The organism is Streptomyces sp. NPDC098101, from assembly GCF_044760185.1.
Taxonomy (GTDB): domain Bacteria; phylum Actinomycetota; class Actinomycetes; order Streptomycetales; family Streptomycetaceae; genus Streptomyces.
The window spans coordinates 898355-954475 of record NZ_JBIWAS010000001.1 but is presented as its reverse complement, the minus strand read 5'-3'; the positions used below and the strand labels follow the sequence as shown (position 1 = coordinate 954475).

The 56121-nt window shown below is 73.9% G+C and carries 50 protein-coding genes and 1 pseudogene (1 of these 51 running past the window's edge); 32 read left to right on the top strand and 19 right to left on the bottom strand.

Translation table 11 applies throughout. The features are described from left to right. The 4 genes in view from ACIQVI_RS03945 to ACIQVI_RS03930 are tightly spaced (at most 1 nt apart) and all read right to left on the bottom strand, a layout consistent with a single transcriptional unit that may run on beyond the window. Positions 1–846 carry the 5' portion of an alpha/beta hydrolase gene (locus ACIQVI_RS03945; RefSeq protein ID WP_403590681.1) on the bottom strand. The gene continues 297 nt to the left of window position 1, outside the view, so the window shows 846 of its 1143 coding nt (coding positions 1–846); its start codon is at positions 844–846; the stop codon falls past the left edge of the window. Then, positions 843–1598: a 2-oxo acid dehydrogenase subunit E2 gene (locus ACIQVI_RS03940; RefSeq protein ID WP_403590678.1), complete on the bottom strand. Its 756-nt coding sequence runs from the start codon at positions 1596–1598 to the stop codon at positions 843–845. Before ACIQVI_RS03940 ends, ACIQVI_RS03945 begins: the two co-directional genes overlap by 4 nt. Further along, positions 1595–1840 (bottom strand): phosphopantetheine-binding protein, encoded by a 246-nt coding sequence (locus ACIQVI_RS03935; protein ID WP_161372103.1) that lies wholly within the window; start codon positions 1838–1840, stop codon positions 1595–1597. Before ACIQVI_RS03935 ends, ACIQVI_RS03940 begins: the two co-directional genes overlap by 4 nt. 1 nt (position 1841) lies before the next feature. Continuing rightward, the gene (locus ACIQVI_RS03930; protein ID WP_351969946.1) at positions 1842–2891 is read right to left on the bottom strand and encodes a 3-oxoacyl-ACP synthase III family protein; all 1050 of its coding nucleotides are present in this window, start codon (positions 2889–2891) and stop codon (positions 1842–1844) included. Between the two features lie 278 nt (positions 2892–3169). Here ACIQVI_RS03930 and ACIQVI_RS03925 point away from each other — a divergent pair, with 278 nt between their 5' ends. Next, a complete protein-coding gene (locus tag ACIQVI_RS03925) occupies positions 3170–3808 on the top strand; it encodes a 4'-phosphopantetheinyl transferase (RefSeq protein WP_403590673.1) in 639 nt (212 codons plus the stop codon). A gap of 18 nt (positions 3809–3826) precedes the next feature. Here the strand turns inward: ACIQVI_RS03925 and opcA are convergent, their stop codons facing one another. Continuing rightward, positions 3827–4759: a glucose-6-phosphate dehydrogenase assembly protein OpcA gene (gene opcA, locus ACIQVI_RS03920; protein WP_403590671.1), complete on the bottom strand. Its 933-nt coding sequence runs from the start codon at positions 4757–4759 to the stop codon at positions 3827–3829. A 79-nt stretch (positions 4760–4838) separates the two neighbouring features. Beyond that, on the bottom strand, positions 4839–5372 hold the full coding sequence (locus ACIQVI_RS03915) for a DoxX family protein (RefSeq protein ID WP_403590668.1): 534 nt from the start codon (positions 5370–5372) through the stop codon (positions 4839–4841). A 205-nt stretch (positions 5373–5577) separates the two neighbouring features. On the opposite strand from ACIQVI_RS03915, the gene ACIQVI_RS03910 reads away from it, so the two are divergent. The 3 genes from ACIQVI_RS03910 to ACIQVI_RS03900 all read left to right on the top strand — a co-directional run bounded on the left by ACIQVI_RS03910 (position 5578) and on the right by ACIQVI_RS03900 (position 8217). Beyond that, positions 5578–6954 (top strand): dipeptidase, encoded by a 1377-nt coding sequence (locus ACIQVI_RS03910; RefSeq protein ID WP_403590665.1) that lies wholly within the window; start codon positions 5578–5580, stop codon positions 6952–6954. 46 nt (positions 6955–7000) lie between these two features. Then, positions 7001–7615, top strand: coding sequence for an HdeD family acid-resistance protein (locus ACIQVI_RS03905; protein WP_403590662.1), 615 nt, complete (start codon positions 7001–7003; stop codon positions 7613–7615). 179 nt (positions 7616–7794) lie between these two features. Beyond that, positions 7795–8217 carry a DUF350 domain-containing protein gene (locus ACIQVI_RS03900; protein WP_121827873.1) on the top strand — a complete coding sequence of 141 codons (423 nt, stop codon included), beginning with the start codon at positions 7795–7797 and terminating at the stop codon, positions 8215–8217. A gap of 13 nt (positions 8218–8230) precedes the next feature. On the opposite strand, the gene ACIQVI_RS03895 is transcribed toward ACIQVI_RS03900, so the two are convergent. From ACIQVI_RS03895 to ACIQVI_RS03885, 3 genes are read right to left on the bottom strand one after another with little or no spacing between them, the layout of a single operon-like run. Further along, positions 8231–8731: a hypothetical protein gene (locus ACIQVI_RS03895; RefSeq protein WP_403590659.1), complete on the bottom strand. Its 501-nt coding sequence runs from the start codon at positions 8729–8731 to the stop codon at positions 8231–8233. Next, positions 8728–10161 carry a WGR domain-containing protein gene (locus tag ACIQVI_RS03890; protein WP_351969939.1) on the bottom strand — a complete coding sequence of 478 codons (1434 nt, stop codon included), beginning with the start codon at positions 10159–10161 and terminating at the stop codon, positions 8728–8730. Before ACIQVI_RS03890 ends, ACIQVI_RS03895 begins: the two co-directional genes overlap by 4 nt. A 56-nt stretch (positions 10162–10217) precedes the next feature. Next, a complete protein-coding gene (locus ACIQVI_RS03885; RefSeq protein ID WP_403590656.1) occupies positions 10218–11438 on the bottom strand; it encodes an ROK family protein in 1221 nt (406 codons plus the stop codon). A gap of 156 nt (positions 11439–11594) precedes the next feature. Here ACIQVI_RS03885 and ACIQVI_RS03880 point away from each other — a divergent pair, with 156 nt between their 5' ends. From ACIQVI_RS03880 to ACIQVI_RS03860, 5 genes are all read left to right on the top strand, one after another. Then, positions 11595–12164: a winged helix-turn-helix transcriptional regulator gene (locus ACIQVI_RS03880; RefSeq protein WP_403590653.1), complete on the top strand. Its 570-nt coding sequence runs from the start codon at positions 11595–11597 to the stop codon at positions 12162–12164. Continuing rightward, positions 12161–13144: a ketopantoate reductase family protein gene (locus ACIQVI_RS03875; RefSeq protein ID WP_403590650.1), complete on the top strand. Its 984-nt coding sequence runs from the start codon at positions 12161–12163 to the stop codon at positions 13142–13144. Before ACIQVI_RS03880 ends, ACIQVI_RS03875 begins: the two co-directional genes overlap by 4 nt. Further along, entirely contained in the window at positions 13141–14157 is a 1017-nt protein-coding gene (locus ACIQVI_RS03870) for a hypothetical protein (RefSeq protein ID WP_403590647.1), read from the top strand. The genes ACIQVI_RS03875 and ACIQVI_RS03870 overlap by 4 nt, the downstream gene beginning before the upstream one ends. Positions 14158–14469: 312 nt before the next feature. Further along, on the top strand, positions 14470–15369 hold the full coding sequence (locus ACIQVI_RS03865) for an ABC transporter substrate-binding protein (protein ID WP_403590644.1): 900 nt from the start codon (positions 14470–14472) through the stop codon (positions 15367–15369). A 266-nt stretch (positions 15370–15635) separates the two neighbouring features. Beyond that, on the top strand, positions 15636–16361 hold the full coding sequence (locus ACIQVI_RS03860; RefSeq protein WP_403590641.1) for a hypothetical protein: 726 nt from the start codon (positions 15636–15638) through the stop codon (positions 16359–16361). A 40-nt stretch (positions 16362–16401) separates the two neighbouring features. Here ACIQVI_RS03860 and ACIQVI_RS03855 read toward each other — a convergent pair. Next, positions 16402–16530, bottom strand: a pseudogene (locus tag ACIQVI_RS03855) (IS5/IS1182 family transposase); the annotation flags it as partial. A gap of 320 nt (positions 16531–16850) precedes the next feature. On the opposite strand from ACIQVI_RS03855, the gene ACIQVI_RS03850 reads away from it, so the two are divergent. Continuing rightward, positions 16851–17747 carry a hypothetical protein gene (locus tag ACIQVI_RS03850; protein WP_403590638.1) on the top strand — a complete coding sequence of 299 codons (897 nt, stop codon included), beginning with the start codon at positions 16851–16853 and terminating at the stop codon, positions 17745–17747. 48 nt (positions 17748–17795) lie between these two features. On the opposite strand, the gene ACIQVI_RS03845 is transcribed toward ACIQVI_RS03850, so the two are convergent. The 3 genes from ACIQVI_RS03845 to xylB form a co-directional block, all read right to left on the bottom strand. Continuing rightward, positions 17796–18302, bottom strand: coding sequence for a DinB family protein (locus tag ACIQVI_RS03845; protein ID WP_351969932.1), 507 nt, complete (start codon positions 18300–18302; stop codon positions 17796–17798). Between the two features lie 207 nt (positions 18303–18509). Further along, entirely contained in the window at positions 18510–18743 is a 234-nt protein-coding gene (locus ACIQVI_RS03840) for a hypothetical protein (protein ID WP_403590635.1), read from the bottom strand. Positions 18744–18862: 119 nt separating this feature from the next. Beyond that, entirely contained in the window at positions 18863–20341 is a 1479-nt protein-coding gene (xylB, locus tag ACIQVI_RS03835; protein ID WP_403590632.1) for a xylulokinase, read from the bottom strand. Positions 20342–20498: 157 nt separating this feature from the next. On the opposite strand from xylB, the gene xylA reads away from it, so the two are divergent. The 5 genes from xylA (at position 20499) to ACIQVI_RS03810 (ending at position 24977) form a co-directional block, all read left to right on the top strand. Continuing rightward, entirely contained in the window at positions 20499–21668 is a 1170-nt protein-coding gene (gene xylA, locus ACIQVI_RS03830; RefSeq protein ID WP_403590629.1) for a xylose isomerase, read from the top strand. A gap of 118 nt (positions 21669–21786) precedes the next feature. Next, positions 21787–22512 (top strand): (Fe-S)-binding protein, encoded by a 726-nt coding sequence (locus tag ACIQVI_RS03825; protein WP_403590627.1) that lies wholly within the window; start codon positions 21787–21789, stop codon positions 22510–22512. Further along, entirely contained in the window at positions 22509–23954 is a 1446-nt protein-coding gene (locus ACIQVI_RS03820) for a lactate utilization protein B (RefSeq protein WP_403590625.1), read from the top strand. The genes ACIQVI_RS03825 and ACIQVI_RS03820 overlap by 4 nt, the downstream gene beginning before the upstream one ends. Next, positions 23951–24586 carry a lactate utilization protein C gene (locus ACIQVI_RS03815; RefSeq protein ID WP_403590623.1) on the top strand — a complete coding sequence of 212 codons (636 nt, stop codon included), beginning with the start codon at positions 23951–23953 and terminating at the stop codon, positions 24584–24586. The genes ACIQVI_RS03820 and ACIQVI_RS03815 overlap by 4 nt, the downstream gene beginning before the upstream one ends. 133 nt (positions 24587–24719) lie before the next feature. Then, positions 24720–24977 (top strand): hypothetical protein, encoded by a 258-nt coding sequence (locus ACIQVI_RS03810; RefSeq protein ID WP_351969925.1) that lies wholly within the window; start codon positions 24720–24722, stop codon positions 24975–24977. 146 nt (positions 24978–25123) lie between these two features. Here the strand turns inward: ACIQVI_RS03810 and ACIQVI_RS03805 are convergent, their stop codons facing one another. Both ACIQVI_RS03805 and ACIQVI_RS03800 read right to left on the bottom strand, forming a co-directional pair. Further along, positions 25124–27085, bottom strand: a complete 1962-nt coding sequence (locus ACIQVI_RS03805; protein WP_403590620.1) for an acyl-CoA dehydrogenase — start codon at positions 27083–27085, stop codon at positions 25124–25126. Positions 27086–27143: 58 nt separating this feature from the next. Further along, positions 27144–27626: a DedA family protein gene (locus ACIQVI_RS03800; protein WP_403590617.1), complete on the bottom strand. Its 483-nt coding sequence runs from the start codon at positions 27624–27626 to the stop codon at positions 27144–27146. 392 nt (positions 27627–28018) lie between these two features. Between ACIQVI_RS03800 and ACIQVI_RS03795 the strand changes: the two genes are divergently transcribed. Further along, entirely contained in the window at positions 28019–29197 is a 1179-nt protein-coding gene (locus tag ACIQVI_RS03795) for a glutamate--cysteine ligase (RefSeq protein WP_403590614.1), read from the top strand. 54 nt (positions 29198–29251) lie between these two features. Here ACIQVI_RS03795 and ACIQVI_RS03790 read toward each other — a convergent pair whose 3' ends face one another. Together ACIQVI_RS03790 and ACIQVI_RS03785 are read right to left on the bottom strand one after the other, a co-directional pair. Then, positions 29252–31024 (bottom strand): ThuA domain-containing protein, encoded by a 1773-nt coding sequence (locus tag ACIQVI_RS03790; protein WP_403590611.1) that lies wholly within the window; start codon positions 31022–31024, stop codon positions 29252–29254. A gap of 44 nt (positions 31025–31068) precedes the next feature. After that, entirely contained in the window at positions 31069–33948 is a 2880-nt protein-coding gene (locus tag ACIQVI_RS03785) for a PQQ-dependent sugar dehydrogenase (protein WP_403590608.1), read from the bottom strand. Positions 33949–34747: 799 nt separating this feature from the next. On the opposite strand from ACIQVI_RS03785, the gene ACIQVI_RS03780 reads away from it, so the two are divergent. The 14 genes from ACIQVI_RS03780 to ACIQVI_RS03715 all read left to right on the top strand — a co-directional run bounded on the left by ACIQVI_RS03780 (position 34748) and on the right by ACIQVI_RS03715 (position 52320). Then, on the top strand, positions 34748–37078 hold the full coding sequence (locus tag ACIQVI_RS03780; RefSeq protein ID WP_403592244.1) for a ricin-type beta-trefoil lectin domain protein: 2331 nt from the start codon (positions 34748–34750) through the stop codon (positions 37076–37078). 199 nt (positions 37079–37277) lie between these two features. Beyond that, positions 37278–38459 carry an ROK family protein gene (locus tag ACIQVI_RS03775; protein WP_403592241.1) on the top strand — a complete coding sequence of 394 codons (1182 nt, stop codon included), beginning with the start codon at positions 37278–37280 and terminating at the stop codon, positions 38457–38459. A gap of 411 nt (positions 38460–38870) precedes the next feature. After that, positions 38871–40394: a sugar ABC transporter ATP-binding protein gene (locus ACIQVI_RS03770; protein ID WP_403590605.1), complete on the top strand. Its 1524-nt coding sequence runs from the start codon at positions 38871–38873 to the stop codon at positions 40392–40394. Beyond that, entirely contained in the window at positions 40391–41422 is a 1032-nt protein-coding gene (locus tag ACIQVI_RS03765) for an ABC transporter permease (RefSeq protein WP_403590602.1), read from the top strand. Before ACIQVI_RS03770 ends, ACIQVI_RS03765 begins: the two co-directional genes overlap by 4 nt. 80 nt (positions 41423–41502) lie before the next feature. Continuing rightward, positions 41503–42540, top strand: a complete 1038-nt coding sequence (locus ACIQVI_RS03760) for a substrate-binding domain-containing protein (protein WP_403590599.1) — start codon at positions 41503–41505, stop codon at positions 42538–42540. 134 nt (positions 42541–42674) lie between these two features. After that, positions 42675–43871: a Gfo/Idh/MocA family protein gene (locus ACIQVI_RS03755; RefSeq protein WP_403590596.1), complete on the top strand. Its 1197-nt coding sequence runs from the start codon at positions 42675–42677 to the stop codon at positions 43869–43871. 12 nt (positions 43872–43883) lie between these two features. After that, positions 43884–44885, top strand: coding sequence for a sugar phosphate isomerase/epimerase family protein (locus ACIQVI_RS03750; protein ID WP_351973615.1), 1002 nt, complete (start codon positions 43884–43886; stop codon positions 44883–44885). A 168-nt stretch (positions 44886–45053) separates the two neighbouring features. After that, a complete protein-coding gene (locus tag ACIQVI_RS03745) occupies positions 45054–46211 on the top strand; it encodes an inositol-3-phosphate synthase (protein WP_403590593.1) in 1158 nt (385 codons plus the stop codon). Continuing rightward, complete coding sequence (locus ACIQVI_RS03740; RefSeq protein WP_403590590.1) at positions 46208–47308, top strand: SCO3242 family prenyltransferase; 1101 nt, start codon at positions 46208–46210, stop codon at positions 47306–47308. The genes ACIQVI_RS03745 and ACIQVI_RS03740 overlap by 4 nt, the downstream gene beginning before the upstream one ends. Next, a complete protein-coding gene (locus ACIQVI_RS03735) occupies positions 47305–48180 on the top strand; it encodes a sugar phosphate isomerase/epimerase family protein (protein WP_403590587.1) in 876 nt (291 codons plus the stop codon). Before ACIQVI_RS03740 ends, ACIQVI_RS03735 begins: the two co-directional genes overlap by 4 nt. Then, entirely contained in the window at positions 48177–48809 is a 633-nt protein-coding gene (locus ACIQVI_RS03730; RefSeq protein ID WP_403590584.1) for an EboA domain-containing protein, read from the top strand. Before ACIQVI_RS03735 ends, ACIQVI_RS03730 begins: the two co-directional genes overlap by 4 nt. Positions 48810–48823: 14 nt before the next feature. Then, positions 48824–49672 (top strand): TatD family hydrolase, encoded by an 849-nt coding sequence (locus tag ACIQVI_RS03725; RefSeq protein WP_351972028.1) that lies wholly within the window; start codon positions 48824–48826, stop codon positions 49670–49672. Positions 49673–49684: 12 nt separating this feature from the next. Next, positions 49685–50857: a metabolite traffic protein EboE gene (eboE, locus tag ACIQVI_RS03720; protein WP_403590580.1), complete on the top strand. Its 1173-nt coding sequence runs from the start codon at positions 49685–49687 to the stop codon at positions 50855–50857. After that, positions 50854–52320 carry a nucleotide pyrophosphatase/phosphodiesterase family protein gene (locus ACIQVI_RS03715; RefSeq protein WP_403590577.1) on the top strand — a complete coding sequence of 489 codons (1467 nt, stop codon included), beginning with the start codon at positions 50854–50856 and terminating at the stop codon, positions 52318–52320. The genes eboE and ACIQVI_RS03715 overlap by 4 nt, the downstream gene beginning before the upstream one ends. Before the next feature lie 49 nt (positions 52321–52369). Here ACIQVI_RS03715 and ACIQVI_RS03710 read toward each other — a convergent pair whose 3' ends face one another. Further along, positions 52370–53497, bottom strand: a complete 1128-nt coding sequence (locus tag ACIQVI_RS03710) for an amidohydrolase family protein (RefSeq protein ID WP_403590574.1) — start codon at positions 53495–53497, stop codon at positions 52370–52372. 78 nt (positions 53498–53575) lie between these two features. Here ACIQVI_RS03710 and ACIQVI_RS03705 point away from each other — a divergent pair, with 78 nt between their 5' ends. Beyond that, complete coding sequence (locus ACIQVI_RS03705; RefSeq protein WP_403590571.1) at positions 53576–54100, top strand: MarR family winged helix-turn-helix transcriptional regulator; 525 nt, start codon at positions 53576–53578, stop codon at positions 54098–54100. Positions 54101–54314: 214 nt separating this feature from the next. Next, on the top strand, positions 54315–55544 hold the full coding sequence (locus tag ACIQVI_RS03700; protein WP_403590568.1) for a metallophosphoesterase: 1230 nt from the start codon (positions 54315–54317) through the stop codon (positions 55542–55544). Between the two features lie 57 nt (positions 55545–55601). On the opposite strand, the gene ACIQVI_RS03695 is transcribed toward ACIQVI_RS03700, so the two are convergent. Then, complete coding sequence (locus tag ACIQVI_RS03695; protein ID WP_403590565.1) at positions 55602–56105, bottom strand: hypothetical protein; 504 nt, start codon at positions 56103–56105, stop codon at positions 55602–55604. Between the last annotated feature and the right edge of the window lie 16 nt (positions 56106–56121).

Genomic DNA, 56121 nt, shown 5'->3' with positions numbered 1-56121 from the left:
GTCGTCGGTGAGGGCCCAGTCCCGCAGGTGCGCGTAGACCGTGTCGGAGGGGACGCCGGCGAGGTGGGCGAGCGTGTCGCGGGTGACCCGGGGGACGGTCCGCTGCCAGTCGGGGTCGGTGAAGAAGTCGTGGACGGGGGTGCCGTTGCCGACGATGCCGCGGATCCGGGGGTCGGCCAGGGCGGCCCGGACGGCGAGGTGGCCGCTGAAGCTGAGGGCCAGCAGATAGGTGCGGGAGACGTCGGCGCGGTCCGCGAGCGCGTCGAGGATCGCGCCGAACAGGCGGGCGCTGTCGCGCTCGTAGCGCAGGGGGTTCTCGCCGACGCCGGGCAGTTCGGCGACGGCGGCGGCGAGGCCGAGGGAGGCGAGCTGCGGCAGCAGCGGCCCCCATTGCTCCTTGGTGCTGACGATCCCGCCGGTCACGACGAGCAGCGGGCGGGGGCGGGCCGGGTCGAGGCCGGCGGTCCAGATCCGGACGGGGACGCCGTCGACGTCGACCGTCCCGGCCTCGATGCCGGTCTCCTCGGCCTTGCGCCAGCGGTCGAAGGCGTCGACGGAGCGCGCCAGGGCGCGGGCCCGGCCGGGGCCGTCCACGAACGGGAAGCGGCCCAGGACGTAGTACTGTCCGGCGGCCAGGGTCCGTCCGGCCGCGTCCAGTTCGTCGCCGGCGCGGATCCACTCGTACGCCCAGGAGCCGGGGGCGTCGCCGGCGTCGGTGGTGATCCGGTCCAGGAGCGGGGCGTAGTGGTCGGCGGGGAGGTTCTGGGAGACGGCGTGGGCGACGACGAAGCGTTTGAGCTCGTCCAGGTCGTTGCCGCGGCCGGGGCCTGCGGTGGTGTCGGTCATGCGGGGTACGCCTCCAGCGCGTCCTTGATCTCGGTGAGGACGTCGGCGGCCTCGGCGCCGTCGATGACCCGGTGGTCGAAGGTGAGGGAGAGCCGCAGGACCGGTGCGACGACGACCGCTCCGTCGCGGACGACCGGCCGGTCGGCGATGCGGCCGACGCCGAGGGTGACGGTGGTGCCGCCGACGGAGTGGAATCCGTCGACGGCCCGGTGGCCGAGCGAGGTGACGCTGAACGTGCCGGTGATCTCCGGGCGGCGTTCCAGCAGTCCGGCGGCGGCCCGGAACCGGTCGAGGGCCTCCTTCCAGGGCAGGGCGCCCAGGGCCCGGACGGGGGCGAACCGTTCGGCGGTGTCGGGGTCGTCGGCGAGCGCGCGGTCGAGGTGCTCCTGGATCGCGTCGAGGCCGGCGTCCTCCAGGCGGGGGATCACCGTGGCGAGGACGACGCGGCGGCCGCCCAGGGTCCGGTCGAGGGTGACCTTGGCGCTGACGGTGTCGTAGGTGGCGACGGTCGGGTCGAGCCGTCCCTGGATCGCGGCGTTGGCGTCGGGGTGCGCGCGGAGCACTCCGGCGGCGGCGTGCACGACGTGGGCGACGACCGAGCGGCGCGCACCGGCATCGCGGGCACGGCGGCGGGCGGCGACGATCGCGGTGGCGTCCACCTCGGTGTCGAGGTGGACCGGGGAGAAGTCCCTGATCTGGTCGAGGAAGAAGAGGGTGTGCCGCCGCTGGGCGGGGAAGGGACGGCCGGTCACCGGGTGGCCGTCTCGTGGACGGCGGCCAGGCTGCCCGCGTCGAGGAAGTCCGGCAGGGACAGCTGTCTGCCCGTCTCCTTCTCCAGGAGGACGAGCAGGGACAGCAGGTGTACGGAGTCCCAGCCGGTCAACGCGTCGAGGGGGAGGTCGAGTTCGGCTTCGGTGACGTCGATGCCGATCTCGTCGCGGACCAGTTCGGCGAACTCCTGGCGGTCCAGGGGGCGGCCGGGTGCGGCACTCATGTCAGATGTTCCCGTTCAGTTCCAGGGCGAGGCCCGAGCGGATCCACTTGCTGGACTCGATGGCCACGGCGACGGCCCGCGACGGGGCGTCCATCGCGTCGAGGAGCCGCTCCAGCTGGAAGAAGAGCAGGGCGTTGCCGTTGTTGCCGGTGTCGCCGACGCAGCTGATCTCCTCGGCCAGCGGGAAGTCGAGCCGTTTGACGATCCGGTCGGTCATGGTGACGGACAGCTGCGGGGGCAGCAGGTAGTCGACGTCCTCGCGCTCCCAGCCGAGGTCGTCGAGGATCTCGTCGGCCGCCTCGACGGCGAGTTCGGGGACCAGTTCCTCGATGGCCTTGTAGTCCTCGCCCGCGGGTGGCTGGGGGCTGTCGCGGTCGGCGAGTCCGTACCAGCGGAGCACCTGGCCCGGTTCCCGGTCGAGGCCGGACAGCCGGGTCAGGACGGTGCGGACGGCCGGGGAGTCGTCGTGGCCGGGTTCGGTGGTGAGGACGGCCGCGCCGGCGCCGTCGCCGAAGAGGACGTAGTTGACGAGTTCCTCCGGCGGCAGGGCGCCGAGGTCCGCGGTCACGTCGTAGTGCTTGGCGATGACGTCGCCGCCGATGACGAGGGCCGTGCGGTGGCGGCCTGCGGCGAGCAGCGAGGTCGCCACGTCGAAGGTCTGCACGGCGCCCGAGCAGCCGGACTGGAGCTGGAAGGTGGGGATGCCGTCGATGCGGAGCCGGTCGGCGACGACGTTGACGGTCGCGGGCATCAGGGTGTCGGGGGTGGCGGAGCCGAGGATGACGAGGTCGACGTCGTCCGGGGACAGTCCGGCGCGGTCGAGCGCGGTCGCGGCGGCGGTCGTGGCGAGGTCGGCGAGCGATTCCCGGGGTTCGCCCGTCGCGAGGTCGAGGGCGAGGTGACGGGTGCGGGTGCCGATGAAGGCGTCGACCCACTGCTGCCAGAGCCGGTCCATTCCGAAGCGTGCGGCCAGCGCCTCGGTGTCGACGGGGGAGCCCGGCAGGGCGGTCCCCGCGGACAGCACACGCACCGTACGGTCCAGGTCCACCACGTGAAGTCCTCCTCTCGCGTTGCGTCCGGCCTTCTGTCCGGCTTGCGTGGGGACGCTAGGCGCGCGTTCTAAAGCAGCCCTGAACCACCGGCGGGGGGAGGGAGGCGCCTTCAGCGGCGCTTCAGCGGGGCCGCCGAGCCTGGCCGGATGACGGACACCGGATCCACGGCCGCGCCCGGGCGGCCGGACGCGCACGCGTCCCGCTGCGCCCCTCCCCTCCCCCGGCGCGGACGCGACCGGTCCGCCCCGGCCGCGTCGCGCTCCCTCGGTACGACGGGGTGATCGAGCGGCTGCTGCCGCCGGGGGTGGCGTCGGCGGAGGCGTACGGCGATCCGCCGGAGGCGCTGCTGTTCCCCGCCGAGGAGGCGCTGGTCCGCCGGGCCTCGGAGGGTCGCAGGCGCGAGTTCGCCACGGTACGGCTGTGCGCCCGGCGGGCCCTCGCCGAGCTGGGCGTCGCTCCCGTGCCGCTGCTGCCGGGCGAGCGGGGCGCGCCGCGCTGGCCGGAGCGGGTCGTGGGGAGCATGACCCACTGCGAGGGCTACCGTGCGGCGGCCGTCGCGCGGCGGGCCCCGGAGGTGCTGTCCGTCGGCATCGACGCGGAGCCGCACCGGGCGCTTCCGCCGGACGTTCTGGAGTCGATCGCGCTGCCCCCGGAGCTGCGCCGCGTCGAGGGCCTCGCGCGCACGGCCCCCCACGTGCACTGGGACCGGCTGCTGTTCAGCGCGAAGGAGAGCGTCTACAAGGCGTGGTTCCCGCTGACGCGGACCCGTCTCGGCTTCGACGAGGCGGACATCGCCCTCGACCTCTCGGGGTCGTTCCGGGCGGTACTGCTCCGGGGCCCCGGCCCGTCGGAGTTCGCCGGCCGGTGGCTGGTGGCCGACGGGCTGCTGGCCACGGCGGTCACGTACCGGGCCTGACGATGTCCCGGAAGGTCCTCACGCCGTCCGGAGGCCGGGCCGGGCGTGGCCGCGCAGGGCGGCCTCGTAGACCTCGTCGGGGTCGAGCCGGCGCAGTTCCTCGGCGATGAGCTCCGCGGTGGAGCGGACCTTGAGGGCAAGGACGCGGTGGGGCTGGCCGGGGATGGAGAGGCGGGCCACCGGGCCCTCGGGCCGGTCGATGAGGATCTCGCCGTCCGGGGTGCCCATGCGGACGGCGGTGACGACGGGGCCGTCGGTGACGACCCGGTCGACGGGGACGCCGAGCCGGACCTCGAACCAGCGGGCGAGGAGTTCGGCGCTGGGGTTCTCCGCCTCGCTCTCGACGGCGGCGGAGGTGACGTCGAGCGGCGCCTGGTCGAGCGCGGCGGCCAGCATGGAGCGCCAGGGGGTGAGCCGCGTCCAGGCGAGGTCCGTGTCGCCGGGGGCGTACGAGGCGGCGCGGGTCTCCAGGACGGAGAGCGGGTCCTCCACCGCGTACGCGTCGGTGATGCGGCGCTGGGCGAGTGCGCCGAGCGGGTCCTCGGAGGGGACCTCGGGGGCGTCGACGGGCCACCAGACCACGACGGGCGCGTCCGGCAGGAGCAGGGGCAGGACCACGGACTCGGCGCGGGCGCAGAGTTCGCCGTGGAGCCGGAGGACGACCGTCTCGCCCGAACCGGCGTCGCTGCCGAGCCGGACCTCGGCGTCGAGCCGGGTCTCGTGCCGCTCGCGGGGGGAGCGGGCGTGGCGCTTGATGACCACGAGGATGCGGGAGGGGTGCTCCCGGGAGGCCTCGCCGGCCGCCTTGACGGCGTCGTAGGCGTTCTCCTCGTCGGTGACGACGACGAGGGTGAGCACGGCGCCGACGGCGGGGGTGCCGACGTCCCTGCGGCCCTTCAGGATCGCCTTGTTGATCCTGCTGGAATTGGTGTCCGTCAGATCGATCTTCATGCGCGGCGCCCGTCCCTTCCTCTCCCGCGAGCCTAACCCTCCCGCGCGGCGAACGCGTGCGGGTCCCCGCCGGCCCCCTCTAGGGCTGCTCGGGGTCCGGCCCGGGAGCCGCCTGGTCCTGGGCGCGGCGGCCGACGACGGCGGCCGCGGCGAGCGCGGTGCCGAGGAAGGCGACGGCCACCACCCAGCGCCGGTCGAGGACGTGCCCGGTGAGGTGGTCCAGGGAGTACCGCCCGGCGCCCGTGACGCCGATCGCGGCGGCGGTGAAGCCGAGGAAGGCGGGGTATTCGTAGCCGCCGCCCTGGGCGAAGAAGCCGGCCGGGGCGTGCACCGAGACGGCCCCCGCCATGGCGCCGGCCGCGGCCGCGCCGGCGGCCGGGGTGGCGAGGCCGAGGGCGAGGAGGGCGCCGCCGCCGGCCTCGCCGAGACCGGCGGCGATGGCGCTCTGCCGGCCCGGGGAGAAGCCCATGGCCTCCATCGCCTTGGTGGTGCCCTCGACGCCTCCGCCGCCGAACCAGCCGAAGAGCTTCTGCGTGCCGTGCGCGGCGAGCACGGCTCCGGTGCCGACCCTCAGTACGAGCAGCCCGAGGTCGCGTCGGTTGGGGTGGCCCATGGGTTCTCCAGGTGCGGGAGGGGGGAGGCGTACGCCGTCCACTGTCGTCCCCTGCTGGGGAGCACGCCGCCCGGGCCCGGGATCCGTACTCCATAAGAGTCACCTTTTGCGGCTTTTGTCGGGTGTTGTTTTAGTGAGAGGGCTGTCGCCGTCCCGGGACCGTCGCGAACCGTCCCCGGGGGCGACCCGAGGGAAGTGGGTGCGCATGACCGCCGAGTCCACCGAGACCGCAGCCCTGCGGGAGAGGGTCCGGGCCCTGATGCCCCGGGCGAAGGAGGACCTGACCGAGCTGGTGGCGATGCGTTCCGTCGCCGACCCCCGCCAGTTCCCTCCCGAGGAGTGCGCGAAGACCGCCGACTTCCTCGTCCGGGCCTTCACCGAGGCCGGGCTGAAGGACATGCGGCGGGTGACGACCCCGGACGGCACGGACGCGGTGGTGGGGCACGCGCCGGGCCCCGAGGGCGCGCCCACCGTCCTGCTGTACTGCCACTACGACGTGCAGCCGCCGCTCGACGACGCCGCCTGGCGCACCCCGCCCTTCGAGCTCACCGAGCGCGACGGGCGCTGGTACGGCCGCGGCGCCGCCGACTGCAAGGGCAACATCGCCATGCACCTGACGGCGCTGCGCGCGCTCGGCGGGCCGGAAGGGCGGGGCTTCCCCGTGCACCTCAAGTTCGTGGCGGAGGGCTCGGAGGAGCAGGGGACGGGCGGTCTGGAGAAGCTCGTCCCGCTCCAGCCGGACCTGTTCGCCGCCGACGCGCTCCTGATCTGCGACACCGGCAACTTCGCGCTCGGCCTGCCCACCGCGACCACCTCGCTGCGCGGGCTCACCAACGTCGTGGTGACCGTCTCCACCCTCAAGGGGGAGATGCACTCCGGCATGTTCGGCGGCCCGGCGCCCGACGCGCTGGCCGCCCTCGTCCGGATGCTCGACGGCCTGCGCGACGAGCACGGCAACACGGCGGTCACGGGCCTCGCGGGCGACGGCACCTGGCAGGGCGTCGACTACCCGGCCGAGCGGTTCCGCGCCGACGCCGGCGTCCTGGACGGGGTGTCCCTCGTCGGTACGGGCTCGGTCGCCGACGAGCTGTGGGCCCGGCCCGCCGTCACCGTCCTCGGCATCGACTGCCCGCCGGTCGTGGGCTCCTCGGCGGCGGTGCAGGCGAAGGTACGGGCCAGGGTCAGCCTGCGGGTCCCGCCGGGGATCGACGCGGACGACGCCCTGCGCGCCCTGACCGACCACCTGACCTCGACCGCCCCGTGGGGCGCCCGGGTGGAGGTGGAGCCGGAGAGCGCGGGCCAGCCCTTCCGGGCGCGCACCGACGGGCCCGCCTACCGGGCCCTGGCGACGGCGTTCCGCGAGGCGTACGGGAAGGACGTGGTGCAGGCGGGGCAGGGCGGGTCGATCCCGCTGTGCAACGTGCTCGCCGCGCACTTCCCGGACGCCGAGATCGCGCTCGTCGGCGTCGAGGAGCCGGGCTGTCTCATCCACGCGCCCAACGAGAGCGTGGACCCCTCGGAGATCGAGCACATGGCGCTGACCGAGGCGCTCTTCCTCAGCCGCTACGCCACTCCCCTCTGAACCCCACCGGCCGCACCTCCCCAGCGAACAGAACGGTTTCCGTCCCATGACACAGACTCACGACCGGTCCCACGAACGACCCCAGGACCGGGACGTACCGGCCGGTCCCCTCGGCGCGCTGGCGGGCGCCGCCTGGCAGGCCCTCCTCCTCGCCGGCGTCGCGGCCCTGGTCCTGGGCGTCCTCGTCCTGGTCTGGCCGGGCGCCTCGCTGGTCGTGGCCGGCGTGCTCTTCGGCCTGTACCTGCTGTTCAGCGGTGTGCTGCAACTGGTCGCCGCCTTCGGCACCCATGTGAGCACCGCGCTGCGGGTGATGGCCTTCATCAGCGGCGCCCTCTCGATCCTGCTCGGCCTGCTCTGCTTCCGGGGCGCGATGCAGTCGATCCTGCTGCTCGCGCTCTGGATCGGCATCGGCTGGCTCTTCCGGGGCATCACCCAGACCGTGGCGGCGGCCTCCGACCCGGCGATGCCGGCGCGCGGCTGGCAGGTCTTCCTCGGCATCGTCAGCGCGCTGGCCGGAGTGGTCCTCATCGTGTCCCCGCTGGAGTCGGCGGCGGTGCTGACGCTCCTCGGCGGCATCTGGCTGGTCGCCGTCGGCGCCGTCGAGATCGTCACCGCCCTCCAGGTGCGCTCGCGCGCCAAGAACCTGCCGCCGGGGGCCTGAACGGAGGGCCACGCGCCCCGGCCGCCGCCTTCCGGCGATCCTCGCCGTCCTTCCGCCGTCCTTCCGCCGTCCGTCCGGTCTCCGGGCGGGCGGCGGACGTCGTTGACGCGTGCGCTACATTTTGCCGGTCCTTGACCACCGATCCCCCGCGATCGTGAACCCTCCGGAGCCCGCATCCCATGAGCGACATCGTCAACGGCCTCGGCCGGACCAGTGCCTACGGCGCCCTCGGCGTGGTCCTGCTGATCCTCGGCATCGTGCTCGTGGACCTGCTGACCCCCGGCAAGCTCGGGCGGCAGATCTGGGAGGACCGCAACCGCAACGCCGCGATCCTGCTCAGCTCGGCGCTCCTCGGCATCGGCGGCATCGTCTTCACCTCGATCTGGACGACGTACGACGACTTCGGCAAGGGCCTCCTCTCGACCGCCGCATTCGGCCTCCTCGGCCTGGTGATGATGGCGGTGGCGTTCCTCGTCGTCGACCTGGTCACGCCGGGCAAGCTGGGCGCCACCCTCGTCGACCCCGAGCCGCACCCGGCGGTCTGGGTGACCGCCTCCTGCAACATCGCGGTCTCGGCGATCGTCTCCGCCTCGATCGCCTGAGCCCCGGCCCGGCTCAGGCCTCCCCCGGCTCCACCTCCAGGAAGCGGCGTCCGCGCGGCCCCTTGTAGAGGAGGGCGTCCCAGCCGAGCCGGGCCAGGACGGGGACGCACGCGCCGAGGGCCTCCGCCTCCTCCCGGGCGGCGCCCGCGCCCGGCGGCCCCAGCCACTCGACCACGGCCGTGCCGGGCCGCTCCCCCGCCCGGACCCGGTAGCCGGTGGAGCCGCGTGCCCCGGAGGCGTCCACGGACGAGGGCGTGATCCCTCCGGCCTCCAGGGCCAGGGCCACCGCCCGGACCGGCCGCCGCAGCTCCCAGTCGGCGGGCGCCCCCTCGGGGTCCCCGCTCCGGCTTCGGGTCAGCCGTCTGATCTGGAGCAGCCCGTCGAGGGCCCTCCGGACCTCCCGGGAGCGCTGCTCGGCGTCGGCCGGGAGCAGGGGCGGCCCGTCGCCCGTGGCCGGCTCGAAGACGCCCCCGGCGTCCCCGGCGCTCCCCTCCCCGGTTCCCCGTACCGTCACAGCAGTCGCCGGATGTCGCCGCGGACCCGGTAGAAGCCGCCCGCGGCGGGGTGCAGGGCGTCGACCACGTACCGCGCGCCGGGCTCGCGGATCGCGCGCGGGAACTGCACGTTCCACGAGGAGTCGTAGCCCCCCGAGACGACCCGCACCCGGGTCCGGCCCGACTCGTTCACGCACTCCACGACCACCGCGCCGGCCGGGGCGTCGCTGACGACGGCCACGGCGGTGGCGGTCGTGGCCGGCTCGTACACCGGCATCGCGGCGGCGAGCTTGACGTCCCGGGCGACCGGGACCGTGCCCTGCTGGGCGGCCGCGATCGCCGCCTCGCTCGCGTCCACGCAGACCAGCGAGCCGTCGGTGGTCACCAGGTAGAGCCGCTCGTCCCGGTACTGCATCGAGAGCGCCGAGCCGCCTCCCGTGCCGAGCTTCCACAGCCGGGTGCCGTCCTCCGCGAAGCAGTAGACGGAGGAGGACGAGTCGCCCGCGAAGACGAACCGGCCGCCGGGCGAGGTGGCGCAGGAGTACACCGCGCTGTCGCAGGAGTACACCGCCTCCACCCGTCCGTCCTTCTTCGCGAGCCGCTGCACCTTCTTGCGGCCCGTGCCCGCGTAGACCGCGGTGTCCTCCTGCCAGCCGAAGAGGACCGTGCCGTCGGTGGCCGTGTGCCACAGCTCGCCGCCGCCGTCCGGCGCGTGGGCCGCGACGCCGCGCGTGTCCCCGTAGTAGACGGCGTCGCCGTCGGCGCGGACCATCCAGGCGTGCTCGCCCCGGCCCCCGCGCGCCCACTGGTGCTCGTCCTCGTGGTCGATGACGGTGAGCCGGCCGGAGCGGTCGGCGACGTTCAGGACGCCCTCGTGGATGTCGAGCCAGAAGATGTCGACGTCGGTGGCGATGTCGTAGGCGGCGAAGGGGAGCTTGGACGACAGGTCGTACACCTTGCCGTCGTCGCAGCCCGCGTAGATCCAGAAGTCGTCGGCGACCAGGCACTTGACGCCGTCCGGCAGGCTGAAGCGGGCCTGCACCTCGCCGGTGCGGTCGAGCGTGAAGACGTCCCCCGCCTGGTTGCCCACCCAGCAGCGCTCCTCGTCGACGTGGATGCCGAAGGCGGCCGAGCCGGTCCGGAAGCGCCAGAGCACCGGGGCGACGGCCCGCGCGGTGGAGGGCGCCGAAACCACGGCGCGGCGCGTCACCGAGCGGGCGGCGCGCGCTCCGCGCACCGCGGGGGCGTAGCCCTTGCGGACCTTCTCCCCTATCTTCTTCGCGGCGGCGGCCTGGGCCTTCTGCGCGGTCGGGAACGTGGAGCGCTGCGTCTGCCCGTCGGTGCCGATCCGGCCGTAGCGAACCGACACCGCGAGGTCCTCGACGGTCACTTCGTAGAACTTGTGGGCACCGCCGCCGTCCTGCGACAGCTCCAGATAGGTCGTCGTCATGGGAAGAACGTTAGGGGTGACCACTGACAACGCCCCCGTCCGGGTCGGCGGCGCCGTCAGTTCGCCCGGTCGCCCGCCGTCACGGCATGGGCCAGCGGGTCGGCCAGGACGTCGCGGAGGACGAGGGCCGCCGCGCCCCGGGCCGCGTCGGTGGCGGTGGAGGCGGGGCGCAGCCGGCCCGCGTCCGGGGTCCAGAGGCCCGAGACGACGCGGTCGGCGAGCTCCTCCGCCAGGGCGGGCGTCAGCCAGGGCATCAAGCGCGGGTAGATGCCGCCCAGGACGACGGCCTCGGGGTCCAGGAGGTTCACGGCGCCCGACAGGGCGCGTCCGAGCATCCGGCCCGCCCGCGCGAGGGCGTCGAGGGCGCGCGGTTCGCCCGCTCCGGCGCGGCGCGCCAGGTCGGGGACGCCGGCCGCCCCGGCCGAGGCGAGGAGGGCGGCCTGCCCCGCGTACTGCTCCAGGCAGCCGCGCGAGCCGCAGCGGCAGCGGGGCCCTTCGGCGTCGACGACCGTGTGGCCGATCTCGCCCGCGAACCCGTGCGCGCCGCGCAGGAGTTCGCCGTGGACGACGATCGCGCCGCCGACGCCGATCTCCCCCGTCAGGTGCAGGAAGGTGCGGACCTCGCCGAGGGAGCCGAACCACAGCTCGGCGAGGGCGGCCGAGTTGGCCTCGTTGTCGGAGGCGACGGGAAGTCCGGCGGTGGCGGGGCGCAGGGCGGCGAGGGCCTCGGCGAAGAGGCGTTCGGCGGGGACGTCGTTCCAGCCGAGGTTGGGGGCCTGCCGGACGGTTCCGCCGGAGACGAGTCCGGGCAGGGCGAGGCCGGCCCCCGCCGGGACGAGGCCGAGGCCGGCCGCTTCGGCCAGGGCCCCGGCGGCGATGCGGGCGGCCCGGGCCAGGACCTCGCCCGGGCCGGCCGCGCGGTTGTCGAGGTGCTCGGTGCGCCGGACGCGGTCGGTGCCGGTCAGGTCGACGACGCAGGCGGTGACGTAGGCGACGTTGATCTCGACGCCGAGTCCGGCGGGGCCGGTGTCGGCCGGTTTGAGGACGGTGCCGGGCCGTCCCGCCTGCCCGCTGAAGGTCTTGCCCGACTCCCTGAGGAGCCCGAGGTCGAGGAGCTGCTCGACGAGGGAGGAGACGGCGGGCCGGGTGAGTCCGACGCGTGCCGCGACGGCGGCCCGGGTGGTCTCGCCGGCCTCGTGGACGGTCCGCAGCACGAGGCTCAGGTTGTGCCGGCGCACTCCCGACTTGTCGGCCTTGGGTTCCGTGGGCTGGTTCATGGTGAGCGAGAGCCTAGTCGTCCCTTTCGTTCACACGACAACGGCGTCCGACGACGGCGCCCGGCCCCGGCGTCCACACGCCCCCGAAGCCCCGCGCCCCTCCCCGACTCCCCCAAACAGTTCGGTGACCGAACTGTTCTCCGCTAGGCTCCGGCCATGACGCTTCCGCGCGACTACCGCGGCCAGACCTGTGCCCTCGCCCGCTCGATGGAGATCGTCGGCGAGCGCTGGACGCTGCTGATCCTGCGCGACGCCTTCTACGGGGTCCGCAGGTTCGGCGAGTTCGCCGCGCACCTGGGCGTGCCCCGGGCCGTCCTCACCGACCGGCTCGCCACCCTCACCGGGGCGGGGGTCCTGGAGCGCCGCCCCGAGCCGGGGACGGGCCGCCGCGAGGCGTACGGGCTGACGCCCAAGGGCGTCGCCCTCTGGCCGGCCGTCCGGGCGCTCACCGCCTGGGGCGAGGAGTTCCACCCGGCTCCGGGCGGCCCCCGGCGCCTCTTCCGGCACGCCGGGGACGGGGCCCCGCTCGACCAGGACGGGCGCTGCGCGGAGTGCGGGGCGTCCGTACCGGCCGAGGACGTCCTGGTGGCTCCCGGCCCCGGGCTCGCCCCCGCGGACCCCGGCGACGACCCGGTGACGGCGGCGCTCGCGCGGCCCCACCGGCTGCTCACCCCCCTGATCACCCACGCGCCCGCGGGGCGCCCCACGAGAGGTTCGCGACGATGAGGATCCTGGTCGTCGGCGCCGGTGCCACCGGTGGCTACTTCGGCGCCCTGCTGGCCCGGGCCGGCGAGGACGTCACCTTCCTGGTCCGGCCCGCCCGGGCCGCCGCGCTGCGCGAGCGCGGGCTGCGGGTCGTCGGACGGGACGAGGAGTGGACCCTGGAGCCCCGTCTCGTCACGGCGGACCGGCTGGACCGCACGTACGACCTCGTCCTGCTCTCGGTGAAGTCCACCGGCCTGGAGCGGGCGACGGTGGACCTGGCGCCGGCCGTCGGTCCGGACACCGCGATCGTGCCGCTCCTCAACGGCTTCGCGCACCTGGACGCCCTCAACGCCCGCTTCGGCCCGGCCGCCGTCCTCGGCGGCGTGGCGAAGGTGGTCACCACCCTCGACGACCGGGGGGACATCCGCCGGCTCGCTCCCCTGGCCCACCTCGCCTTCGGCGAGCAGGACGGCACGGTCTCCGCGCGCGTGGAGCGGATCCGGGCGGTCCTGGAGGGGGCGGGGATCGACGCGCCGGTACCGGGGAACGTCCTGACGGCGATGTGGCACAAGTGGGTGTTCATCACCACCTTCGGCGCCGTGACGAGCCTGATGCGCGGCACGGTCGGAGAGGTGTACGACGCGCCCGGCGGCCCCGCCCTGGGCCCGGCCCTGCTCGACGAGACGGCGGCGGTCGCCGGGGCGGCCGGGCACCCCGTACCGGAGGAGGAGCGGGCGGCGACACTGGCCGTGGTCTCCGCGTCCGGTTCGCCGATGGTCCCCTCCCTCTACCGCGACCTGACGTCGGGCCACCCCACGGAGGTCGAACACCTCTTCGGCGACCTGACGACCCGGGCCCGCACCCTCGGCGTACCGACCCCCCTCCTCGACCTGGCGACCCTGCACTTGCGCGTCCACCAGCGCCGGGTCGCGGCGGGGGCGCCGGGGGAACCGCCGGAGACCGGCCGGTTGTCAGCGGTCCCTTCTACCGTGGGCACATGAAGATCACTGAGCGGGTCCTGGCGGAAGCCTGGCGGCGGGCGCTCTCGGGGTACGTCCTGTTCGACGGGGTGGGGCTGCCGCCGGTGGCGCACTCGGAGGAGGAGCTGAAGGGGATGGGGGGCGGCGGCCTGTGCCTGCTGCTGGAGGAGGACGGTACGGTGCACGGCCGTCACGGCCCTCACCGGGAGGTCTTCGTCGCCCGGGACCTCGGACAGGCCCTTTATCTGATCGCCGAGACCGTGGCGGTCGGGCTCGGCGGCGGTCCCGAGGAGGTCGCCGAGGCGCTGGAGCGGGTCGATCCGGGGTGGGGCAGACGGTTTCGCGGCGGCGGCCCGGACGACACGGAGGAGGCCGGGGCGTGCGGGCGCGACCCGCTGGAGGGGCTCGCCTGGGTGGCCGGGTCCTGGCGCGAGCAGGATCCGTACACGACGCTCGCCTTCTTCCGCGCGGCGCCCGGGCGGACCGTGGACGCCGAGCGGCTGGCCCTGCTGTACGGGGCCGATCCCGCGCAGGTCGCGGCCGGTACGCGCCTGAAGGACCTGCCGGCCGTGGACGACGGCTGGTCCTACGCGGACCGCCAGTGGGAGAGCTGCTGTTTCGGGGAGGCGGGCGGGTGGACGTTCCTGCTGCACCACGACACGCCACCGGAGGCCTTCGCCGACGAGGAGGCGTACGCGGCGCTCGGAATCGAGGAGAGCGTGTGGCTGACCGCCACCTCCGCGAAGGCGATGTACAGCTTCACCTATCTGCGGAACGACCGCCACGTCGCCGACGACGACGGCATGTGGGAGCTGAACTGGTACGAGCGCGGCCACGCCCCCCACGTGCGCGGCGGCGAACTGGACTTCCTCAACCGGGCCGTGCGCCGCGCCGAACTGGACCACCCCGAACTGACCGACCCGTTCGAGCTGTACTTCCACGCCCTGGAGGACTCCCTCGGCCTGCGCCTGCCCCGCCGGGACTTCACGGAGGGGGAGGTGCGGGCCGCGTACTGGGCCGGTGAGGCGTGGTGAGGGCGGCGCTGAGCGGTGTGACCGCGGAGCCTCGGCACCCTCGGTCTCACCGTCCCGCCACGGCCCGCCTCTCCTGACTTCACAGCGCCGCCATCCTCATCTGATCGGCGAGATGACCCGGACGAAGCTGCCCGGGTCAACCCGAGATGCCCGCGCGGGCCCGTTCGGATGAACGCGGGATGCGCACGGCATGGCTCCGTGCCACTGGTGGGGCGTGTCGGTGGACTGCGAGCGGTTCGGTGGGCGTTTTGCTGCCGATCCCGTCCGATGGGCCCGGTAGCGGGCTGGTCATCCGTCCCAAGGGGAGATGCAGTGGCTGACACGATCAGGATCGGAATCGCGGGCCCGAAGACCGGCCCGGTGGCCCAGTACGGCGACATGCAGTTCCTCGGGGCCAGGCAGGCCGTCAAAGACATCAACGCCAGGGGCGGCGTCGGCGGCAAGATGCTGGAGGTCAAGGAGTACGACGACGCGGCCGATCCGAAGCAGGCCGTCGCGGTGGCCAACAGGGTCGTCAACGACGGCGTGAGGTTCCTGATCGGCCACGTCGCCTCATTGGCCACCCAGCCGGCCTCGGACGTCTACGAGGACGAGGGCGTCCTCATGATCACGCCCGCGGCCACCTCCCCGGAGATCACCGACCGCGGCTATCGGCTCGTCTTCCGCACGATCGGCCTCGACAGCGAGCAGGGTCCGGTGGCCGGCGACTACATCGCCGACCACGCCAGGCCGAAGACCGTCGCGGTCCTCCACGACAAACAGCGGTACGGCGAGGGCCTGGCCGCCTCCGTCAAGCGGACGCTGGAGCGCAAGGGCGTGGAGGTCGCCGTCTTCGAGGGCGTCAACGCCGGGGACAAGGACTTCTCCTCCCTCGTCCAGAAGCTGAAGGCCAACGGCGTCGACTTCGTCCACTGGGGCGGCTGCCACCCCGAGCTCGGCCAGATCCTGCCCCAGGCCCGGGAGAGCGGAGTGAAGGCCCGGTTCATGGCAGGGGAGGCGTGCGCCAACGACTCCCTCTCGCAGATCGCCCAGGCCGTCGAGGCGGCCGGCTCCGAGGACCCCGAAAGGGTCGCGAAGGCCCTCCACGAGGGCACCTTCAAGACCCGGACCGGCACCCTGGGCTTCGACGGGAAGGGTGACCTCAAGGACTTCCGCTTCATGGTCCACGAGTGGCACTTCGGCAGGCCGAAGACGGAGGTCTCCCCCCAGTAGAAGTCGTCTTCCGCCGACCCGGGTGCCCCGCGAACGATTCGAGCGCGAGGCACCCGCCGCCCACACCGCCGAAGGCGCCCGCTGGTGCCGGGAAAAGAACAACGCCCCGGCAGCACCGCCCCGACGAGGACCCGGCGGGCCGACCGTCACCGGCGTCTCGATCAGGCTCCGGCTCCGCCCGCGGTCTCCGCCGGATCCAGGGCCTGTCCGATGGGTCAAGAACGGGGACGCCCGTTCAGGCCGCCATGAGGCGCTTTAATGCCCAAGTGGTGAACTGGGCGCGGATGCACGACTGCTACGGGGATGTCGATCGACTCCCCGCGCTTCTGGAACAGGTGGAGCTCGAGGACGACGCCGAAGCGTGGAAGGAGCTGGAATACCGGCTGGTCCTCGAACACGACCTCGTCTTCCCCGCCGGTTTCGCCGCTCTGCCGCGTCTGATGCGTCTCGCCTCCAGGAGTGCGCGGGCGCGTGGACTGGCGGGAACGATCCTGCGACGCGTGGCAGGACACCATGGCTGCGATGATCTGCTGGCGAACTGCGCCGACGAGATCTCCGGGTTCCGCGAGTTGCTGGACCGGCATCTGCGATCGCGGCCGGTCGACTACCTCGCGGCCTTCCTCGATTCGCTCGCGGCCATGGAGGAGTACCACTGGAGTGCCGTCCTGGGGGACTTCACGGACGACTTCTACCACCTGGCGTGCCCCCACTGCGCCGTGGAAGTGACGATCGCCATCGGGGATCACGGGCGCTATTCAGCGATCCGGGACTGGAACCTGGGCGACGTGGACCGCCGTGACCTCCGGCCGGTGCCCTCCGAGGCACTCTCCGGTACCGGCCGGTGGATGTACGAGACGGCCGTCCGCGACGGGCGCGAGGCACTCGCTGACGGAATCGCCCACCTCTTCGGCAAGGCTGAATGCCCGCGCTGTGCCAGTGTGTTCGACATCGCGGCCGAGTACACATCCGCCAACCGACCCGTCCTGCGATAGGCCGGGGTGGATCGGAAGCAGGCGAGAAGGGGCTCAGGAGCAGAGCGAGCCGGATCGCGGTGACGGTCACCGTGCCGTGGAAGACGTCAGCCCGTTTGCCGAATCGAGTGGCCGCGGCACGGAAGCCCTTGAGGGCGTTGCTCGTGCGCTCGACCTCGTTCCTGCGGGCATACCGGGCCCGGTCGAAGCCGATCGGGTCGTCCGCCCTGGTTACCGCCCTTCGGGCAAGCCCTGGAGGCGGGCGGGCAGTCCGGCGGGGACGGAAGGGCCGGGAGGCTTGCCCGAAGGACTGTCCCGCCGGAGCTGGCGGGGGCAGCGGCGGGCATGTTCCATGGGCGGTGCCGCTTCGTGGAAGGAATCACCCCGTTGCCCCCGTATGAACGCCCCGTCGGCCGCGCCGCCGACAGGCACGCCCCGGCCCCCCGGACGCCCCTTCCCTCCAGCCGGACCGGTGTCCTCGGCCTCCAGCGCTCGGTGGGGAACGCCGCCGTGCTGCACATGCTCCAGCGGAGCGGACACGCGTATGCCCAGCCCTCCGTTCAGCGCCAGGTGCAGGGGGAGGAGCAGCACCGGCACGGTGCCGGGTGCGGGCACCGGGAAGACGTACAGCGGTCCGCCGCGGCTCCTGGGGGGCCGCAGATCCAGCGGCTCGTCTATGACTCCGTGGACAACGGCGCGGACGAGGAGCTGTTCCTGGACAACGAGGCGGAGGCTCGCGCGCATTACGCGGGCCGGGGCGTTCCCCAGGAGGTGGTGGACCGGCTGGCGACGCTGGCGGCGGACGAAGACCAGTTCCTGACGCAGGACGAGGCGATGACGATGTCGCGGAACGCCGTCACCGGAGCGATCAATGTCATCACCCCGCAGGAGGCCGGCTTCCTGGTCGGTCTCGCGGGGGACCGCGTGGGTGGTGTGTCGGCCTACGACCCGGACATGACGCTTGGGGCGCAGGGGATCCTCGACACCATCTCGCGGAGGGAGGGGCTCGCCGCCGGGTCGGTGGTGGCGAACAGGGATTCCATCACCGGGTTCGGCCATCACCGGTCGCACACCGACATCTTCGTGCCGCACCCGGGCCCCTGGATCCACCTGGCGCCGCCCGACGACCTCGCCACCTGTCTGGAACATGTGATGGGGCCGTCGAGCCATGCCTCCGTGCTGACCGACAACGAGCCCACCCAGGGGTTCGGACAGGCGCTCATCACCAACATCGACGCGATCAACGCGGCCCATGCCGGCGATCCGGGCTACGTCCCCCTGACCTACACCGTGACCGAGGAGAACGCGCAGGAGGGCCAGCCGGTCGACCTGGGGATCCGGTCCCCCGTCCCGTACAACACCGTCCACCGGCCTCAGTACCGGGTGATCCGGGTCTCCCGCGCCTGAGCGGCGGCACGGGAGACGGGTCCGCCACCATGATCCGCCGGACAGGCCCTAGGAGCCGGTCGTGCCGTCGAGCATCTCGCGCAGGATGTCCAGGTGGCCGTTGTGGCGGGCGGTCTCCTCGGTGAGGTGGAGGAGGATCCAGCGCAGGTCGACGTGGAGGCCGTTGCGGATGGTTCTTCGGGACCGCTCGTCCAGGTCGTTCCCGGCGACCAGGTCGCGGTAGCGGGCGCTCTGTTCGGCGTATTCGTCGAGCAGTTGCGTGAGCGGGAAGTCGACGGCGATCCGCATCTCGCGGTCGGGGTCCTCCTCCGTCATGGGGGCCCGGTCCTCCTCGCCGAGGAAGACCACGTGGAACCAGTAGTACTCGACCCAGCGGAGATGGTTGATCACTCCGCTCATGGTCATCAGCGGTGAACCCGGCAGGAGCGCCTTGCGGGCGTTCTCCTCGGAGACGCCTTCGCACTTGGCACGGGCGGTGTCCCGTGCGTAGTCGAGAAACGTGGTGAGCTGGGTGCGCTCGTCCCACGCGGGCGGTGTGTCGTCGATTCTTGTCATCGCGCGCAGCGTCCCCGATCACCGCGACCGGTGTCGAGGGATTTGACGACGAGCCCGGCCTGCCCCACTCGGATTCTCGCCCGGTAGGACGCTGCGGCGGGTGCGGCACCCGTTCGCCGACCGTGCCGGCATGAGCGCGGCCCTGCGGAAGCCGGTGAACGCCGCCTTCGCCGTCCGGCCGCACACGGAACCGGGCGGGGTTTCCGTCTAGCGCCGGTGGTCGCCCCGGCGGTGGTAGGCGTCGCTGCTGGTCGGCAGGTAGTTGTGGACGGACCAGGAGTTGAAGGAGACCCGGTCGGTCTTGGCCTGGCGCAGGGCCTCTTCTTCCTGGCGCAGGCCTTCGACCGGGTCCGCCCCGCCTCCGCCCCGGCGGAGCACGACGGTGAACGCCAGCGCTCCGGCCCCGATGATGACCCCGAACAGGATGAGCAGAGCGATCATGTGTTCCTCCCCCGTGGTTACCGGCAGGGTAACCACGGGGGTCACGACCCGGCCAGGGTGCGGCGGTGAAGTGGATCAAGTCCGCTCCGCTTCCGCCCCCTTGCTCCCGTGACTCCCCGTCAGCTCAGCAGGGCCGGTGTCGCGGCCGTCAGGACACCGGCGATCCGGTCCCAGGCCTCCTCGTCGCGGGGCAGCGGGGGCAGGTCCCGTCCGGTGCCCGTGCCCCACGCGGCGGCCAGGGCGACGGGGTCGGAGCTGGTGACGGCGCCCGCCGCGAGGGCGGCCGCGCCGAGGGCGACGAGTTCGGCGGCGGCGGGGACGACCAGGGGGCGGCCGGAGAGCCTGCGGACGGTGTCGGTCCAGGCCCGGCCGCGCGCGCCGCCCCCGATCAGGCGCAGCGGCCGGTCCCGTACGTCCGGCGCGGCCGGGTCGAGGCCGCAGGCGGCGAGGAGTCCGTCGAGGGCGCGCAGGACGGTGAAGGCGGCGCCCTCGTAGGCGGCGCCGAGGACCGCCCGGGGGTCCGTGCCGTGCCGGAGGCCGGTGACGAGTCCGGCGGCGTGCGGGAGGTCGGGGGTGCGTTCGCCGTCGAGGTACGGCAGGACGACGACCTCTCCGCCGGGCGCGGCGTCCTCCCGGTCCAGGCCCAGGAGCGCGGCGAACCGGTCGACGGCGAGGGTGCAGTTGAGCGTGCAGCCGAGCGGGAGGTACGTGCCGTCGGTGGCGGCGAAGCCGGCGAGCCCGGGGGCGGCGGGGCGGACGCGGGTCGCGGCGAAGACCGTGCCGGAGGTGCCGAGGCTGACCACGGGGTGGTCGAGCAGGCCCGCGCCGCCGAGGCCGAGCCCGACGGCGGCGGCCATGTTGTCGCCGGTCCCGGCGGCGACGGCGACGGTGCGGGGCAGGCCGAGGGCCTCGGCGGCGGCCGGGGCGAGGGGGCCCGCACGGGTGGCGCCGGTGGGCGCGAGGGCGGGCAGCAGGGCCGGGTCGAGGCCGATGAGGTCGAGGACCTCCGGGTCGTACGCGCCGGTGGCCGTCCCGTACCAGCAGGTTCCGGAGGCGTCCCCGGGGTCGGTCACGGCGATGCCCGAGAGGCGCTCGGTGAGGTGGTCGTGCGGGAGGCGGACGCCGGTGACGGCGTCGGCCCGCTCGGGCTCGTGCTCGCGCAGCCACTGCCACTTGGCGGCGGTCATGGAGGCGACGGGGACGGACCCGGTCCGGGCCGGCCAGGCCTCCGGGCCGCCGAGGCGCGCGGCGAGGGCGGCGGCCTGGGGCGCGGAGCGGGTGTCGTTCCAGAGCAGCGCGGGGCGCAGGGGCCGCCCGCCGGCGCCGAGGGCGACGAGGCCGTGCTGCTGGCCCGCGACCGCGATGCCGGTGACGGAGGCGGCGGGGACGCCCGCGTCCCGTACGGCCGAGCGGACGGCGGTGACGAGCGCGGTCCACCACTCCCCCGGGTCGCTCTCGCGCGCCCCGGCGGTCCCGGTGACGGTGTGCGGCGCGCGGCCGACGGCGAGGAGCGCGCCGGTGTCGGCGTCGACGGCGACGGCCTTGGTGGACTGCGTGGAGCTGTCCACGCCGATCACGACGGAGCGGCTCGCGGGCACGCCCTCACCTCGTCTCGGTCTCGTCTCCCGGCGGTCGTCCCCGGAGACCGTCTCCAGGGGCGGGGTCTGGCGCGGCGGCGCCCCGTCCCTTATTAGTTATCTCAGAAAACAAATCCGGTGGCCAGTCCCCGGACCGCGCACGAGAGAAGGACACACCATGCCGGAGCGCTTCTCCCCGACCCCCGCGGACCGCTTCACCTTCGGTCTCTGGACCGTCGGCTGGCAGGGCCGCGACCCCTTCGGCGAGGCCACGCGGCCCGCCCTCGACCCCGTGGAGGCCGTCGAGCGGCTCGCCGCCCTCGGCGCGTACGGCGTCACCTTCCACGACGACGACCTGATCCCCTTCGGCGCGCCGGAGGCCGAGCGCGACGCGATCGTGAAGCGCTTCCGGGACGCCCTGGACCGCACGGGGCTCGCGGTGCCGATGGCCACCACGAACCTCTTCGCGCACCCCGTCTTCAAGGACGGCGCCTTCACCGCCAACGACCGGGACGTGCGCCGCTTCGCCCTGCGCAAGACCCTCCGCAACATCGACCTCGCCGTCGAGCTTGGCGCGACGGTCTACGTGGCGTGGGGCGGCCGGGAGGGCGCGGAGTCCGGCGCGGCCAAGGACGTGCGGGTCGCGCTCGACCGGATGAAGGAGGCCTTCGACCTGCTCGGCCAGTACGTCACCGAGCAGGGCTACGACCTGCGCTTCGCGATCGAGCCCAAGCCGAACGAGCCGCGCGGCGACATCCTGCTGCCCACGATCGGGCACGCGCTCGCCTTCATCGAGCGCTTGGAGCGCCCGGACCTGGTCGGCGTGAACCCGGAGACCGGGCACGAGCAGATGGCGGGGCTCAACTTCCCGCACGGCATCGCGCAGGCGCTGTGGGCGGGCAAGCTGTTCCACATCGACCTCAACGGCCAGTCGGGCATCAAGTACGACCAGGACTTCCGGTTCGGCGCGGGCGATCTGCGCCAGGCGTTCTGGCTGGTGGACCTCCTGGAGACGGCCGGGTACGGGGGCCCGCGCCACTTCGACTTCAAGCCGGTGCGCACGGACGGCGCCGACGGGGTCTGGGAGTCGGCGAAGAACTGTATGCGCAACTACCTGATCCTGAGGGAGCGCGCGGCCGCCTTCCGCGCCGACCCGGACGTCACGGCCGCGCTCGACGCCTCCCGGCTGCCCGAGCTCGCCGTGCCCACGGCCGCCGACGGTCTCGCCGGGCTGCTCGCCGACCCCACGGCGTACGAGACGTTCGACGCGGACGCGGCGGCGGCGCGCTCGATGGCCTTCGAGCGCCTGGACCAGCTGGCCCTGGAGCACCTGCTGAACGTGCGTTGAGAACGGGCGGACAGCCGGGTGCCCGGCCGCGTCCCCTGCGAGACTACGGACCGTGCCGGTCCCGCGTCCGCCCGGGACGCGGCCACCGCCCGAACCGGACCGTCCCCGAGGAACCGTGATGCGCGTCGCCCTCTTCGTCACCTGCGTCAACGACGCCGTCTTCCCGTCGACGGGCGTGGCCACGGTCCGGCTGCTCGAACGGCTCGGCGTGGAGGTCGACTTCCCGGCCGCGCAGACCTGCTGCGGGCAGCCGCAGTTCAACACCGGCTACCGCGCGGAGACCGTGCCCCTCGTACGGCGCACGGTGCGGGCCTTCGAAGGGTACGACCACGTCGTCGTCCCGTCCGGCTCGTGCGCGGCCATGGTCCGGCACCACTACGGCGCGTTCGGCGCGGAGGTGCCGGGAGCGGCGGACCTGGCGCCGCGCGTGTACGAGCTGACGGAGTTCCTGGTGGACGTGCTCGGCGTGACGGACGTCGGCGCGTACTTCCCGCACCGGGTGACGTACCACCCCTCCTGCCACGGGCTGCGCCTGCTCGGTCTGGGGGACCGGCCGCGCCGGCTGCTCGGCGCCGTCAAGGAGCTGGACCTCGTGGAGCTGCCGGGCGCGGAGGAGTGCTGCGGCTTCGGCGGCACCTTCGCGGTGAAGAACCCCGACGTCTCGGCGGCCATGGGCGCCGACAAGATCGCGAACGCCCTGGCCACGGGCGCGGGGGTGCTGTGCGGCGCGGACAACTCCTGTCTGCTGCACCTGGGCGGGATGCTGAGCAGACGGGAGGCGCCGCTGCGCGCGCTGCACCTGGCGGAGATCCTGGCGAGCACGGAAGAGGAGCCCTGGCGATGAGCGACCACAAGAGGACGTCCGCACCGGCCCCGGCCTTCGTCGGGATGCCGGCCTTCCCGGAGGCGGCGCGGAAGGCGGTCGGCGACACGACCCTGCGAACCAACCTCCGGCACGCCACCCGCACGATCCGGGACAAGCGGGCGCGGGCGGTGGCCGAACTTGACGACTGGGCCGCCCTGCGCGAGGCGGGCAAGCGGATCAAGGACGAGACGCTCCGTCACCTCGACACGCACCTGCTCCGGTTGGAGGAGGCGGTGACGGCGGCGGGCGGCACCGTGCACTGGGCGGAGGACGCGGCCGAGGCGAACCGGATCGTCACCGACCTCGTACGGGCCACCGGCGAGCGCGAGGTCGTCAAGGTCAAGTCGATGGCCACGCAGGAGATCGGCCTCAACGAGCACCTGGAGGCCGAGGGGATCGCCGCGTACGAGACCGACCTCGCGGAGCTGATCGTGCAGCTCGGCGAGGACCGGCCCTCCCACATCCTGGTCCCGGCCATCCACCGCAACCGGGGCGAGATCCGCGACATCTTCCGCGAACGGATGGCGAGGTGGGGACGCCCCGCGCCGGAGGGACTGAGCGACGCCCCGGCCGAGCTCGCGGAGGCGGCCCGGCTGCACCTGCGGGAGAAGTTCCTGCGGGCCAAGGTGGGGATCTCGGGGGCGAACTTCATGGTCGCCGAGACCGGCACCCTGGTCGTGGTGGAGTCCGAGGGCAACGGCCGCATGTGCCTCACCCTGCCCGAGACCCTGATCTCGGTCGTCGGCATCGAGAAGGTGGTGCCGACCTGGCGGGACCTGGAGGTCTTCCTCCAGACCCTGCCCCGCTCCTCGACGGCCGAGCGGATGAACCCGTACACGTCGACGTGGACCGGCACCACCGACGGCGACGGCCCCGACGCCTTCCACCTCGTCCTGCTCGACAACGGCCGCACCACCGCCCTCGCCGACAAGGTCGGACGCCAGGCCCTGCGCTGCATCCGCTGCTCGGCCTGTCTGAACGTCTGCCCGGTGTACGAGCGGGCCGGCGGGCACGCGTACGGCTCGGTCTACCCCGGGCCCATCGGCGCGATCCTCACCCCGCAGCTCCGGGGCACGGCGAGCGCGGTCGACGCCTCCCTGCCGTACGCCTCCTCGCTCTGCGGCGCCTGCTACGAGGTGTGCCCGGTCGCCATCGACATCCCCGAGGTCCTGGTCCACCTGCGGGGGAAGGTCGCGGACCAGGGCGGCCACCGGCTGGAGAGGGCCGCGGTCAAGGCCTCCGCCTGGGTACTGGACCACCCGGGCGTGCTGGCCGCCGGGGAGCGCCTCGCCTCCCGCACCCGCGCGCTGCACCCCCGGCGGGCGCCGGGGCCGGGGGCCCGCCGGTGGACCGAGAGCCGGGACCTGCCGGAGATGCCCGCCGAACCGTTCCGCGACTGGTGGAGGAAGAACCGCACATGACCGACTCACGCGCGCGCGTGCTCGCCCGGATCCGCGCCGCCGTCGCGGACGCGCCCGAGCCGCCCGCCGTCGCCCGCGACTACCGGACGAGCCACACCGCCGAGGACCCGGCGGGGCTCCTGGACCTGCTCCACGAGAACCTCGCCGACTACCGGGCCCACGTCCACCGCACCGCGCCGGACGGCCTGGCGGAGCTGATCGCCCTGATCCTGGAGGAGCGCGGCGCCCGCAGCGTCGTCGTTCCGCCCGGGCTGCCCGCCGGGTGGCTCGCCGCCACGGAGGCCGTCCGGCGGACCGACGAGCCCCGGCTGACCCCGTACGAGCTGGACGGCGTCGACGCCGTGGTGACGGGGTGCGCGGTGGCGGTCGCCGAGACCGGCACGCTCGTCCTCGACGGCGGTCCCGGGCAGGGCCGCCGCGCCCTCACCCTCGTCCCCGACCTGCACCTGTGCGTGGTCCGGGCCCCGGAGCAGGTCGTCGCCTCGGTCCCCCTGGCGCTCCCCCGGCTCGCCCCGGCACAGCCGCTGACCTGGATCTCGGGCCCGTCCGCGACGAGCGACATCGAGCTCGACCGGGTCGAGGGCGTGCACGGTCCCCGGACCCTGGAGGTCATCCTGGTGACGGACGCCTGACGGGCCCGGCCGGTCCGCGTTTTCCCCCTCCTCGCCAAGTCGCCGTGTCAGCACGGAACTTCGGGGTACCCGGGTGGAGGGCCGGTCCACCTCCGGATCAGCTCTCAAGGTGAGCGTCCCGAAGGAGTGGAACATGACGACGCAGTACGACAACCGTCCGACCGGTCAGCAGGCCCGCGGGACGACCGGCAACGTGATGAGCATCATCGCGATCGTGCTGGGCGTGATCTCGCTGGTCTTCTTCCCCATCGTGTTCGGCGTGATCGGCGTGATCCTCGCCGTCGTCGCCAAGTTCGTCCGGCACGAGCGGCTCGCCACCGTCGCCCTCGTGGTCAGCACCGCGGGCCTGGTCGGCGGCCTGGTCCTCGGCGCCGTCGTCGCGAGCGCGTGAAGCGCGTGACCTGACGGGCCGAGAACCCGCGCCGAAACCGTCCCGGCCGGTGGTCGCACCCCCATACGAGTGGGGTACGACCACCGGCCGGGACGGTTTCGCGTCCGTACGGCCCTCCGTACGGCCCGGTGGCCGGGCGCGCCGGGTCAGCCGAGCAGGTCGGGCGCGCGCAGCACCTCGGGCGGGACGCCCCAGGCGTCGACCAGGTCGACGGCGAGGGGGCGGACCTTGCGGCAGAGGTCGTTCACCTCGCGGGTGATGGCCTTGGAGCGCTGGACGGTGAGCCGGCCGTGCTCCATGAACCAGGCCCGGTCCTCCTCGATCGCCGAGAGGGCGAACAGGTCGCAGAGCAGGCCGAGCGCGTCCTTGTTGCCGCCCTCCGGCATCGCCCGCACCCTGTCGACGAACGCTTCGAGGACCAGCCGTTCGACGTGGGCGCGGGCGAGCGCGATGACGTGGTCCTGGACGTACGAGAAGACGGCGCCGGGATCGCGCTTCTGGTCGATGCCGCGCTTGAGCCGCCGGGCCACGCCGGCGAGCATGTGCTCCTCGCGGTAGCGGACCATGGCCAGCTGGTACTCCGGGTCGAGCAGCCCGGCCTCCCGGTCCCACTCGTCGCCGCCGGGCAGCAGGTCCCGCACCCGTTCGAGCAGCTTGTGGGCCGAGGTCCGCTCCATGACCGTCTCGACGGCGAGGCCGGTGACGTAGCGGACCGTGCCGAGCTGGTCGAGGTCCTCGAACTCGCTCGCGTGGTCGGTGAGCAGGCCCTTGGCGACGAGCTGGAGCAGGACGTGGTTGTCGCCCTCGAAGGTGGTGAAGACGTCGCTGTCGGCCTTGAGGGCGGCGAACCGGTTGACGGCGAGGTAACCGGCGCCGCCGCACGCCTCGCGGCACTCCTGGACGGTCCGGGTGGCGTGCCAGGTGCCGAGCGCCTTGGTTCCGGCGGCCCGCGACTCCAGGCGCCGCCGGGCCTGCGGGTCGTCCTCGGCGCCGGAGAAGACCTCGTGCAGCCGGGTCCGTACGACGTCCTGCGCGAAGTGCAGCGCGTAGGTGCGCGCGACGAGGGGCAGCAGCCGGCGCTGGTGGAGGCCGTAGTCCAGGAGGAGCTGCTCCTCCTCGCCCGGGGACGCGTCGAACTGCCTGCGGCGCACGGCGTACTTCACGGCGATCGTCAGGGCGACCTTGGCGACGTTGACCCCGGCGCCGCCGACGCTGACCCGGCCCTGCACCAGCGTGCCGAGCATGGTGAAGAAGCGCCGGTTGGGGTTCTCGATCGGGCTCGTGTAGACGCCCTCGGGGCTGACGTCGGCGAACCGGTTGAGCAGCGCCTCGCGCGGCACCCGTACGCCGTCGAACCGGATGCGGCCGTTGTCGACGCCGTTGAGGCCCATCTTGCGCCCGTCGTCCTCGAGCCGGACGCCGGGCGCGGCCTCGCCGCCGACCCGGACGGGCACGACGAAGGCGTGCACGCCCTCGGAGGTGCCGCCCACCTCCAGCTGGGCGAAGACGACGGCGAGCTCGGCGTGACGGGCCGCGTTGCCGATGTAGTCCTTGCGCGCCCCGTCGTCGGGGGTGGTGATGACGAACTCCTGGCTCTCGGCGTCGTACCTGGCGACGGTGGCGAGCGCCTGGACGTTGGAGCCGTGACCGGTCTCGGTCATCGCGAAGGACCCCATCAGGCGGCCGGTGATCAGGTCCGGCAGGTGGGCCGCGTGGTGGCGCTCGGTGCCCAGGTGGAGGATCGCGCCGCCGAAGAGCCCGAACTGCACGCCGGTCTTCACGAGGACCGACAGGTCGCCGAAGGCCAGCGTCTCGAACGCGGCGATCGAGGCCCCAACGTCACCGCCCCCGCCGTACTCGGTGGGGAAGCCCATGCCGGTCTGTCCCGTCGCGGCCATGCCGACCACGATCTCGCGCACCCGCTCGCGGAATGCGTCGATGCCGAGCTCCTCGGCCTCTTCGAGGACGGAGGCGTACGTCACCAGGTTGGTCCGGACGAGGTCGCGGATCGCGGCGTACTCGCCGTCGAGCAGCCCGGCCAGCGCCCGGACGTCGATCTCGGGCTGCGCGTAGCCGCTCTCGGAGGGGGATGCGTTGTCGGTGGCCATGTCCCTTCGCTACCCCGACCCGGGACGATCAAGCGGTGCGGCCGGGTGTCCGGGCCGCTCAGGACTCCTCGGCCGCCGCGTCCCCGGGGGTCCTCGCGGTGCGGCGCCTGCGGTGGAGCACCACGCCGCCGGCCACGAGGAACAGGGCGGCGACCGCGGCGACCCCGAGGGCCGTCCGCTCGGCGAACAGCCTCCCCAGGACTTCGAGCGCCCCGACCCCGACGGTCGCGTAGAGCAGCGCCCAGGCCGCTCCCCCCACGAAGAGGGCGGGGAGGTAGCGCGGCAGGGGCATCCGCATACTGCCCGCGAGGAAGTTGGCGGCGGTCTGGAAACCGACGGTCAGGAAGGAGACGGCCACCACCGGCGCGCCCCACCGCTGGATCGCGCGTTCCGCGCGCAGGAACTTGGCCGAGGAGATCCGGCCGCCGAACCGGCTGCGCCGGGCACCGGCACCGGCGAGCCACCCGACGGCGAACGTCCCTCCGGCCCGGAGGAGGACGATGGCGTACAGGGCGGCGGCCGTGAGCGCGATCTTATCCACGGGGCTCCGTCCCGGACGCCGGGCCGGGGCGCCCGGCCTCCGTCACCCGTTCCGGAAGGCCCGCACCAGCGGGTCCGCGACGGGCGCACGCCCGGTCTCCGTCTCTCACCTGAGATCCGCCTATGCCCGTTCCGTCCTCTGCGTTCCCGCCATGACGGCCCGGGATCCGGGTCTGGCGCGAGCCGGGCCCGCCCGGCACAGCTCAGGTTAACCGAACGCTCGTGCGCCGGGTACACGGCCCGGTCGCCGGAGCGGGAGGACCCGCGATCGGCGGGCGGGCGGGGCGGGGGCATGGTTCGCGTCCGGCCGGGCAGCCGCACGGACACACCGGGCCGCCGCCACGCGGGCGGGGGCCCGCGCAGAGGATGACCAGTCGACCACAGGGAGTCGCCGTGACCGTTCGGATCGGGGTCGAGGAGGAGTTTCACGTGATCGACGCCGAAAGCGGAGAGCTCGTGCCACGGGCGGACTCCGTGCTCCGCAGGCTGGCCCGGCACGGTGACGTCTTCACCGGGGAGCTGTCCCAGTCCGTCGTGGAGTCCAACAGCGAGGTGCACTCCTCCCTCGACACCCTCTTCGCGGACCTGTCCGCGTCCCGGCGGCTGCTCGACGGGGCCGCCTCTGCCCAGGGTCTGGCGATCGCCGCGGCGGGCACCGCGCCGCTGGCCCGGCTCGGCACCGTCCCGCCGGGGTCCGACCCGCGCTACCGGCGCATGACCGGGGAGTACCGGCGGCTCGCGGACGAGCAGCTGATCTGCGGGGCCCACGTCCACGTGGACGTGCCCGACCGGGACACCGCCGTACGCGCGATGTGCGCCGTCGCCCCCTGGCTGCCGCCGCTGCTCGCGCTCTCGGCGAGCTCGCCGTACTGGCTGGGCGCCGACACCGGCTACGCGAGCTGGCGGACCATGGTCTGGCAGCGCTGGCCCACCTCCGGCCCGCCCGGGTGCTTCCCCGGCGCGGCGGAGTACGACCGGGCGGTGGACGGGCTGGTCGGCTCGGGGGTCATCAGCGATCCCGGGATGATCTACTACGACGTCCGTCCCTCGGCGCACCTGCGGACGCTGGAGCTGCGCGTCGGCGACGCCTCGCCGCGCGTCGAGACGGTGGTGCTGATCGCGGCGCTCTTCCGCGCCCTCGTGGTGGACGCGTGCGGGCGGATCGCCTCCACCAGCGACGCCGGGTGCGACGGCCGGCACGAGTGGCTGCGGGCCGCGACCTGGCGGGCGGCCCGGTCGGGCCTGGAGGGCGACCTGGTCGACCCCGTCACCCGGCTCGCCGCACCGGCCGCCGCGGTCGTGCACGGCATGGTCCGGCGGCTGCGGCCGACGCTGGAGGAGTACGGGGACTGGGACACCGTGCGGACCCTCGCGGAGGAGGCCCTGGCCCAGGGCAGCGCGGCGCACCGCCTGCGCCGGAGGGCGGCGGAGGAGGACCTCCTCGCGGGGGTGGACCTCGTCCTGGCGGAGACCCGGGGAGAGCACCGGGCGGTGCCGGAGGGCCGCGCCGGGCGGCGCCCCGCCGTACGCCCGGACCCTCGGTCGGGCCGTACGGCGGCGGGCGCCGCGTAGGCCGCCGTCCCGGTGGCGTGCGTCCCCCCGCACGCCACCGGGACGGGTGTCACGTCAGGGCAGGACCCACTTCTGGTTGGCGCCGGTGTGGCAGGTCCACAGGTGGACGGCCGTCCCGTCGTTCCACACGCCTCCCGAGGCGTCCAGGCACTTGCCCGACTGCGGGTTGCGGAGCGTGCCGTCGGCCTGGGGCGTCCACTTCTGCGCGCCCGTGCCGTTGCAGGTCCACAGCTGCACCTTCGTGCCGTCGGCCGAGCCGCCGCCCGACACGTCCAGGCACTTGCCGAGGACCTTCACCGTGCCGTCGCCGGGGAGCGTCCACTTCTGCGCGCCGGTGCCGTTGCAGGTCCACAGCTGGACCTTCGTGCCGTCGGCGGTCTGGGAGTTGTCGACGTCCAGGCACTTGCCGTTGACGCCCCTGACCTCGCCGGTGCGCGGTCCGGGCTGGCTTCCGCTCTGCTTGATCCGGATGTTGCGGAAGGAGACGTCGTCCCCGGCCCCGTGGTTCTGGAGGCCGATGTGTCCCTGGCGCAGGCTGCGGACCGGGTCGGTGTTGGTGAAGTCGTTGATCTTGCGGCCGTTGAGGAAGATCTCCAGGCGCTCGCCGGTGACGCGGAGTTCGTACGTGTTCCACTCGCCCGGCGGGTTGAGCGCGGCGTCGCGCGCGGCGATGTCGGCGGACCGGTAGCCGTAGACGGCGCCGGTGGTGCGGTCGGCCGCGTCGGTGGCGTCGATCTGGATCTCGTAGCCGTTGTTCACCGCGGTCCACGGGTCGTCGGAGGCCGGGAAGCCGATGAACACGCCGGAGTTGTCGTCCCCGGCGGCCTTCCAGTCGAGCTTCAGGGAGTAGTCGCCGACGAATTCCTTGCCCGCGTACCACAGCAGGCCCATGCCGCCCTGGGAGGTGAGGGTGCCGTCCGCGAGGGCGAACCCGCCCGGTCCGGCCTGGCGCCAGCCGGTGGTGGACGAGCCGTCGAACAGGGAGGTGTAGCCGGTCTCCGGGCGGCAGTCGGCCTCGGTCATGCCGGCGGCCCAGCGGATGCCGCCCAGCAGGTGGCGGCGGAAGGCGGGTTCGGCGTACGACTCGTCGGTGTGGCCGCCTCCGGTGTAGAAGGCCCGGCCGCCCTCGTAGCCCTTGCACCAGGCGATCGGGTGGTCGCCGGACATGTTCCCGCCCGAGTAGCTGGACTCGTCCAGTGCGGCGAGGACGCGGGCGGTGGCGCGCGGGTTGGTGCGGTAGTTGTACCACTCGTCGGTGCGCTGCCAGGTGCCGCCCAGGTGGGCGGTGGCGTCATGTGCCCGGTCCTCCACCTTGACGGTGGCGGACTGGACGGCCGGGTGCGAGTGGAAGAGGGCTCCGGCGAGTCCTTCGTAGAAGGGCCAGTCGTATTCGGTGTCGGCGGCGGCGTGGATGCCGACGTATCCGCCGCCGCCCCGGACGTACTGCTCGAACGCGGTCTGCTGGCCGGCGTTCAGCACGTCGCCTGTGGTCGACAGGAAGACGACGGCCTTGTACTGGCCGAGGTTGCCGGTCGTGAAGGCCTGGGCGTCCTCGGTGGCGTCGACGGTGAAGTTGTTCGCCGTGCCGAGGCCGCGCAGTGCCTCGATGCCGTCGTCGATCGAGGAGTGCCGGAAGCCGGCCGTCTTGGAGAAGACGAGGACCTTGTAGGCCGGGTCCGCCGCGGCGCGCGCCTCGGCGGCGGCGCCGGTCGTGACGGCCGGGACGGCGGAGTGGCCCGGGGGCGCGGCCTGGGCCGCGGCCTGGGGGGTCAGGCAGAGCGCGGCGCCGGCCAGCAGGCCGAGAACCGCTTTCAGGGGGGTGCGCATGGAACGGTCGCCTCCTTCGTCTGTGGGGCTACGGAGCAGCGGGGCTACGGCAGGGTCCACTTCTGGTTGGTTCCGGTGTGGCAGGTCCACAGGTGGACCGCCGTCCCGTCGTTCCACACGCCTCCCGAGGCGTCCAGGCACTTGCCCGACTGCGGGTTGCGCACGGTGCCGTCGGCCTGGGGCGTCCAGTTCTGGGCGCCCGTGCCGTTGCAGGTCCACAGCTGGACCTTCGTGCCGTCGGCCGAGCCGCCGCCCGACACGTCCAGGCACTTGCCGAGGGCCCTCAGCGTGCCGTCGCCGGGGAGCGTCCAGTTCTGGGCGGTGCTGCCGTTGCAGGTCCAGAGCTGGATCTTCGTGCCGTCGGCGGTGCCGGCGTTGTCGACGTCCAGGCACTTGGCGTTCACGCCCTTCACCGGGCCCGAGCGGGCCGCGCCGGAGGTCGTGAGGGAGAACTCGTCCACGTCGAACAGCGATCCGGCGCCGCCCTTGAAGACGAGGTACAGGGTGGTGGACCCGGCCGGACGGCCGGTGAGCGCGGTGCTCACGTCCCGGAAGGTCTCCCAGCCGCCGGTGACGGGCACGGCGACCGTGCCGAGCACGGTGCCGGTCGGGGAGCCCGCGCGCACCTCGATGGTGCCGCCCGCGCCGCCCGAGGAGATCCGGGCCGTGAACCGGTCCGCGTTCGCCAGGGCGTAGGGCCGGAAGGCGATCCAGTCGCCGTTGTCGATGTAGCCGACGGTCCTGCCGCCGTGCGCGGGTGCGTGGGTGGTGATCTGGACTCCCGAGGCCTCGCCGTAGTGCTCGGCCTGGCGGTGGCTGGGCTGGGTGACGTGCTGGTCGTGGGTGGTCAGCGCGGGCTGGCCGTTCGCGCCCTTGTCGGTGTACTCGGCGTCGACGACGCCGAAGATGTTGGCGTTGGGGTCGTGCTCCCCGTCGGCCAGGGTCCGCAGGGTGCCCGTGCAGCCGGTGGCCGAGGTCTGCGGGTGTCCGTGGCTGTCGTGCCCGACGATGAAGGTGACCTTCACCCTGGAGCAGTCGATCGTGCCGTCCTCGGGGTCGGTCACCGTCACCTTGAAGGGGATCGCCGCGCCGAAGTCGTAGACGCTCCCGTCGGCGGGCAGGTCGAGGCGGACCGTGGGCGCCGTGTTCCCGACGGTGATCCGCACCGAGGCGGTCGCCGACTTCCCGGTGCTGTCGGTGACCTTGAGGGTGGCCGTGTACTGGCCGTCGGCGGTGTACGTGTGGGAGGGGTTGGCGGCGGTGGAGGTGGAGCCGTCGCCGAAGGTCCAGGCGTACGTCAGGGCGTCGCCGTCGGGGTCGGAGCTGCCCGCCGAGGAGAACGGGACGGCCAGCGGCGCCCGGCCGGAGGTGACGTCCGCCCGGGCCTGGGCGACCGGGGCGCGGCCGCCCGTGACGTGCTCGATCCGGTAGAGGGCGGAGTTCGCGTCGCCGTTGAAGTACCCGGTGCCGTAGTCGAGGACGTAGAGGGCGCCGTCGGGCCCGAAGGCCATGTCCATCACCTGGGTGCCGCTCCAGGGGAAGGGGTTGATCGACTGCACGGTGCCGTCTCCGGCGGCCTCGATCCGCTTGATCCACCGGCGGCCGAACTCGCCGGCGAAGAAGTCGCCGTCGTACTCCTGGGGGAACTTCACCTCGGAGGTCGAGGCGGCGTCGTAGCGGTAGACGGGTCCGCCCATGGGCGACTCGGAGCCGCCGCCGAACTCGGGGACGGAGGAGCCGTTGTACGGGATCCAGGCGGGCTGGGCGGGCGGCAGGTCGGTGAGGCCGGTGTTGCGCGGGGAGGTGTTCTTGGGGGCGGCGCAGGTGAACGCGGCGCCCGAGGCGCCGGTGGCGAAGTCGTAGTCCGTGTAGGGGCTGTTGTTGCCCGTGCAGTACGGCCAGCCGAAGTTGCCGGCCTTGGTGATCCGGTTGAACTCGACCTGGCCCTCCGGTCCCCGGGCGGGGTTCGCGGTGCCGGAGTCGGGGCCGTAGTCGCCGAGGTAGACGGTGCCGGTGGCCTTGTCGACGCTCATCCGGAAGGGGTTGCGGAAGCCCATCGCGTAGATCTCGGGGCGGGTCTTCGCGGTGCCGGGCGGGAAGAGGTTGCCGGTGGGGATCGTGTACGTGCCGTCGGCGTTCACCTTGATCCGCAGGACCTTGCCGCGCAGGTCGTTGGTGTTGCCGGACGAACGCTGGGCGTCGTAGGCGGGGTTGCGGTTCGCCCGCTCGTCGATCGGGGTGAAGCCGTCCGAGGCGAAGGGGTTGCTGTCGTCGCCGGTGGACAGGTAGAGGTTGCCGGCCGCGTCGAAGTCGATGTCGCCGCCGACGTGGCAGCACAGGCCGCGGGAGGCGGGCACGTCCAGGATCTTCTTCTCGCTGGCGGGGTCCAGGGTGCCGTCGGTCCTCAGGACGAACCGGGACAGCCGGTTGACCCCGTCGTACGGGGCGAAGTCGGCGGCCGTGCCGTCGGCGGGGGCGTCTCCGCCGGGGGTGGTGAGCTTGGGCGCGTAGTAGAGGTAGACGTACCGGTTGGACGAGAAGCCGGGGTCCGCCGCGACGCCCTGGAGTCCCTCCTCGTCGTGGCTGTACACCTCCACCTTGCCCGCCACGGTGGTGGTGCCCGCGGCGTCGGTCAACCGGAGGGTGCCGTCGCGCGAGGTGTGCAGGACCGAGCGGTCCGGGAGCACGGCCAGGGTCATGGGCTCGCCCGTCTCGGCCACGCCCTTGGCGAGCGTGACCTGCTGGAACTCGGGGGCGGCCGCGACCGTGGCCTCGGCCGTGGTCCCGGTCCCGGCCGTGGTCCCGGCGTCGTGGTTCCGGTGCGCGGGCGCGGAGTTGGCCGGGGACACCGGCAGGAGAAGGCCGAGGGCGCAGGCCACGGCGGTCAGCAAGAAGCGGGCGCGTCCGCGCCCGGGCGTTCTCATGCGCACAGAGGTCTCCCGACAGGGGTGGGGGTGGGGGTGGTGGCAGCCTCAGCGTGCTGCCGAGGGACTACGGGCGTGCGCCGTCACGCCGTAGGGACCGGCCCGCAGCTCATGACCGGTTCATTTCAAGGAAGTTAGCGGGCTTTGTCGAAGTCCGTAACCCGCTGCGCGCGAGTTTCCGGCACTTTTTCCCTGCACGGGACAAAGTCCTCGTCACCGGGGAGCGGGAGCCGGTGGCCGTGGCCGTCCGGCCGGGGAGAGGCGCCCGTTCGACCTGAGGAAGGGGCGGCGATCACGTCCGCCCGCCCGGCGAAAGGGGCGGTGATCGTGCCCGTCCGTCCGGCGAAAGGGGCGGTGATCGCACCCGTCCGTCCGGCGAAAAGGGCGGTGATCACCGCAGCCCGGTCACTTTATGCGGGTCGAGGACAAAGTATGGACGGTGTCGGGAGAAGTCCCTACTGTGTCCGACGCGACGGTGCGGTCCCGTTCGAATCCGCCCGCAGCGCCTCCGAGTCCGGGGCGACGGCGCGTCCCGGCAGCGATGGATCCCCCACTTGCCCGATCGAGCCCTTCGCGTCCCGAAGGGCCGTCAGGAGGTCACGTGCATCCACGGCTGTACTCCCCACGATCGGCCGGCCGCCTGGCCGGAACGCTCCTCGCCTCGTTACTGACCGCCGCCCTGTCGGTCTCCCCGGCCTCTCCGGCCTCCCCGACCGCTCCCCCCTCCCCCACCTCACCGGCCGCACCGGACACGCGGGCCCCCGCGGACGATCCCTACGGCGCGAACAGGCCCGCCCGCGTGAAGGGCTCGGCCGTGCCGGCCGGTTCCACGCTCAAGGGCCGGTCCGCCGCCGAACTCCCGCCGCAGACGCCCGGGGTGACGCTCCGCGTCTTCGACGTACAGGTCCCGCTGAACAACCTCTGCGTGCTGAAGCCGGGGCAGACCCCCAACATCGACAAGCTGATGCCGGTGGTCGACTGGTCCACGCCGGCCGACTTCGGCCTGGAGACCCACTTCGTCACCCATGTCGTCGGCAACATCGTCGTCCCGCAGACGGGGAGCTACACCCTCCGCCTCGCCAGCGACGACGGCTCCCGCCTCCTGATCGACGACCAAGTGGTGATCAACCACGACGGCCTGCACGGTCCCGATCCCAAGGACGCGACCGTGAACCTGACGGCGGGCTCCCACGCGCTGCGCATCGAGCACTTCGAGCGCGACGGCGGCCAGCAGATCACGCTGTCCTGGAAGCCGCCGGGCGCCGCCGGGTTCGGTGTCGTACCGAACTCGGCCCTGAGCACGGACGCCGACGTCGTCCGCGTGACCGCACCGGGCCGCAAGGAGTGCGAGGGCATCGCGGACACGCCGGGCGACGGCCTGCCGCTCACCGGCGTGCACCCGAACTACACCCTCACCGACCTCCGCCCCAAGGGCTTCGAGCCGCAGGTCTCCGCGATGGACTGGCTGCCGGACGGCCGGCTGGCCGTGACCACCTGGGGCGGCAGCAACAACACCACGGGCGAGGTCTACCTGCTCGGCAATGTTACGGGGAACACCGGCCCCGACAAGGTGACGGTGAAGAAGGTGGCCTCGGGCCTGAAGGAGCCGATGGGCATCAAACACGTCGACGGCAAGCTCTACGTCTCCCAGAAGCACGAGCTGACCGAGCTGAACGACACCAACGGCGACGAGGTCACCGACCAGTACCGGCGGGTCGCGACCTGGCCCTTCGGCGGCAACTTCCACGAGTTCGCCTTCGGGCTCCTGTACAAGGACGGGTTCTTCTACCTGAACCTGTCGGTCTCCATCAACTACGGCGGGGCAACCACGAACCCGCAGCCGGCGCCGAACCGCGGGACCACCGTCAAGGTGAACCGGCAGACCGGCGAGATCGCGTACGTGGCCGGCGGCCTGCGCACCCCGAACGGCATCGGCTGGGGCCCCGAGGGCGGCATCTTCGTCACCGACAACCAGGGCGGCTGGCTGCCCTCGTCGAAGCTGGTGCACATCAAGCAGGACCGTTTCTTCAACCACTACATGAACCCGGCCGGCCCCTTCGACTCCCGGCCGGTGACCAAACCGGTGCTCTGGCTCCCGCAGAACGAGATAGCCAACTCCCCCAGCACCCCGCTCCAGCTGACCGACGGACCGTTCGCCGGGCAGATGCTGTTCGGAGACGTGACGTACGGCGGTGTGCAGCGCGGCTTCCTGGAGAAGGTCGGCGGCGAGTACCAGGGCGCGGTCTTCCGCCTCACCCAGGGCCTGGAGGCGGGCGTGACCCGGATCAGCGTCGGCCCCGACGGGGCGCTGTACGCGGGCGGGCTCGGCGCGGGCGGCAACTGGGGCCAGGAGGGCAAGCTCGCCTTCGGCCTGCAGAAGCTGTCCCCGAACGGCGCCAACGCCTTCGACATCCGCGCCATGCGGGCCGTACCGGGCGGCTTCGCCCTGGAGTACACCCAGCCGCTGTCGACGCAGACGGCCACCGATCTGGCCAAGCGCTACACGATCAAGCAGTGGCGTTACGCGCCGACCGCCGACTACGGCGGCCCGAAGATCGGCGAGGAGACGCTCACCGCGCAGTCGGCCACCCTCTCCGCCGACCGGAAGACGGTCACCCTGGCCATCCCTGGCCTCAAGGCCGACCGGGTGGTGCACGTCCGCTCGCCGCGCCCCTTCAGCTCGGCCACCGGGGAGACCCTGTGGAGCACCGAGGCCTGGTACACCCTCAACCGGCTGGCCGGCGGGGTGCCCACGGGAGAGATCCGAGGGCTCGGCAACAAGTGCCTGGACGTCGACAACTCCCAGACCGCGGACGGCACGAAGATCCAGACGTGGGGCTGCAACGACACCGGGGCCCAGCGGTGGACGGTGTCCGGGGACGGCGCACTGAAGGTGCTCGGCAAGTGCCTGGACGTCTCCAACGGCGGTTCGGCGGACGGCACGAAGGTCCAGCTGTGGACCTGCAACGGATCGGGCGCCCAGACCTGGCAGGCCCAGGCCGACGGCAGTCTGCGCAATCCGCAGTCCGCCAAGTGCCTGGACGTCGCGGGCGGGGCCACGACGGACGGGACGAAGGTCCAGCTGTGGACCTGCAACGGGACGAGCGCCCAGAAGTGGGCCCTTCCCTAGGGACCCTTCCCTGAGGTGACAACGGGGTGCGTGCGGGCCGTACGCCATGGCGTACGGCCCGCACGCACCCTCTCTTTGTCCTGCGGGTGGGAAAAGTCGAAGTGGAACTGTGCGCAAGTTCTTCCCCTTCCGGTGGAGCACTGCTACGTTCCCCTCGAAAGCGAAGCGAGAACGAGGAGAGGAGGGGGACATGAGGCGCATGACGGCCCGGCCCGCGAACGCGCATCAGGCCCGCCTGCTCCGGCTGCTGCGCGACGGCGGCCCCAACTCGCGTGCCCAGCTCGGCGATCAGGTCGACCTCTCCCGCTCCAAGCTCGCGGTCGAGGTGGACCGGCTCCTGGAGACGGGCCTCGTCGTCGCGGACGGACTCGCCGCCTCCCGGGGCGGACGCCGCTCGCACAACATCCGGCTCGCTCCCGAACTCCGCTTCCTGGGCGTCGACATCGGCGCGACGTCGATCGACGTCGCGGTGACCAACGCCGAACTGGAGGTCCTGGGACACCTCAACCACTCCATGGACGTGCGCGAGGGCCCCGTCGCGGTCTTCGAGCAGGTCCTGTCGATGGTCGCCAAGCTCAAGGCGTCGGGCCTGACGGACGGGCTCGACGGCGCGGGCATCGGCGTGCCGGGCCCCGTCCGCTTCCCCGAGGGCGTCCCGGTGGCACCGCCGATCATGCCCGGATGGGACGGGTTCCCCGTCCGGGAGGCGCTCAGCCAGGACCTGGGATGCCCCGTGATGGTCGACAACGACGCCAACCTGATGGCCATGGGAGAGCAGCACGCGGGCGTCGCCCGGTCCGTGGGCGACTTCCTGTACGTCAAGATCGGCACCGGCATCGGCTGTGGGATCGTCGTCGGCGGAGAGGTCCACCGCGGTACGACGGGAAGCGCCGGCGACATCGGGCACATCCAGGTCGATCCGGAGGGCCGGGCCTGCGGGTGCGGCAACCGGGGATGCCTGGAGGCCCACTTCGGCGGCGCCGCGCTCGCCCGCGACGCCGAGGACGCGGCGCGCGAGGGACGTTCGGTCGCCCTGGCCGCCCGGCTCGAGGCCGCCGGCGCGCTGACGGCGGCGGACGTCTCCGCGGCCGCCGCGGCGGGGGACGCCGCGGCCCTGGATCTGATCCGGGCGGGCGGTGACCGGGTCGGCCAGGTCATCGCCGGTCTGGTGAGCTTCTTCAACCCGGGGATGGTCGTGATCGGGGGCGGGGTGACGGGACTCGGGCACACGCTCCTCGCGAGCGTGCGGACCCAGGTGTACCGGCGCTCCCTCCCGCTCGCGACCAGGAACCTGCCCATCGTCCTGGGCGAGCTCGGCTCGACCGCCGGCGTGACCGGCGCGGCCCGGCTCATCAGCGACCACCTGTTCTCGCCGGCCTGATCCGGACCGGCGGGCACCGCGAGGTGCCGAGCACGACGGCACCGCGAGGTGTCCGGCACACCGGCGCCGTGAGGCGCCGAGTACGACGGCGCCACGAGGTGCCGAGCACCTGAGCACCGCCCGGTGCCGCCCGGGCACCCCCGTACGACCCGCCGCACGCGCGTCCCGTACCGCTCCGTACCACCCGCACGCCCCGCACCGTTCGTAGCACCCGTACGCCCCGCACTACTCGTACGCCCGCACCTCTCGTACCACCCGTACGCCCGCACCCGTTCGTACTCCTCGTACGCCCCGCGCCACCCGTACGCCCCCCATCGCCGCGGCCCCGTAGCGCCGTCGGAACATCCGGTCACGCCCCCGCCCTCGCGTCCGCCCTGCCCGCTCACGGCCCGCAACAGCCGAGGAATCGTCATGGCACCAGAACCGCCCCTGCTCACCATGTCCGGCATCACCAAGTCGTTCCCAGGAGTCCGCGCCCTCGACGGCGTGGACCTGGAGGTCCGGGCCGGAGAGGTCCACTGCGTCCTCGGCCAGAACGGCGCCGGCAAGTCCACCCTGATCAAGGTCCTCGCCGGCGCCCACCAGCCGGACGGCGGCACGATCACCTGGTGCGGACGCGACGTGACGCCGGGCTCCCCGATCGCGGCCATGCGCCTCGGCATCGCCACCATCTACCAGGAACTCGACCTGGTCGAAGGGCTGTCCGTCGCCGAGAACGTCTTCCTCGGCCACGAGCCCACCTCCGCGGGTTTCGTCGTCCGCGCGCGGACCGCCCGCGCCGCCACCGCGCGCCTCCTGGCACGCCTCGGCCACGGCGAGATCGACCCCGCGCGCCGGGCCGGCGAACTCTCCGCCGCCCAGCGGCAGATCGTCTCCATGGCCCGCGCCCTCTCGCACGACGTGCGCCTCATCGTCATGGACGAGCCGTCCGCCGCCCTCGACCCGGAAGAGGTCGACAACCTGTTCCGGACCGTCGGCGACCTGACCGCCGACGGGGTCGCCGTCGTCTACATCTCCCACCGGCTCGAGGAGATCCGCCGGATCGGGGACCGGGTCACCGTCATCAAGGACGGCCGGACCGTCGCGGGCGGACTGCCCGCGAAGACCACCTCGACCGACGAGGTCGTCACGCTGATGACCGGCCGCAGCGTCGAGTACGTCTTCCCCGAGCGGCCCGCGCCGACGGCGGCCGCCCCGGCCGAACCCGTCCTGCGCGTCGAAGGCCTGTGCCGGGAGGGGGAGTTCACCTCGCTCGACCTGGAGCTGCGCCCCGGCGAGATCGTCGGTCTCGCCGGGCTCGTCGGATCGGGGCGCTCCGAGATCCTGGAGACGGTCTACGGCGCGCGCAGGCCGACCGGCGGGCGCGTCCTCGTCGACGGGGTCCCCCTGCGGCCCGGCAGCGTCCGCGCGGCCGTCCGCGCCGGGATCGGCCTCGCCCCCGAGGAGCGCAAGGCGCAGGGCCTGCTGCCGATGGAGTCCGTCACCCGCAACGTCTCCGTCTCCTCCCTCGGCCGCTTCTCGCGCGGCGGCTGGCTCGACCGGCGGCGGGAGCGGGAGGACGCCCGGCGGGCGACCCGCGAGCTGTCCCTGCGGCCCGACGACCCCGACGCCCGGATCCGGACCCTGTCCGGCGGCAACCAGCAGAAGGCGGTGCTCGCCCGCTGGCTCCTGCGCGGCTGCAAGGTGCTGCTCCTCGACGAACCGACCCGCGGGGTCGACGTCGGCGCCCGCGCCGAGCTGTACGCGGTCGTCCGGCGGCTCGCCGACGAGGGCCTCGCGGTCCTCCTCGTGTCCAGCGAGGTGCCCGAGGTGCTGGGGCTCGCCGACCGCGTGCTCGTGCTGCGCGAGGGGACCGTCGTCCACACCGCCGACGCCCGGGAACTCGACGAGCACCGCGTGCTCGACCTCGTGATGGAAGGAAGCCCGACGGCATGACACAGTCGACCACTCCGGCGGGGCAGGACGCGCCGGTCACCCCCTTCGCTCCCCCGCCGGGCGGGAAGACCGCGGCGCGCCGGCCCCTGGGCCTCCGCCCGGACGTCCGCAACCTGTCCCTGCTCGGCGTCCTGGCCGCCCTGCTGGTCGTCGGGGGCGTCACCAGGCCCGACGAGTTCCTGGCCGCGAGCAACCTCCAACTCGTCCTGACCCAGGCGTCGGTCATCGGCGTCGTCACCGTCGGCATGACCTTCGTCATCACCAGCGGCGGCATCGACCTGTCGGTCGGGGCCATCGTGGCGCTGGCGTCCGTCTGGGCCACCACGGTGGCGACCCAGGAGTACGGTTTCGCCGGCATCCTCTTCACGGCGGTGGTCGTCGGCCTGGGCTGCGGCCTCGTGAACGGCCTCCTCGTCGCGTACGGCGGGATGGTCCCCTTCATCGCGACCCTCGCGATGTTCGCCTCCGCGCGCGGCCTCGCCCTCCAGATCACCGAGGGCAGGACCCAGATCGTCACCGTCGAATCCGTCCTGGACCTGGGCCTCCCCGACGCCTACGTCCTCGGGATCCCGCCGCTCGTCCTCGTCTTCGCCGCCGTCACCGTCGTGGGCTGGCTCCTCTTCAACCGCACCACGTTCGGCCGGCGGACGGTGGCCGTGGGCGGCAACGCGGAGGCCGCCCGGCTCGCCGGCATCGACGTGCGCCGCCAGCGCCTCCAGCTCTACCTGCTCTCCGGGCTGTGCTGCGGCATCGCCGCCTTCCTGCTGATCGTGCTCGCCGGCTCCGGCCAGAACACCAACGGCAACCTGTACGAGCTCGACGCCATCGCCGCCGCGATCATCGGCGGCACCCTCCTCAGCGGCGGCCGGGGCACCATCGTCGGCTCCGTCCTCGGTGTCCTCGTCTTCACCACGATCACCAACATCTTCGCCCTGAACAACCTGGAGAGCGCCGTCCAGCAGATCGCCAAGGGCGCGATCATCGTCGCCGCCGTCCTCGTGCAGCACCGCGCCGCCCGCGACGCCTGACGCCCCGACACCTCCCCCTCTTCTCCTCTTCTCTCCTCTCCCCTCCCCTCCCCGACATCCGCTCGAAGGGATCCACCGCCATGCCGGAAACCAGCCGCAGACACCTCCTCCTCGGCGGCGCCGCCGTCTCCGCCGGGGCCCTCCTCACCGCCTGCACCAGCAACGAGCCCAAGAACGCGACGCCCGCCGGGAGCGCCGCGCCCGCCGCCGACGACAGGCCCGGCACCCCCGTCACCATCGGGTTCGCCGGCCCGCAGGCCGACCACGGCTGGCTCAACGCCATCAACGAGAACGCGAAGCGGCGCGCGGCGAAGTACTCCGACGTCACCCTGGAGATCACCGAGGGCTCCAACGACACCGCCGCCCAGATCGGCCAGGTCCAGACCCTCATCAACAAGAAGGTCGACGTCCTGGTCGTCCTACCGGCCGACGGCAAGGCCCTCACCCAGGTCGGCCTCCAGGCCATGAAGGCGGGCATCCCCGTCGTCAACCTCGACCGGATCTTCGCCTCCCCGCAGGCCTACCGCTGCTGGATCGGCGGCGACAACTACGGCATGGGCCTCAACGCCGGCCGCTTCATCGGCGAGCGGCTCAAGGACAAGCCGAACGCCACCGTCGTCGAACTCGCCGGCATGGACAGCCTGGAGCTCACCAAGCAGCGCACCCAGGGCTTCGACGACGCCCTGAAGAACTATCCGAACATCCGCAAGGTCGCCCGCCAGGCCGCCGACTTCACCGTCGAGTCCGGGCAGGCCAAGATGGCCCAACTCCTCCAGGCCCAGCAGAAGTTCGACGCCCTGTGGAACCACGACGACGACCAGGGCGTGGGCGCGCTGCGCGCCATCGCCCAGGCCGGCCGCAAGGACTTCCTGATGGTCGGCGGCGCCGGGGCCAAGTCCGCCATGGACGCCATCAAGGCCGACTCCGGTGTCCTCAAGGCCACCGTCCTCTACCCGCCGACCATGGCCGCCTCCGCGATCGACCTCGCCCGCGCCCTCGGCCAGAAGAAGGGGATCGGCGGCATGTCCGAGCTGGAGATCCCCGCCTCGATCACCCTCTACTCCGCCGTCGTCACCAAGGACAACGTCGACGACTACCTGCCCACCGGCTTCAACTGACCGGCGCGAGCGCCGTCCGGCGGACCACCGGCGGTCCGCCGGCCCTCCGGCCCCGTCCGGGCGGGGCCCGCTTCCGGCGCGCCACGGAACCGACGTCTCCACCGGCCGTGGCCGGTGCCTGCGAGAGGACACCAATGGAACAGAGGGACAGCGAGAGGGTCCCGCCGACGCTCGGCATCGGCCTGATCGGTTACGCGTTCATGGGCGCGGCCCACTCCCAGGGCTGGCGCACGGTCGGCCGTGCCTTCGACCTGCCGCTGCGGCCGGTGCTCGCCGCGGTGGCCGGCCGGGACGCCGGCGCCGTCCGGGCCGCCGCCCGCCAGCACGGCTGGGCCGCCGCCGAGACCGACTGGCGCGCCCTGATCGCCCGCGACGACGTCCACCTCGTCGACGTCTGCACCCCGGGCGACAGCCACGCGGAGATCGCCGTCGCCGCCCTGGAGGCCGGGAAGCACGTGCTGTGCGAGAAGCCGCTCGCGAACTCGGTGGCCGAGGCCGAGGCGATGGCGGCCGCCGCCGCGCGGGCCGGGGAGCGCGGCCAGGTGGCCATGGTCGGCTTCAACTACCGCCGGGTGCCGGCCCTGGCGCACGCCCGCCGGCTCGTCGCGGAGGGCCGGCTCGGCGCGCTGCGGCACGTGCGCCTCAGCTATCTCCAGGACTGGCTCGTCGACCCCGACTTCCCGCTGACCTGGCGCCTGGAGCGCGAGCACGCCGGGTCGGGGGCCCTCGGCGACCTGGGGGCGCACATCGTGGACCTCGCCCAGTACCTGGCGGGAGAGCCGCTGGTCGGGGTGTCGGCGCAGCTGGAGACGTTCGTCCGGGAGCGGCCCCTCCTCGTCGGGATGTCGGCCGGACCGCACGCGTCCGGTGGCGCGGGGCACGGTCCCGTCACGGTCGACGACGCGGCCGTCTTCACCGGGCGGCTCGCCTCCGGGGCGCTCGCGACGTTCGAGGCGAGCCGGATGGCGCCCGGCCGCAAGAACGCGCTGCGCCTGGAGATCAACGGCGAGCGGGGCTCCCTCGCCTTCGACCTGGAGCGGCTCAACGAGCTGTCCTTCCACGACCACACCGAGCCCGCCGTCACGGCCGGCTTCCGCCGCATCCTCGTCACCGAGCCCGGCCACCCCTATCTGGAGGGCTGGTGGCCGCCCGGCCACACGCTCGGCTACGAGCACACCTTCGCCCACCAGGCCCGCGACCTGGTGACGGCCATCGCCACGGGGACGGCTCCCGCGCCGTCGTTCGCGGACGGCCTCCAGGTCCAGCGGGTGCTGGCCGCCGTGGAGGAGAGCGCGGCGAAGAACGCCGTGTACACCCCCGTATCCCGCTAGGAGGACCGGACCGTGCCACGACCCTTCACGCTCTTCACCGGCCAGTGGGCCGACCTGCCCCTGGAGGAGGTCTGCCGGCTCGCCCGCGACTTCGGTTACGACGGCCTCGAACTTGCCTGCTGGGGCGACCACTTCGAGGTGGACAGGGCCCTCGCCGACCCGGCGTACGTCAAGGGCAGGCGGGAACTGCTCGACGCGTACGGCCTGAAGTGCTGGGCGGTCTCCAACCACCTGGTGGGGCAGGCCGTCTGCGACGACCCGATCGACGAGCGCCACCGGGCGATCGTGCCCGGCCGGATCTGGGGCGACGGCGACGCCGAGGGGGTGCGGCGGCGGGCGGCCCGCGAGCTGGCGGACACCGCGCGGGCCGCGGCGGCGCTCGGCGTCGACACCGTCGTCGGCTTCACCGGCTCCTCCATCTGGCACCTGGTCGCGATGTTCCCGCCGGTCCCCGAGCGGATGGTGGAGCGCGGCTTCGAGGACTTCGCTGAGCGCTGGAACCCGATCCTCGACGTCTTCGACGCCGAGGGCGTGCGCTTCGCCCACGAGGTGCACCCCAGCGAGATCGCCTACGACTACTGGACCACCCAGCGGGCCCTGGAGGCGATCGGCCGGCGCCCCGCCTTCGGCCTGAACTTCGACCCGAGCCACTTCGTGTGGCAGGACCTCGACCCGGTCGGCTTCCTGTGGGACTTCCGCGACCGGATCTACCACGTGGACTGCAAGGAGGCCCGCAAGCGGCTCGACGGCCGCAACGGGCGCCTCGGCTCCCACCTTCCCTGGGGCGATCCCCGGCGCGGCTGGGACTTCGTCTCCGCCGGGCACGGCGACGTGCCCTGGGAGGACGTCTTCCGGATGCTCCGCTCGATCGGCTACGCCGGGCCCGTCTCCGTGGAGTGGGAGGACGCGGGCATGGACCGGCTCACGGGCGCCCCCGAGGCCCTCTCCTTCCTCAAGCGGTACGACTTCGACCCCCCGGCCGCCTCCTTCGACGCGGCCTTCTCCGGCCCGTGAACCGCGAGCGCCGGGAGCCGGAGGGCGGGCCCGCACGGAGGGGCCGTCCATGAGCCGGCGGCGGGCGGGGAGGCGTCGTACCCCCCGCCCGCCGTCTTCCCCACGCACGACGAGACCCGTACAGAGACCGATGACGAGACCCGGATCCACACGGCAGGGAGGCGGACAGTGCAGCCAGTGCAGCACGGGAACGCGACGGGGAGACCGGTCCACGACCGGCGGACACGCACCGGGGTCTGGTTCGCGGGGGCGCGCGGATCGGTGGCGACCACCGCCGTCGCCGGGTGCGCGGCCGTCGCCGCGGGACTGTACCCACCGACCGGCATGGTCACCGAGACGCCGCCGTTCGCGGGGGCGGGGCTGCCCCCGCTGGGCTCGCTCGTCTTCGGCGGTCACGACACCGCCGACTGTCCCCTGCCGAAACGCGCCGAGGACCTCACCGGGGCCGGTGTGCTGCCCGCCGGTCTCGCCCGGGCCGTCCACGCCGAACTGGCCTCGGCCGACGGGGAGATACGGCCGGGCGGACCGCTCCCCGGGGACACCCGCACCGACGAGGAGCTGATCACCGGCTTCGCCGGCGACCTGGCCGCCTTCCGTGCGCGGCACGCGCTGGCGCGGGTCGTCGTCGTCAACGTCTCCTCCACCGAGCCGCTGCCGGAGCCGGACGCCACGCGTCTGCCGCCCAGCTCCCTGTACGCCGCCGCCGCGCTGCGCGCCGGCTGTCCGTACGTCAACTTCACGCCCTCGACCGGGCTGCGGGCCCCCGCTCTCGCGGCCGCCGCCGAAGCGAGCGGCCTCCCGCACGCGGGCCGTGACGGCAAGACGGGCCAGACGCTCCTGCGGTCCGTCCTCGCCCCGATGTTCGTCCAGCGGGCGCTGACCGTACGGGCGTGGTCCGGGAGCAACCTGCTGGGCGGCGGGGACGGGGCGGCCCTGGCCGACCCGGCGGCGGCCGCCGCCAAGAACGCCGGGAAGGAACGCGTCCTCGCCGAGACGCTCGGTGCGGGCGTCGAGGGCGAGGTCCACATCGACGACGTCCCCGCGCTCGGCGAGTGGAAGACCGCCTGGGACCACATCGCCTTCGACGGCTTCCTCGGCTCCCGGACGATCCTCCAGACGATCTGGCAGGGCTGCGACTCGGCCCTCGCCGCCCCTCTGGTCCTGGACCTGGCGCGGCTCGTCGCCCGGGCGCACGAGGCGGGCCTCACCGGGCCCCGCCCCGAGCTCGGCTTCTACTTCAAGGACCCCGACGGCGGCCCGGCCGGGCTGTCCGAACAGTTCGGCGCGCTCCTCTCCTTCGCCGACCGACTCCGGGAGGCCGGATGACCCGCTCCCCGTCCCTCCCCGCCGGGGAGAGGCTGAGGGCCTGGAGCGAGCTCCTGCGCGTCTCGGCCCTGCTCAGCGTCCCGGGCGACGCCCTCGCGGGGGCCGCCGCCGTGGGCGCGCGGCCCGGCAGGGGCACCGCCTGGGCTCTCGGCTCCTCGCTGTGCCTCTACGAGGCGGGCATGGCGCTCAACGACTGGGCGGACCGGCACGAGGACGCCGCCGAGCGCCCCCACCGCCCCGTCCCCTCCGGCCGGGTGAGCCCCGGGGCGGCCCTGGGCGCGGCCGGGGTGCTCACCGCCGCCGGACTCGCCCTCGCGGCCCGCGCCGGACGTCCCCCGCTGGCGGTCGCCACGGCCCTGGCCGCGACGGTCTGGGCATACGACCTCCGCCTCAAGCACACGGCCGCCGGCCCGGCCGCCATGGCCACGGCCCGCGGCCTGGACCTCCTCCTCGGCGCCACGGCGACGGTGTCGGCGACCGGGAGGGGGACGGGGGGCTCCTCCCGCCCCACCCGCCGTACGGCCGACGGGACCGGGGGTGCCTCTCGCCGTACGGTCGCCCCACCGCTCGCCGCCTCGCCCCTCGCCGCCCTCCCCTCGGCCGCGGTGCTCGCGGCGCACACCTACGCCGTCACCGCCGTGTCCCGGCACGAGGTCCAGGGCGGTTCCACGGTCGCGCCCCTGGGCGCGCTCGCCGCCGCCACGGTCCTCGGCGCCCTCACCGCCTCGCGCCGCCCGGACCCGTACCACCAGGGACCGCACCACCACGGTCCGCACCACCCGGATCCGGCCCACCCGGCCCCGTACCGCCCCGGCGCGGGAAGGCGGCCACCGGGCGCGTCTCGCCGTTCCACGGTGCGGCGCGTCACCCCGCTCCTCGCCGCCGTCTACGTCCGCACCGCCGCCCGTCCCCTCCTCCACGCGGCCCTGAACCCGTCCCCGCTCCTCACCGGGCGGGCCGTCGGCGGCGGCATCCGGGCGATGATCCCCCTGCAGGCCGCCCTCATGTCCCGCTCCGGAGCGACCGCCGGGGGGCTCGCCCTGCTGGGCCTCGTCCCCCTGACCCGCCGTCTCGCACGAAAGGTCAGCCCCACGTGAACGGACCCCCCACGACCCCCCTCCGCTACGGCTACGGGACCAACGGACTGGCCGACCTCCGGCTCGACGACGCCCTGGCCCTCCTCGCCGACCTCGGCTACGACGGCGTCGGCCTCACCCTCGACCACATGCACCTCGACCCCCTCGTCCCCGACCTGGCCGCCCGCACCGCGCGCGTGGCGCACCGGCTGGGCGAGCTCGGCCTCTCCGTGACCGTCGAGACCGGCGCCCGCTACGTCCTGGACCCCCGGCGCAAACACGGCCCCTCGCTCCTCGACCCCGACCCGGACGACCGCGCCGTCCGCGTCGGGCTGCTCGTCACGGCGGTGCGGGCCGCCGCGGACCTCGGTGCCCACGCCGTGCACTGCTTCAGCGGCACCGCCCCGCCCGGCACCGACCCGGACACCGCGTGGAAACGCCTCGCGGAAGCGCTCGGGCCGGTCGTCGAGGCCGCCGGCACCGCGGGCGTCCCCCTCGCGATCGAGCCCGAGCCGGGCCACCTCCTGGCCACGCTGGACGACTTCCACCGGCTGCGCGCCGCCCTGGGGGACCCCGCGCCCCTCGGTCTCACCCTCGACATCGGGCACTGCCAGTGCCTGGAGCCGCTGCCGCCCGCCGACTGCGTCCGCGCCGCCGCGCCCTGGCTGCGCCACGTCCAGATCGAGGACATGAGGCGCGGCGTCCACGAGCACCTGCCGTTCGGCGACGGCGAGATCGACTTCCCGCCGGTGCTCGACGCCCTGGCCTCCACCGGGTACCGGGGACTCACCGTGGTCGAACTGCCGCGCCACTCCCACGCGGGCCCCGAACTCGCCCGCGCCTCCCTCGCCTTCCTCCGCTCCCTGACCCCGGAAGGAGGCCCGGCCACGTGACCGCCGTCCCCTCCCCCGGCGCCCCGGCCGTCTCGCGCGCCGCCCTCGACGCGCGACTCACCGACACGGCCCGCGCGTGGCTGGCCGACGCCCTGGCGGAAGCCGCCCGTACGGACCCGGCCGGGGTCCCGGACGCCGTCCCCGCCTGGGAGCTGCGCTTCGCCGCCGCCGGACGCCACTGCGGGCACGAGCACGCCGACGCCGTCCGCGTCCTCCTCCTCACCGAGGCCCGCCCCGGCCAGGAGGCCCTCGACCGCCTCTACCAGCGGGGCAGCGCCGCCGAACGCCGCGCCGTGCTCCACGCCCTGCCCCACCTCGTGGACGGCCCCGAGGCGCTGCCGCTCGTCGCCGACGCGCTGCGCACCCACGACACCCGGCTCGTCGCCGCGGCCGTCGGCCCCTACGCGGCCGCCCACCTCGACCAGCACTCCTGGCGGCACGCCGTCCTGAAGTGCCTCTTCGTCCACGTCCCCGTCGACGCGGTCGCGGGGCTGCGGCGCCGTGCCCGCGGCGACGCCACGCTCGCCCTCATGCTCACCGACCACGCCGCCGAGCGCACCGCCGCCGGCCGCGACGTCCCCCACGACCTGGAGCGCGTGCTCGCCCTGACGGTCCAGGCGCGTCCGTAGCCCGAGGAGTCCCGATGCGCATCTTCGACCCCCACGTCCACATGACCTCCCGCACCACCGACGACTACGAGGCCATGTACGCCGCCGGTGTCCGCGCCCTGGTCGAGCCGTCCTTCTGGCTCGGCCAGCCGCGCACCTCCCCGGCCAGTTTCCTCGACTACTTCGACGCCCTCCTGGGGTGGGAGCCCTATCGGGCCGCCCAGTACGGCATCGCCCACCACTGCGCCCTGGCGCTCAACCCCAAGGAGGCCAACGACCCCCGCTGCGCCCCCGTCCTGGACGTCCTGCCCCGCTACCTCGTCAAGGACTCCGTCGTCGCCGTCGGCGAGATCGGCTACGACTCCATGACGCCCGCCGAGGACACCGCCCTGGCCGCGCAGCTCCAGCTCGCCGCCGACCACGGCCTGCCGGCGCTGGTCCACACGCCCCACCGGGACAAGCTCGCCGGGCTGCGCCGCACGGTCGACGTGGTCCGCGAGTCCGCCCTCCCTCCCGAGCGGGTCCTCCTCGACCACCTCAACGAGACGACGGTCCGGGAGGCCGCGGAGAGCGGCTGCTGGCTCGGTTTCTCCGTCTATCCGGACACCAAGATGGACGAGGACCGGACGGTCGCGGTCCTGAAGGAGCACGGCACCGAGAGGGTCCTGGTCAACTCGGCGGCGGACTGGGGCAAGAGCGATCCGCTGAAGACCCGCCGGGTCGGCGAGGCGATGCTCGCCGCCGGGTTCGACGAGGACGACGTCGACCGGGTGCTGTGGCGCAACCCGGTCGCCTTCTACGGGCTCAGCGGCCGCCTCCGGCTCGACGTCCCGCCGCCGAAGGGGCTGCACGAGGGCAACTCCGTTCTCCGCGGCGGGGAATGAGGAGGTACGGCGATGCGCTTCCGACACCCCGACGGGTCCGTCGTCCACCTGTCGTACTGCACCAACGTCCACCCGGCCGAGACCCTCGACGGCGTCCTCGCGCAGCTCCGCGATCACTGCGAGCCCGTCCGCCGGCGGCTGGGGCGCGACCGGCTCGGCATCGGCCTGTGGCTGGCGAGGGCGGCGTCCCGCTCCCTGACGGACGACCCGGCGGCGCTGCGCGCCCTGCGGGCCGAGCTGGACCGCCGGGGCCTGGAGGTCGTCACCCTCAACGGCTTCCCGTACGAGGGCTTCGGCCTGGACGAGGTCAAGTACCGGGTGTACCGGCCGGACTGGACCGAGCCCGAGCGCCTGGCGTACACGACCGATCTGGCCCGTCTCCTCGCCGCCCTGCTGCCCGCCGACGTCACCGAGGGGACGATCTCCACGCTGCCGCTCGCGTGGCGCCGGGGGTTCGGCCCGTCCGGACGGACGGCCGCGCGGGACGCCCTGGCCGTCCTCGCCGAACGCCTCGACGTGTTGGAGGAGTTGACGGGCAAGTCGATCCGGGTGGCCCTCGAACCCGAACCCGGCTGCGCCGTGGAGACCACCGCCGACGCCATCGGCCCCCTCACGGCGGTCGGCGCGCCGCACCGCGTCGGCGTCTGCGTGGACACCTGCCACCTGGCCACCTCCTTCGAGGACCCGGCCGGCGCGCTGTCCGCCCTGGACGCGGCGGGCGTCACCGTCCCCAAGGCCCAGCTGTCCGCCGCCCTGCACGCCGAGCACCCGCACCTGCCCGCCGTGCGCGAGGCGCTGGCGGCCTTCGCCGAGCCCCGGTTCCTCCACCAGACCCGTACCGTCGCCGACGGCGGGCTGCGCGGCACCGACGACCTCGGCGAGGCCCTCGCGGGAGGCTCCCTCCCCCGTACGGGTCCCTGGCGCTCCCACTTCCATGTCCCCCTGCACGCGCGGCCCGCGCCGCCGCTGGCCTCCACGCTCCCGGTGGTCGCGGACGCCCTGGCCCTCCTGGTGGGCGGCCCCGTCCCCCGGACGCGCCACCTGGAGGTCGAGACCTACACCTGGCAGGCGCTCCCGCCCGAACTGCGGCCCCTCACCCGGGCCCGGCTCGCGGACGGCATCGCCGCCGAACTCTCCCTGGCACGCGACCTCCTGACCGACCTCGGCCTCAAGGAACTGCCATGACCGACACGACCGACGCCGCCCCCTCCCCCGCACCCGCATCCGCCCCCGCTACCGTCCCCCCGCGCCCCACCCCGCTCCTCGTCCTGGACGTCGTCGGCCTCACCCCCCGGCTCCTGGAGCACATGCCGAACCTGAGGGCGCTCGCCGCCGCCGGTTCCCGGGCGCCGCTCGCGACCGTCCTGCCGGCCGTCACCTGCGCCGCCCAGACCACCTTCCTGACCGGCACCCTCCCGTCGGAGCACGGCGTCGTCGGCAACGGCTGGTACTTCCGGGACCTCGGCGACGTCCTGCTGTGGCGCCAGCACAACGGCCTGGTCTCCGGCGACCGGCTCTGGGACGCCGCCCGCCGCGCCCACCCCGGCTACACCGTCGCCAACATCTGCTGGTGGTACGCCATGGGCGCGGACACCGACGTCACCGTCACCCCCCGCCCGGTCTACTACGCGGACGGCCGCAAGGAACCCGACTGCTACACCCGTCCGCCCGCCCTCCACGACGAACTCACCGAGAGGTTCGGCACCTTCCCGCTCTTCCACTTCTGGGGCCCGGGGGCCGACATCGTCTCCAGCCGGTGGATCGCCGAGGCCACCCGGCACGTCATGCGCACCCGCGATCCCGACCTCACCCTCTGCTACCTCCCGCACCTGGACTACGACCTCCAGCGCTACGGCCCCGACGACCCGCGCTCCCACCGGGCCGCCGCCGAGCTCGACGCCGTCGTCGGCCCGCTCCTGGCGGACGCCCGGGCCGGGGGCCGCACGGTCGTGGCCCTCTCCGAGTACGGCATCACCCGGGTGGAGCGGCCCGTCGACATCAACCGCGCGCTGCGCCGGGCCGGCCTGCTGGAGGTGCACGTCCAGGACGGCATGGAGTACCTGGACCCCATGACGTCCCGGGCCTTCGCGGTGGCCGACCACCAGGTCGCCCACGTCTACGTCCGGCGTCCCGCCGACCTCCCGGCGGTCCGGGAGGCGCTCGCGGACCTGCCGGGGCTCGCGCGGCTCCTCGACGACGAGGGCAAGAAGGAGCACGGGCTCGACCATCCGCGCTCGGGGGAGCTGGTCGCCCTCGCCGAACCCGACGCCTGGTTCACGTACTACTACTGGCTCGACGACGCCCGCGCGCCCGACTTCGCCCAGCTGGTCGAGATCCACCGCAAGCCCGGCTACGACCCCGCCGAACTCCTCATGGACCCGGCCGACCCGTACGTGCGGATCAGGGCGGCCAGGGAGATCGCCCGGAAGAAGCTCGGGATGCGCTACCGGCTCGCGGTCGTCCCCCTCGACCCCTCCCCCCTCCGCGGCAGCCACGGCCTCCTCCCCACGATCGAGGACGAGGGCCCGCTCCTCCTGTGCTCCCTCCCGGGCGCCGTGGACGGCCGCGTCGAGGCCACGGACGTGAAGGCCCTGCTCCTGCGCCTGGCGGGGCTGGAGACGGGCGCGGTCACTCCGCCCTCGCCCTGAGCCGGGGCGGCCCGCCGCTTTCGTACGGCCCGCCGGGGGCGCGAAGGGCTCAGTGGGGGTGGTGGGTTCCGCGCCGCCAGACGTCGGTGACGGCCCGGATGGAGGTGATGTCGTCGGTGGGGTCGCCGTCGACGAGGAGCAGGTCGGCGCGGAGGCCGGGGGCGACGCGTCCCCGGTCGGGGAGGCCGAAGTACAGGGCCGGGAGGCGGGTGGCGGCCGCGAGGGCCTCGGCCGGGCCGAGGCCGGCGCGGACGAGGAGTTCCAGTTCCCGGTGCATTCCGGCGCCGTGCGGGGGTGCGAAGGGGGTGGCGTCGGTGCCGGCGAGGAGGGGGACCCCGGCCGCGTGCAGGGTCGCGGCGACCTGTTCCGCGTGGGGCAGCAGCGTCTTCCGTCCGGCGTCGAGGACCTCGGCGTAGGCGAGGGTGGTGACGACGAAGGTGCCCTGCGCCGCCGCGCGGGCGGCCAGTTCCTCCGTGCTCGGGTCGCCGGGGCGGGCGGCCCACCACACGTGGGCGAGTCCGTCGGCGCCCGCGTCGAGCGCGGCGGCGGCCTCGGCGGCGGTCGCCGCGTGCGCGACGACCCGCAGGCCGGCACCGTGGGCCTCCTCGACCAGGGCGGCGGCGGTGGCACGGTCCAGCACCGGCAGTGACGTGTCCGCGGTGGTCCCGTCGTCGATGACGATCTTCAGGTAGTCGCTGCCCTCGGCGACGCGGGCGGCCACGAAGGCCTCGGCCTCGGCGGGGCGCGTGAGGGTGTCGAAGGGGCCGACCGCGTCCCCGAACTCCTCCGGCATGTGCGCCATCAGCTGGGAGGGGTGGCCGCCCGGGGCGGTGGCGAGGACGCCCGCGCTGCGCAGGTCCGCCACGTCGTCGCGCTCCGCGGCCAGCCGCCGCTGGCGGCGGAGGTTGGCGGGCAGGCAGAACATGTCCAGTTCGGTGGTCACCCCGTGGCGCAGGGCTTCGGCGAGGCTGCCGTCGAACACGTGGGTGTGGGCGTCGATCAGTCCCGGCAGCAGGGTGCGGCCCGTGCCGTCGATCCCGGTGTCCGCCCGAGGGGGCGCGTCGGTGCGGACGGCGGTGATGCGCTCGCCCTCGACGAGGACGTGGGCGCGCTCATGCGTACGGGTTCCGTCGAAGACGCGTACGTCGTGGATGAGTGTGCGGGCAGGGGTGTGCACGGCAGGCCTCCTGACGGCGAAGTGGTTCGCCAGAAGATAGTAAGCCAGCTAACTATCTTCTGGAATAGGATTCCGGCCATGAGCGAGGACGACGTGGACCGCATCGCGGCCGACTGGCAGCGCGAGCGCCCCGACCTGGACGTACGGGCCCTGGCCGTGGTGGGCCGGCTCCTCTTCGTCGCGGAGAACCGCCTCGCCCCCGCCGGAGCACGGGCCGTGGAGGCGCACGGCATCAACAAGGCCGACTTCGACGTACTGGCGACGCTGCGCAGGCAGGGCGCGCCCTACGGCCTCATCCCCTCCGTCCTGTCGGCGGAGCTGATGATGTCCCGGGCGGGCATGACCAAGCGCCTGGACCGGCTGGAGACCGCCGGGCTGGTCCGGCGCGTCCTCGACCCCCAGGACCGCCGCAGCTTCCGGGTCTCCCTCACCACCGAGGGCCTCGCCGTCGCCGACGCCGCCCTGACCGACCTCGTCGAGACCCTCGCGGACCTCTCCTCCGGCCTGACCCCGGACCAGCTCCGCCACCTCGACGAGGCCTTGCGCGCCTTGATCGGGAGTACCGACCGGGAGGTCGGGGGCGCCGAGCACGCGGCGGAGTGAGGGACCGGCCCTCCGGCGGTGTCCGCGCCCTTCGGATCCCGGAGGGCCGCCCTTCCCGCGACCGGCGGACAATGGGCTCTCCAAGAGGATCCGGCAGCGGAGACCGGAGCCGGATCGGGCTCCGGGCGGACGGCCGGTACGACGACCGTGCCGTGGCCGCCGCCCGGCTCCGCCCGGGGCACGATCCGCCGGACAGAACCCCGGGAGGGGAAGCGTGACCGAGACCAGCGACACCCGATCCGCCGCCGGTGAAGCGCCAGGAGCTTCACCGGGCCGGCTGCAGCGCCTGATGCGCTACGTCCCCCTGATCGCCCCCGTCCTGCTGTGGGCCGTGCCGTGCTGGGTGCTCCTGCACGCCGGTCAGCACTGGCCGTTCCCCGTCGCGCCGGTCGGCACCGCGCTGTTCGTCCTCGGTCTGGTCGTCATGCCGCTCGCGATGACGCGCGGCCACGGCCGGCGTCAGCGGGACCGGGCGGCGATCGTCGGGGACACGCTGCTGGGCGGCGCCTGGGTGCTGTTCACCTGGTCCGTCCTGCTCGGCCTCCTGCTGCGGCCCGCCCTGGCCGTGGCCGGGGTCGGCGACGGACAGGACCGGGCGCGCACCGTCACCTGGGCCGTCCTCGGCACGACCGCCGTCCTGCTCGCCTGGGGGTACGCCGAGGCCCGGCGCGTGCCGCGCGTGCGCCGGATCGACGTACCGCTCCCCCGCCTGGGGGCCGGGCTGGACGGCACCCGGGTCGTCCTGATCACCGACACCCACTACGGCCCGCTCGACCGCGCCCGCTGGTCGGCACGGGTCTGCGAGACGGTGAACGCCCTGGAGGCCGACCTGGTCTGCCACACCGGCGACATCGCGGACGGCACGGCCGAGCGCCGCCGCGCCCAGGCCGAGCCGCTCGGCACCGTGCGGGCGACCCGGGCCCGGGTCTACGTCACCGGCAACCACGAGTACTACAGCGAGGCCCAGGGCTGGGTCGACCTGATGGACGAGCTGGGCTGGGAGCCGCTGCGCAACCGCCACCTGCTGCTCGAACGCGGCGGCGACACCCTCGTGGTCGCCGGTGTGGACGACGTCACCGCCGAGTCCTCCGGCCTCGCGGGCCACCGCGCCCACCTCGCCGGGGCCCTGGACGGCGCCGACCCCGGCCTCCCCGTCCTCCTCCTCGCCCACCAGCCGAAGTTCGTGGACCGCGCGGCGGAACACGGCATCGACCTCCAGCTCTCCGGCCACACCCACGGCGGCCAGATCTGGCCCTTCCACCACCTGGTCCGCCTCGACCAGCCGGCCCTCGCGGGCCTCACCCACCACGGCCCCCGCACCCTCCTCTACACCAGCCGCGGCACCGGCTTCTGGGGCCCGCCCTTCCGCGTCTTCGCCCCCAGCGAGATCACTCTGCTCGTCCTGCGCTCCCCGCAGGCTCCGCGGGCTCCGCGAGCGGAGTGACCGCCGAGGTCCTCCCCCGCACCGGCCGTGCCGACAGCGCGGCGGAGCGGGCCCTTCTCACCGGGCCCCGGCGGCCGCCCGGGGCGCGTCCGCCTCGGCCCGCTCCATCCACGCGTCGAGCTGTTCGCGGGTGGTGCGGGGATCGGCGACCAGTGCGCCCAGGTCGTCGCCCTCGACGACGGTGGTCGCCACGGCCGGACAGCGGCGGCAGCCGTCCACGCCGACCTGCGCCCACCACTTGCAGTGGGCGCGCAGATGGCACCGCGGCACGTTCCGGTTCTCGTCCGCCGGCGTGACCGCCACCCGCTCCACCAAGGTGCAGTCGTTGCCCCTGCGGTGCAGACAGTTGCTGACGCAGTGCGACGCGAAGCGCAGCACCCGGGTCGGCTCGACGTCCTTCGGGACGACCGGCAGGACGTCCCTGGCCGGCACCGGGTCGGCGAGGTACACGACCTCCCCGTCCTGCCCGGAGCGGACGCCCAGCACCACCGCCTCCGGTGCGGCGGGGCTGCCGCTCGGGCACCAGGTCCTGCTCGTTCCGGAACGTTCCGCGGTGCTCATCTCGGTCTCCTCGTCG

What these genes read in the sequence shown, in the direction of transcription:
- ACIQVI_RS03935 (WP_161372103.1), bottom strand. Translation starts at nt 1,840, where the DNA reads ATGAGTGCCGCACCCGGCCGCCCCCTGGACCGCCAGGAGTTCGCCGAA.
- opcA (WP_403590671.1), bottom strand. Translation starts at nt 4,759, where the DNA reads ATGAAGATCGATCTGACGGACACCAATTCCAGCAGGATCAACAAGGCG.
- ACIQVI_RS03915 (WP_403590668.1), bottom strand. Translation starts at nt 5,372, where the DNA reads ATGGGCCACCCCAACCGACGCGACCTCGGGCTGCTCGTACTGAGGGTC.
- ACIQVI_RS03910 (WP_403590665.1), top strand. Translation starts at nt 5,578, where the DNA reads ATGACCGCCGAGTCCACCGAGACCGCAGCCCTGCGGGAGAGGGTCCGG.
- ACIQVI_RS03905 (WP_403590662.1), top strand. Translation starts at nt 7,001, where the DNA reads ATGACACAGACTCACGACCGGTCCCACGAACGACCCCAGGACCGGGAC.
- ACIQVI_RS03900 (WP_121827873.1), top strand. Translation starts at nt 7,795, where the DNA reads ATGAGCGACATCGTCAACGGCCTCGGCCGGACCAGTGCCTACGGCGCC.
- ACIQVI_RS03890 (WP_351969939.1), bottom strand. Translation starts at nt 10,161, where the DNA reads ATGACGACGACCTATCTGGAGCTGTCGCAGGACGGCGGCGGTGCCCAC.
- ACIQVI_RS03885 (WP_403590656.1), bottom strand. Translation starts at nt 11,438, where the DNA reads ATGAACCAGCCCACGGAACCCAAGGCCGACAAGTCGGGAGTGCGCCGG.
- ACIQVI_RS03880 (WP_403590653.1), top strand. Translation starts at nt 11,595, where the DNA reads ATGACGCTTCCGCGCGACTACCGCGGCCAGACCTGTGCCCTCGCCCGC.
- ACIQVI_RS03875 (WP_403590650.1), top strand. Translation starts at nt 12,161, where the DNA reads ATGAGGATCCTGGTCGTCGGCGCCGGTGCCACCGGTGGCTACTTCGGC.
- ACIQVI_RS03870 (WP_403590647.1), top strand. Translation starts at nt 13,141, where the DNA reads ATGAAGATCACTGAGCGGGTCCTGGCGGAAGCCTGGCGGCGGGCGCTC.
- ACIQVI_RS03845 (WP_351969932.1), bottom strand. Translation starts at nt 18,302, where the DNA reads ATGACAAGAATCGACGACACACCGCCCGCGTGGGACGAGCGCACCCAG.
- ACIQVI_RS03840 (WP_403590635.1), bottom strand. Translation starts at nt 18,743, where the DNA reads ATGATCGCTCTGCTCATCCTGTTCGGGGTCATCATCGGGGCCGGAGCG.
- xylA (WP_403590629.1), top strand. Translation starts at nt 20,499, where the DNA reads ATGCCGGAGCGCTTCTCCCCGACCCCCGCGGACCGCTTCACCTTCGGT.
- ACIQVI_RS03825 (WP_403590627.1), top strand. Translation starts at nt 21,787, where the DNA reads ATGCGCGTCGCCCTCTTCGTCACCTGCGTCAACGACGCCGTCTTCCCG.
- ACIQVI_RS03820 (WP_403590625.1), top strand. Translation starts at nt 22,509, where the DNA reads ATGAGCGACCACAAGAGGACGTCCGCACCGGCCCCGGCCTTCGTCGGG.
- ACIQVI_RS03815 (WP_403590623.1), top strand. Translation starts at nt 23,951, where the DNA reads ATGACCGACTCACGCGCGCGCGTGCTCGCCCGGATCCGCGCCGCCGTC.
- ACIQVI_RS03810 (WP_351969925.1), top strand. Translation starts at nt 24,720, where the DNA reads ATGACGACGCAGTACGACAACCGTCCGACCGGTCAGCAGGCCCGCGGG.
- ACIQVI_RS03805 (WP_403590620.1), bottom strand. Translation starts at nt 27,085, where the DNA reads ATGGCCACCGACAACGCATCCCCCTCCGAGAGCGGCTACGCGCAGCCC.
- ACIQVI_RS03790 (WP_403590611.1), bottom strand. Translation starts at nt 31,024, where the DNA reads ATGCGCACCCCCCTGAAAGCGGTTCTCGGCCTGCTGGCCGGCGCCGCG.
- ACIQVI_RS03785 (WP_403590608.1), bottom strand. Translation starts at nt 33,948, where the DNA reads ATGAGAACGCCCGGGCGCGGACGCGCCCGCTTCTTGCTGACCGCCGTG.
- ACIQVI_RS03775 (WP_403592241.1), top strand. Translation starts at nt 37,278, where the DNA reads ATGACGGCCCGGCCCGCGAACGCGCATCAGGCCCGCCTGCTCCGGCTG.
- ACIQVI_RS03770 (WP_403590605.1), top strand. Translation starts at nt 38,871, where the DNA reads ATGGCACCAGAACCGCCCCTGCTCACCATGTCCGGCATCACCAAGTCG.
- ACIQVI_RS03765 (WP_403590602.1), top strand. Translation starts at nt 40,391, where the DNA reads ATGACACAGTCGACCACTCCGGCGGGGCAGGACGCGCCGGTCACCCCC.
- ACIQVI_RS03760 (WP_403590599.1), top strand. Translation starts at nt 41,503, where the DNA reads ATGCCGGAAACCAGCCGCAGACACCTCCTCCTCGGCGGCGCCGCCGTC.
- ACIQVI_RS03755 (WP_403590596.1), top strand. Translation starts at nt 42,675, where the DNA reads ATGGAACAGAGGGACAGCGAGAGGGTCCCGCCGACGCTCGGCATCGGC.
- ACIQVI_RS03740 (WP_403590590.1), top strand. Translation starts at nt 46,208, where the DNA reads ATGACCCGCTCCCCGTCCCTCCCCGCCGGGGAGAGGCTGAGGGCCTGG.
- ACIQVI_RS03725 (WP_351972028.1), top strand. Translation starts at nt 48,824, where the DNA reads ATGCGCATCTTCGACCCCCACGTCCACATGACCTCCCGCACCACCGAC.
- eboE (WP_403590580.1), top strand. Translation starts at nt 49,685, where the DNA reads ATGCGCTTCCGACACCCCGACGGGTCCGTCGTCCACCTGTCGTACTGC.
- ACIQVI_RS03715 (WP_403590577.1), top strand. Translation starts at nt 50,854, where the DNA reads ATGACCGACACGACCGACGCCGCCCCCTCCCCCGCACCCGCATCCGCC.
- ACIQVI_RS03705 (WP_403590571.1), top strand. Translation starts at nt 53,576, where the DNA reads ATGAGCGAGGACGACGTGGACCGCATCGCGGCCGACTGGCAGCGCGAG.
- ACIQVI_RS03695 (WP_403590565.1), bottom strand. Translation starts at nt 56,105, where the DNA reads ATGAGCACCGCGGAACGTTCCGGAACGAGCAGGACCTGGTGCCCGAGC.